At 31.6% G+C, this 42,451-nt stretch carries 35 protein-coding genes, 5 tRNA genes and 2 riboswitches; of the genes, 35 read left to right on the plus strand and 5 right to left on the minus strand.

What is annotated here, in order from left to right:
• The first annotated feature begins 113 nt into the window (after window positions 1–113).
• From DP68_RS11620 to DP68_RS11645, 6 genes are all read left to right on the plus strand, one after another.
• A complete protein-coding gene (locus DP68_RS11620; protein WP_035309689.1) occupies window positions 114–962 on the plus strand; it encodes a 3-hydroxybutyryl-CoA dehydrogenase in 849 nt (282 codons plus the stop codon).
• 297 nt (window positions 963–1,259) lie between these two features.
• A complete protein-coding gene (locus DP68_RS11625) occupies window positions 1,260–2,150 on the plus strand; it encodes a sulfide/dihydroorotate dehydrogenase-like FAD/NAD-binding protein (protein ID WP_035309690.1) in 891 nt (296 codons plus the stop codon).
• The gene (gene gltA / locus DP68_RS11630; RefSeq protein WP_035309691.1) at window positions 2,150–3,532 is read left to right on the plus strand and encodes an NADPH-dependent glutamate synthase; all 1,383 of its coding nucleotides are present in this window, start codon (window positions 2,150–2,152) and stop codon (window positions 3,530–3,532) included. The genes DP68_RS11625 and gltA overlap by 1 nt, the downstream gene beginning before the upstream one ends.
• Window positions 3,533–3,690: 158 nt before the next feature.
• On the plus strand, window positions 3,691–4,611 hold the full coding sequence (locus DP68_RS11635; RefSeq protein ID WP_035309693.1) for a DNA-3-methyladenine glycosylase: 921 nt from the start codon (window positions 3,691–3,693) through the stop codon (window positions 4,609–4,611).
• A gap of 196 nt (window positions 4,612–4,807) precedes the next feature.
• Window positions 4,808–6,295, plus strand: coding sequence for a 4Fe-4S dicluster domain-containing protein (locus DP68_RS11640; protein WP_035309695.1), 1,488 nt, complete (start codon window positions 4,808–4,810; stop codon window positions 6,293–6,295).
• A gap of 322 nt (window positions 6,296–6,617) precedes the next feature.
• On the plus strand, window positions 6,618–7,349 hold the full coding sequence (locus tag DP68_RS11645; RefSeq protein WP_052085771.1) for a TVP38/TMEM64 family protein: 732 nt from the start codon (window positions 6,618–6,620) through the stop codon (window positions 7,347–7,349).
• A gap of 2 nt (window positions 7,350–7,351) precedes the next feature.
• Here DP68_RS11645 and DP68_RS11650 read toward each other — a convergent pair whose 3' ends face one another.
• Window positions 7,352–7,996: a TIGR01906 family membrane protein gene (locus tag DP68_RS11650; RefSeq protein ID WP_035309697.1), complete on the minus strand. Its 645-nt coding sequence runs from the start codon at window positions 7,994–7,996 to the stop codon at window positions 7,352–7,354.
• A 330-nt stretch (window positions 7,997–8,326) separates the two neighbouring features.
• Between DP68_RS11650 and groES the strand changes: the two genes are divergently transcribed.
• The 7 genes from groES to DP68_RS11685 all read left to right on the plus strand — a co-directional run bounded on the left by groES (window position 8,327) and on the right by DP68_RS11685 (window position 17,016).
• Entirely contained in the window at window positions 8,327–8,611 is a 285-nt protein-coding gene (gene groES, locus DP68_RS11655; protein WP_035309699.1) for a co-chaperone GroES, read from the plus strand.
• Between the two features lie 40 nt (window positions 8,612–8,651).
• Entirely contained in the window at window positions 8,652–10,271 is a 1,620-nt protein-coding gene (groL, locus tag DP68_RS11660) for a chaperonin GroEL (RefSeq protein WP_035309701.1), read from the plus strand.
• A 178-nt stretch (window positions 10,272–10,449) separates the two neighbouring features.
• A riboswitch (cyclic di-GMP riboswitch) is annotated at window positions 10,450–10,534 on the plus strand.
• 106 nt (window positions 10,535–10,640) lie between these two features.
• Window positions 10,641–11,384 (plus strand): A24 family peptidase, encoded by a 744-nt coding sequence (locus DP68_RS11665; protein ID WP_035309703.1) that lies wholly within the window; start codon window positions 10,641–10,643, stop codon window positions 11,382–11,384.
• Window positions 11,385–11,529: 145 nt separating this feature from the next.
• Window positions 11,530–11,627, plus strand: a riboswitch (purine riboswitch).
• Window positions 11,628–11,795: 168 nt separating this feature from the next.
• Window positions 11,796–13,250, plus strand: coding sequence for an IMP dehydrogenase (gene guaB / locus DP68_RS11670; RefSeq protein ID WP_035309705.1), 1,455 nt, complete (start codon window positions 11,796–11,798; stop codon window positions 13,248–13,250).
• 61 nt (window positions 13,251–13,311) lie between these two features.
• On the plus strand, window positions 13,312–14,844 hold the full coding sequence (gene guaA, locus DP68_RS11675; protein ID WP_035309707.1) for a glutamine-hydrolyzing GMP synthase: 1,533 nt from the start codon (window positions 13,312–13,314) through the stop codon (window positions 14,842–14,844).
• Between the two features lie 286 nt (window positions 14,845–15,130).
• Window positions 15,131–16,483, plus strand: a complete 1,353-nt coding sequence (locus tag DP68_RS11680) for a glucose-6-phosphate isomerase (protein ID WP_035309709.1) — start codon at window positions 15,131–15,133, stop codon at window positions 16,481–16,483.
• An 86-nt stretch (window positions 16,484–16,569) separates the two neighbouring features.
• Entirely contained in the window at window positions 16,570–17,016 is a 447-nt protein-coding gene (locus DP68_RS11685; protein WP_035309710.1) for a YaiI/YqxD family protein, read from the plus strand.
• Window positions 17,017–17,104: 88 nt separating this feature from the next.
• On the opposite strand, the gene pulA is transcribed toward DP68_RS11685, so the two are convergent.
• Window positions 17,105–19,249: a type I pullulanase gene (pulA, locus tag DP68_RS11690; RefSeq protein WP_035309711.1), complete on the minus strand. Its 2,145-nt coding sequence runs from the start codon at window positions 19,247–19,249 to the stop codon at window positions 17,105–17,107.
• A gap of 173 nt (window positions 19,250–19,422) precedes the next feature.
• Between pulA and DP68_RS11695 the strand changes: the two genes are divergently transcribed.
• The 13 genes from DP68_RS11695 (at window position 19,423) to gatB (ending at window position 36,381) form a co-directional block, all read left to right on the plus strand.
• Window positions 19,423–21,423 (plus strand): triple tyrosine motif-containing protein, encoded by a 2,001-nt coding sequence (locus tag DP68_RS11695; protein ID WP_035309715.1) that lies wholly within the window; start codon window positions 19,423–19,425, stop codon window positions 21,421–21,423.
• A 13-nt stretch (window positions 21,424–21,436) separates the two neighbouring features.
• The gene (locus tag DP68_RS11700) at window positions 21,437–22,093 is read left to right on the plus strand and encodes a lytic transglycosylase domain-containing protein (RefSeq protein WP_035309718.1); all 657 of its coding nucleotides are present in this window, start codon (window positions 21,437–21,439) and stop codon (window positions 22,091–22,093) included.
• A 174-nt stretch (window positions 22,094–22,267) separates the two neighbouring features.
• The gene (locus DP68_RS11705) at window positions 22,268–22,984 is read left to right on the plus strand and encodes a pseudouridine synthase (protein ID WP_035309721.1); all 717 of its coding nucleotides are present in this window, start codon (window positions 22,268–22,270) and stop codon (window positions 22,982–22,984) included.
• Between the two features lie 364 nt (window positions 22,985–23,348).
• Entirely contained in the window at window positions 23,349–23,657 is a 309-nt protein-coding gene (locus DP68_RS11710) for a YerC/YecD family TrpR-related protein (RefSeq protein WP_035309724.1), read from the plus strand.
• Window positions 23,658–23,895: 238 nt separating this feature from the next.
• A complete protein-coding gene (locus DP68_RS11715) occupies window positions 23,896–25,272 on the plus strand; it encodes an amidohydrolase (protein ID WP_291548836.1) in 1,377 nt (458 codons plus the stop codon).
• A gap of 64 nt (window positions 25,273–25,336) precedes the next feature.
• Window positions 25,337–26,860, plus strand: a complete 1,524-nt coding sequence (locus DP68_RS11720) for an AbgT family transporter (RefSeq protein ID WP_035309727.1) — start codon at window positions 25,337–25,339, stop codon at window positions 26,858–26,860.
• 166 nt (window positions 26,861–27,026) lie between these two features.
• Window positions 27,027–28,238, plus strand: coding sequence for an amidohydrolase (locus DP68_RS11725; protein ID WP_052085772.1), 1,212 nt, complete (start codon window positions 27,027–27,029; stop codon window positions 28,236–28,238).
• 182 nt (window positions 28,239–28,420) lie between these two features.
• Window positions 28,421–30,652 (plus strand): DNA helicase PcrA, encoded by a 2,232-nt coding sequence (pcrA, locus tag DP68_RS11730; protein ID WP_035309729.1) that lies wholly within the window; start codon window positions 28,421–28,423, stop codon window positions 30,650–30,652.
• 14 nt (window positions 30,653–30,666) lie between these two features.
• On the plus strand, window positions 30,667–32,682 hold the full coding sequence (gene ligA / locus DP68_RS11735; protein WP_035309730.1) for an NAD-dependent DNA ligase LigA: 2,016 nt from the start codon (window positions 30,667–30,669) through the stop codon (window positions 32,680–32,682).
• A 37-nt stretch (window positions 32,683–32,719) separates the two neighbouring features.
• On the plus strand, window positions 32,720–32,989 hold the full coding sequence (locus DP68_RS11740) for a hypothetical protein (RefSeq protein ID WP_035309732.1): 270 nt from the start codon (window positions 32,720–32,722) through the stop codon (window positions 32,987–32,989).
• Between the two features lie 125 nt (window positions 32,990–33,114).
• A complete protein-coding gene (gatC, locus tag DP68_RS11745; protein WP_035309733.1) occupies window positions 33,115–33,405 on the plus strand; it encodes an Asp-tRNA(Asn)/Glu-tRNA(Gln) amidotransferase subunit GatC in 291 nt (96 codons plus the stop codon).
• A 32-nt stretch (window positions 33,406–33,437) separates the two neighbouring features.
• Window positions 33,438–34,895 carry an Asp-tRNA(Asn)/Glu-tRNA(Gln) amidotransferase subunit GatA gene (gene gatA, locus DP68_RS11750; RefSeq protein WP_035309735.1) on the plus strand — a complete coding sequence of 486 codons (1,458 nt, stop codon included), beginning with the start codon at window positions 33,438–33,440 and terminating at the stop codon, window positions 34,893–34,895.
• Between the two features lie 55 nt (window positions 34,896–34,950).
• On the plus strand, window positions 34,951–36,381 hold the full coding sequence (gatB, locus tag DP68_RS11755) for an Asp-tRNA(Asn)/Glu-tRNA(Gln) amidotransferase subunit GatB (protein ID WP_035309737.1): 1,431 nt from the start codon (window positions 34,951–34,953) through the stop codon (window positions 36,379–36,381).
• A gap of 34 nt (window positions 36,382–36,415) precedes the next feature.
• On the opposite strand, the gene DP68_RS11760 is transcribed toward gatB, so the two are convergent.
• Window positions 36,416–36,634: a hypothetical protein gene (locus DP68_RS11760; protein WP_035309739.1), complete on the minus strand. Its 219-nt coding sequence runs from the start codon at window positions 36,632–36,634 to the stop codon at window positions 36,416–36,418.
• A 138-nt stretch (window positions 36,635–36,772) separates the two neighbouring features.
• Here DP68_RS11760 and DP68_RS11765 point away from each other — a divergent pair, with 138 nt between their 5' ends.
• The gene (locus DP68_RS11765) at window positions 36,773–37,252 is read left to right on the plus strand and encodes a hypothetical protein (RefSeq protein ID WP_035309741.1); all 480 of its coding nucleotides are present in this window, start codon (window positions 36,773–36,775) and stop codon (window positions 37,250–37,252) included.
• 75 nt (window positions 37,253–37,327) lie between these two features.
• A complete protein-coding gene (locus tag DP68_RS11770; protein WP_035309744.1) occupies window positions 37,328–38,854 on the plus strand; it encodes an ABC transporter substrate-binding protein in 1,527 nt (508 codons plus the stop codon).
• An 11-nt stretch (window positions 38,855–38,865) separates the two neighbouring features.
• On the opposite strand, the gene DP68_RS19625 is transcribed toward DP68_RS11770, so the two are convergent.
• Window positions 38,866–39,024, minus strand: coding sequence for a hypothetical protein (locus tag DP68_RS19625; protein WP_186429399.1), 159 nt, complete (start codon window positions 39,022–39,024; stop codon window positions 38,866–38,868).
• Between the two features lie 125 nt (window positions 39,025–39,149).
• Window positions 39,150–40,550, minus strand: coding sequence for a hypothetical protein (locus DP68_RS11775; protein WP_035309745.1), 1,401 nt, complete (start codon window positions 40,548–40,550; stop codon window positions 39,150–39,152).
• A gap of 161 nt (window positions 40,551–40,711) precedes the next feature.
• Here DP68_RS11775 and rdgB point away from each other — a divergent pair, with 161 nt between their 5' ends.
• The 7 genes from rdgB (at window position 40,712) to DP68_RS11810 (ending at window position 42,413) form a co-directional block, all read left to right on the plus strand.
• On the plus strand, window positions 40,712–41,317 hold the full coding sequence (gene rdgB / locus DP68_RS11780) for an RdgB/HAM1 family non-canonical purine NTP pyrophosphatase (protein WP_035309747.1): 606 nt from the start codon (window positions 40,712–40,714) through the stop codon (window positions 41,315–41,317).
• A gap of 5 nt (window positions 41,318–41,322) precedes the next feature.
• A complete protein-coding gene (locus DP68_RS11785) occupies window positions 41,323–41,796 on the plus strand; it encodes a metallophosphoesterase family protein (RefSeq protein WP_035309748.1) in 474 nt (157 codons plus the stop codon).
• Window positions 41,797–42,015: 219 nt separating this feature from the next.
• Window positions 42,016–42,091 (plus strand) — tRNA-Pro (locus DP68_RS11790).
• Window positions 42,092–42,099: 8 nt separating this feature from the next.
• A tRNA-Gly gene (locus tag DP68_RS11795) sits at window positions 42,100–42,173 on the plus strand.
• A gap of 5 nt (window positions 42,174–42,178) precedes the next feature.
• Window positions 42,179–42,255, plus strand: a tRNA-Arg gene (locus DP68_RS11800).
• Between the two features lie 4 nt (window positions 42,256–42,259).
• Window positions 42,260–42,335: transfer RNA gene (locus DP68_RS11805), tRNA-His, on the plus strand.
• A 3-nt stretch (window positions 42,336–42,338) separates the two neighbouring features.
• Window positions 42,339–42,413, plus strand: a tRNA-Gln gene (locus DP68_RS11810).
• Window positions 42,414–42,451 lie beyond the last annotated feature (38 nt).

The following is a 42,451-nucleotide window of genomic DNA, read 5'->3' on the forward strand; positions in this document are numbered from 1 at the left end:
GAAGCTAAAAACTAGCATTTAAATACATGTTTGCACTTTTACTAGTGCAAACATGTATATTTTCATATGTTTTGTTAAACTATAAAATATATTTGTTTGGGAGGATATATAATATGAAAAAGATTTGTGTTCTTGGTGCAGGAACTATGGGAGCAGGTATTGCTCAAGCTTTTGCAGTAAAAGGTTACGAAGTAATATTAAGAGATATAAAGGATGAGTTCGTAGAAAGAGGACTTAACGGAATAAACAAAGGTCTTTCTAAGTTAGTTGCTAAGGGAAAAATGGCTCAGGAAGATATGGATGCTATACTTGCAAGATTAACTGGAACAGTTGACCTAAACATGGCAGCTGATTGTGATTTGATTATAGAAGCAGCAGTAGAAAACATGAAAATAAAAAGAGAAATATTTGCTGAATTAGATAAGATTTGTAAGCCAGAAACTATTCTTGCTTCAAATACTTCATCTTTATCTATAACTGAAGTAGCTACAGCTACAGCAAGACCAGACAAGGTTATAGGAATGCACTTCTTTAATCCAGCTCCAGTTATGAAGCTTGTAGAAATAATCAGAGGAATGGCTACATCACAGGAAACTTTTGATGCTGTTAAAGAAGTATCTGTAGCAATTGGTAAGGATCCAGTAGAAGTTGCTGAAGCTCCAGGATTTGTTGTAAATAGAATATTAATTCCAATGATCAATGAAGCAGTTGGAATTTACGCTGAAGGAATAGCATCAGCTGAAGATATAGATAAGGCTATGATGCTTGGAGCTAACCATCCAATGGGACCTCTTGCATTAGGAGACTTAGTAGGACTTGATATATGTCTTGCTATAATGGATGTATTATATACAGAAACAGGAGATACAAAATACAGAGCTCACTCCTTACTTAGAAAATATGTAAGAGCTGGATGGCTTGGAAGAAAATCAGGAAGAGGATTCCACAACTACGCAAAATAATTTTAAATATATAAAGCTAGAGTCTTTAATAAGGCTCTAGTTTTTTTATTGCCTAAATTTAGTGGTATAAATCTTTATATTAGTTTTAATATTGTCAATTTTGATGTTATTAATTTCATTTTTTAAATTTAAGAATATCTTAAATTATCTTGCTTTTTTAGTTGATTATTAGACTATTATTTATATATAATAGTCTATAAGAAAAGAAACACTTTATTTAGCTAAAATGTGCTAATTTGTGAGGAGTACATAGTTTTATAATTGTGTAAATGGAGATTAATTGAGGGAGGGAAAACAATGTATAAAATTTTAAATAAAAGACTTTTAGCACCAAATATTTATCTTATGGATATAGAAGCACCAAGAGTTGCAAAATCAGCAAAGCCAGGACAATTTGTAATAGTAAGAATGGATGAGAGAGGGGAAAGAATTCCTTTAACTATTTGTGACTATGATAAAGATAAAAAATCTGTAACAATAGTATTCCAGGTAGTTGGAAGTTCAACAAAGAGGATGGCAGCATTAGAAGTGGGAGAACATTTTATGGATTTTGTAGGACCACTTGGACAGCCTTCTGAATTAGTCGACGAAGACTTAGAAGAGCTAAGGAAAAAGAAAATAATATTTATAGCAGGTGGTGTTGGGGCTGCTCCGGTATACCCACAGGTTAAGTGGTTAAATTCTGTAGGTGTGAAGGCAGATGTAATAGTTGGAACTAAATCAAGAGGAACTTTAATACTTGAAGAAGAGATGAAAGAAGTAGCTGGAAACATGTATGTGGCCACTGATGATGGTTCTTATGGGTTTAAAGGATTAGTTACAGATCTTCTTAAAAAGTTGATTGACGAAGAAAAGAAGGAATACGACTTAGTTGTGGCTATAGGACCTATGATAATGATGAAATTTGTTACAAAACTTACTAAAGAGTATGGTTTAAAAACTATAGTAAGTTTAAATACTTTAATGGTAGATGGTACAGGTATGTGTGGAGCTTGTAGAGTTACAGTAGCTGGAAAAACACGATTTGCCTGCGTAGAAGGTCCAGAATTTGATGGACATGAAGTTGACTTTGAGGAAGCTATGAGAAGACAAGGTATGTATAAGATGGAGGAAGGTAAAAAAATACTTGAAGACCAGGAAAAAGCAGAAGGTCATAAATGCTTTGTAGGATTGGACGGTGAGGAATAATGGATAAATTCAAAAGAACTTTATCTAAAGAACAGAACCCAGAGGAAAGAGTTAAAAATTTCAAAGAAGTATCTTTAGGTTATACTGAAGAAGAAGCTATAAAGGAAGCAGAAAGATGTTTGAATTGTAAAAATCCAATGTGCGTTCCTAAATGTCCTGTAGCTATAAATATACCTGAATTTATACAGCGCTTGAAAGAAGGTAACTTCGAGGAAGCGGCAAGGGTGATAAATAGAGATAGTTCGCTTCCAGCAGTATGTGGAAGAGTATGCCCGCAGGAAAGCCAATGTGAAGGTAAATGTATACTTGGAATTAAGGGTGAACCAGTAGCGATTGGTAAGCTTGAAAGATTTATTGGAGACTGGTCAAGAGAAAATAACCTAGACTTAACTGTAAAGAGTGATAAAAAGAATAAAAAGGTTGCAGTTATAGGAAGCGGACCAGCTGGTCTTACTTGTGCAGGAGACCTAGCTAAAATGGGTTATGATGTTACTATATTTGAAGCTTTACATGAAGCAGGTGGGGTTTTAGTATATGGAATACCTGAATTTAGGCTTCCGAAAGAAACTGTTGTAAAGCATGAAATAGAAAATGTAAAGAAATTAGGCGTGAAAATTGAAACAGATGTTATAGTAGGTAGAACTGTTACCATAGAGGAACTTATGGAAGAAGAAGGTTTTGGTGCTGTATTTGTAGGATCAGGAGCAGGACTCCCTAAGTTCATGGGAATACCTGGAGAAAACCTTAATGGAGTATTTTCTGCTAATGAGTTTTTAACTAGAAATAACCTTATGAAGGCATTTAGAAATGATTATGATACTCCTGTAAAGGTAGGAACAAAGCTTGCTGTAGTTGGTGGTGGTAACGTAGCTATGGATGCTGCTAGAACTGCAAGAAGACTTGGAGCAGAAGTTCATATAGTTTATAGAAGATCAGAAGAAGAACTTCCAGCAAGAAGAGAAGAAATTCACCATGCTAAGGAAGAAGGAATAATATTTGATTTACTTACAAACCCAATAGAAATACTTAGTGATGAAAATGGGTGGGTAAAGGGTATGAAGTGCATTAAGATGGAACTTGGTGCCCCTGATGAGTCTGGAAGAAGAAGACCTGTAGAAATAAAGGATTCAGAGTATGAAATAGAATTAGATACAGTCATAATGGCTCTTGGAACTTCTCCAAATCCTCTTATAACCTCAACAACTAAGGGGTTAGATACAAATAAATGGGGATGTATCATTGCAGAAGATGAAACGGGTGAAACTACTAAAAAGGGAATATTTGCTGGTGGAGATGCTGTAACAGGTGCAGCTACAGTAATACTTGCAATGGGTGCAGGTAAAAAAGCAGCAAAAGCTATTGATGAATTCTTAAGCAAGTAATTAGATGTTAGGTGCTAGTAGTTAGGAAATGTAGAAATTTTGGCATACAAGGTTTCTTGTAACCCTAGCATCTGGCACCTTTGTTTTAGGTATGAATGAAAACTGTGTTATAGAGAAATAATAAAATGCCGTAATATTTCTAAAAGGAGAGATAAAAGATGGATTTTAATTATATAGAAAATTATATAGAGGATGATATAAATGTGGTAGTTGTAAAGGAGGTCTTAAACTTTGAACTACCACATATTTTTGAATGTGGGCAGTGTTTTAGGTGGAATAAACAAGAGAATGGCAGGTATGTTGGAGTAGCATTTGGACGTGTGATAGAAGTAGAAAAAAGAAATAATGATGTCTTAATTTACAATGCCACAGAAGAAGAGTTTAAAAATATTTGGATGGAATATTTTGATTTAACTAGAGATTATGCAGAGGTGAAAAGTATATTAAGTGAAGATGAGCTTTTAAAAAAAGCAGTGGAGTTTGGTCATGGAATAAGACTTTTAAAGCAGGAGCCTTTTGAACTTATTATTTCCTTTATTATATCTGCAAATAATAGAATACCAATGATAAAAAGAGCTATAGAAAAGATAAGTAAAAGTTTTGGGGAACCTCTTTATTATAAGAAAAAGGTCTATTATACCTTCCCAACTGTAGAGAAATTACATGCAGCTACAGAAGAGGAGTTAGAAAGTCTAGGAACGGGTTTTAGAGCTAAATATATAAGAGATACAGTTGAAAAAATATATAGCAATTTAAATTCATCAAGTGAAACTTATAATGAAAGCTTTGATATAAATTTAATAATAAGCAAAAATGATGATGAGTGTCATAAGGAACTTCAAAATTTTATGGGAATAGGCCCTAAGGTGGCGGATTGTATAATGTTGTTTTCTATGGGAAAATATTCTGCATTTCCAGTAGACGTATGGGTGAAAAGAGCTATGCAGCATTTCTATGTAGCTCCGGATGTATCCTTAAAGAAAATAAGAGAATTCGGACGTGAAAAGTTTGGAAAACTTTCTGGTTTTGCTCAACAATATTTGTTTTATTATGCTAGAGAAAATAACATAATTGGATAAATTAAGTGTACATATCAAAGGGTGACAATAAAGGTAAAAAAATTGTTAAAAAAATCGCAAATATGTATTAATTTTTTTTGAGTTTCTGTTATAATATAAATATCAAGAAAAATCAACAGTTATAAAACTGTAGCAACGATTTTAGTAATTTATTTACACAATTAAATTACTTTTGTGAAAATTAGGAGGATCTAGAATTATGGAATTTGAAACTCAATTAAAAAAATTAAAGTATTTAGTGCTTAGAGAAGTAGCTAAGATGACTTTGGAAGATAGAGTGAATAAAGAGGAATTGGAAAAGGTTCCATTTACTATAATAGAAGGTGATACAGCAGAATACAGATGCTGTGTATATAGAGAAAGAGCAATAGTTTATGAAAGAGCAAAACTTGCTATAGGATGTCTTCCAAATGGTCAAGAAGCTGAAAAATTTGTACATGTAGAAAATAATGATCAAATAGTATATGTAATTGATGCGGCTTGTGACAAGTGTCCTATAAATAGATTTATTGTAACAGAAGCATGTAGAGGATGCATACAGCATAATTGTATGGAAGTATGCCCAGCAGGTTCTATTACTAGAGCAGGGGGAAGAGCTTATATAAATCATGAAACATGTAAAGAGTGTGGATTATGTAAACAAGCTTGCCCTTATGGAGCGGTAGCAGAGGTAATGAGACCTTGTAAGAGAGCGTGTCCTACAGGAGCTCTACAAATGAATTTAGATAACAATAGAGCAACAATAGATAAAAAGGATTGTGTAAATTGTGGCGCTTGTATGGGTGCGTGTCCATTTGGAGCTATATCTGATAAGAGTTATATAGTAGATGTAACTCGTTCGTTAATGAACAAGAAAAAGGTATATGCAGTGGTTGCACCAGCAATTACAGGACAATTTGGTAATAAAGTAAAGGTTGGACAAATAAAAGCAGCCTTTAAGAAAATGGGATTTGTAGATATGATAGAGGCAGCTTGTGGTGCTGATGCAGTTGTTGTACATGAAGGTAATGAGTTTGTAGAAAGAATGGAAAAGGGAGATAAGTATATGACTAACTCCTGTTGTCCAGGTTTCTTAAACTACATTGAAAAGAAATTCCCAGATCAAATTGATAAGGTGTCAGGCACAGTATCCCCAATGGTAGCTACGGGAAGAATGATAAAGAAGATGGATCCAGAAGCACTAGTTGTATTTGTAGGACCATGTACTGCTAAGAAAAGTGAAATTAAGAGACCGAGTGTTAAAGATTCAGTGGATTATGTTATGACTTTTGAAGAAATTACAGCCTTAATGGGAGCATATGATATAGAGCCTCAAAAACTAGAAAACGAAGATATCAATGATGCATCATCCTTTGGAAGAGGATTTGCTCAAGGTGGAGGATTAACAGCCGCTATTGAAAACTATATAGAGAAAAAGGAAGTTAAGATAGATTTTGAACCTGTTAAAGTTAGTGGTCCATTTGATATAAAGAGAGCTATGATGATGGCCAAAGCTGGCAAATTACAAGGAAACTTTATTGAAGGGATGATGTGCGAAGGCGGATGTATAGGTGGACCAGCAACTATGGTTTCTATGATGAAGTCTAGACCACAGCTTGCAAAGTTTAGTAAAGAGGCTCAAATAAAGCATGTTATAGATAATGAAAATTTAAAGCGTTATGAAGAAGTTAATATGGAGAGATAGTGAAAAAGAAGTTGCGAGAGCAGCTTCTTTTTTTAATGCCCATTTTCTAGTCACTAATCTCTAGATTAATATGAATTTTCTAGATAATAATGAAAGTTACAAGAATGTAAAAAGTTATATAGTTCTATTAAATTATTAACTAGTAAGATAGATTAACAAGAAAATGTATATAATTACTTTTAGTATAAAACAATATTTAGTATATCTAATTAAATGAAGTTTCAAATTTTGATATAATAGATAAAAATAAGATAATTTTCTAGATATAGATGACGATTAGAAATTAGGGATTAGAGATTTATAACCAAAGAGGGTGAAGTATATGGATGATGGAGAGCATGGAATATTAAGAAAGGCAGTTGAATATATAAAGGAAAATATAGGCGGTATTATATTTATTGGTTTATTTGTATTGTTTTTATTTGTGGGGTATAAGTATTTTCATGATTATTTTTACATATTAAAAGATCCAGATGAAGTTAGAAATATTATTAATTCCTATGGACAGTATAGTATACTAGCGTTTATCCTTCTTCAAATGTTACAGGTAGTAGTATTCTTTATTCCTGGAGAGATTGTTCAAGTTGCAGGTGGATATATTTTTGGAACTATATCTGGCAGCATAATTTCACTTGTAGGTATTTGTTTAGGCAGCATTATAATATTTGTAATATGTAATATATATGGTAAACCTTTTGTAGAAAGAATTATATCTAAAAGACATTTGACTTTTTTTAAAAAAGTACTAAAGCTTGGAAGTGTAAATTACATAGTATTTTTACTTTATTTAGTACCCGGTATTCCCAAAGATGCATTAGCTTATATATGTGGAATTTCAGATATTAGTCTGAAAAATTTTATTATATATTCCACTTTAGGAAGATTTCCTGGAATATTTTTATCTGCCTATTTTGGAGCTAAAATAGGTACTGATAATAAGCTCATATTAATTGGGATAGCTGTAGTTGCAACGGTACTTTTTATACTAGGTGTAATAAAGGGAGAAAAAATAATAAAAAACATGATAAAAAATGAAGAAAAAGAAAAGCCCTAAATCTAGGGCTTTTCCACACGATAGTTACTTTTATAGAATATTATGTAGATTATTGAAAATATAAGTATTAGCACAGCTATGAGTATAGCGCAGTGCATAAAGAATGCTTCAGGAAGTATATTTATAACGGGGTCTTTATCTATATCAAATATCCAGTAATCATTATTGAAGAATATAGCATGAAACGTATTAAAAACCTTGTTAAAGTTAATTGAAAATACTGTAAGTAAAAATATAGGTAAGGAAACTAAAAGCCAAGAACTATATTTAAAAATTGAAAAGTCTTTATATTTATAGCATAGATATACAGCAATTAAATTTAAAAACAGTGATATGTAAAATATTTTATCAACTAAAGAAAATATTTTCTTCACTTCATAAAAGTGTATAATGCCTTCAGGGGAAGCCTTAAAGGAAGGCAGTTTAAACTGTGTATTAGAAGGAGAATATAAAAAGTTTATAAGATAATCATAATTTGTTTTGATTTCGCTCACACTCATATGTACAAATTTTTCTATACCTAGATGGTTTATATCAAAATAATATAATTGTCTGAAGTTCACAGTGATTTTTACGGACAGGGTTATGGCAAATAGTGCTAGTGAAAACATAAAAATAAATTTAAAGAAAATATGAAAATTTTTCATAAAAATGTCACCCCTTGGAAATATTAATTATGTTGTAATAATATTATATAGTTTGAACTGTTTTATTTAAATATAGTATTAGAAAATAAAAGAAAAAGTAAGTAAAATGCCAAAATATATAGATAAATTATAATAATGGGGTATAATTTAACAAAAAGAATAAATAAGGGTAACATTTACATTTGATATTATATATGCTATTCTTTATTATAATAATTGTATTAGCACTCATTGATAGTGAGTGCTAATGATAAAAAATTAATTAATACATCTCAATTTATTTGAGATGATTCATTCTTATAAACATAAATATTTTAAGGAGGGTTTAAAATGAGAATTAGACCACTTGGAGACAGAGTTGTTATCAAAAGAATTGAAGTAGAAGAAACTACAAAGAGCGGAATAGTTTTACCAGGAACCGCTAAGGAAAAGCCACAAGAAGCTGAGGTAGTAGCAGTAGGACCTGGTGGAATGGTTAATGGAAAAGAAGTTGTAATGGAATTAAAAGTAGGAGATAAAATATTATTTTCTAAGTATGCAGGAAATGAAGTTAAAATTGATGGCATAGAATATACAATATTAAAACAGGATGATATATTAGCTGTTTTAGAATAATTTGAAAATATAAATTAACTATTTAGGAGGTAAGTGTAATATGGCAAAGAGCTTATTATTTGGAGAAGAAGCTAGAAGAGCTATGCAGGCAGGTGTAGATAAGCTTGCAAATACAGTTAAGGTTACTTTAGGACCAAAGGGAAGAAACGTTGTTTTAGATAAAAAATTTGGATCACCACTTATAACTAATGATGGTGTTACTATAGCAAGAGAAATCGAACTTGAAGATGCATATGAAAATATGGGGGCACAGCTTGTAAAAGAAGTTGCAACTAAGACAAATGACGTAGCAGGAGATGGTACTACAACAGCTACATTACTTGCTCAAGCTATAATTAGAGAAGGATTAAGAAACGTTACAGCAGGATCTAATCCAATGCTAATCAGACGTGGAATACAAATGGCAGTAGAAAAAGCTGTACAAGAAATTAAAAATATTTCAAAGCAGGTAAACGGAAAAGAAGACATAGCAAGTGTTGCAGCAAACTCAGCAGCTGATGAAGAAATAGGAAAGCTTATAGCAGATGCTATGGAGAGAGTTGGAAACGAAGGCGTTATAACTGTTGAAGAATCAAAATCTATGGGAACTGAATTAGATGTTGTTGAAGGAATGCAGTTTGATAGAGGATACTTAAGTGCATACATGGTAACTGATTCTGAAAAGATGGAAGCAGTACTTGAAGAGCCATATATATTAATAACAGATAAGAAGATAACTAGCATACAGGATATACTTCCAGTACTTGAAAAAATAGTTCAACAGGGAAGAAAGTTATTAATAATAGCTGAAGATATAGAAGGAGAAGCATTAGCAACACTTGTTCTTAACAAATTAAGAGGAACATTTACTTGTGTAGCAGTTAAAGCTCCTGGATTTGGTGATAGAAGAAAAGATATGCTTCAAGATATAGCAGTATTAACTGGTGGAGAAGTTATCACTGAAGAATTAGGAAGAGATTTAAAAGACGTTACATTAGATATGCTTGGAATGGCTGAATCCGTTAAGATTACTAAAGAAAATACTACAATTGTTAACGGAAAAGGAAATAAAGAAGCTATACATGATAGAGTTCATCAGATAAAAGTTCAGATAGATGAATCTTCATCTGACTTTGATAGAGAAAAATTACAGGAAAGACTTGCAAAACTTGCTGGTGGAGTAGCTGTAATCAAAGTTGGTGCTGCAACAGAAACTGAATTAAAAGAAAGAAAGCTAAGAATAGAAGATGCTTTAGCAGCTACTAAAGCCGCTGTTGAAGAAGGTATTGTTCCAGGTGGTGGAACTGCATATGTAACTGCTCTTAAAGAAATGCAGGAATTAACTTCTGATGTAGTAGACATCAAAGTTGGTATTGACATTATAAGAAAAGCTCTTGAAGAACCAGTAAGACAAATAGCTACTAACGCTGGAGTTGAAGGTTCTGTAGTAATAGAAAAAGTTAAAAATTCTGAAGTTGGAATGGGTTATGATGCTTTAAATGATAAATATATAAACATGATAGAAGCTGGAATAATCGACCCAACTAAGGTTACAAGATCAGCACTTCAAAATGCTGCATCTGTAGCAGCTACTTTCTTAACAACAGAAGCTGCTGTAGCTGATATGCCAGAAAAGAATCCTGCTCCAATGCCAGGACCAGGAATGGATGGAATGTATTAATATAAAATATAAGCTGTGGATTAAATCCACAGCTTTATTTTTTATAAGCTTATTTTTACATTATACAAATCTTAAGATGTTATAAAAAATGCAGTATATACTTATAGAACTTCACCTTAGATGTTATATGAAATATGTTGTAACAAGTGATTTTTGGTGATAAAATTTGTTTATAGATAAACTTTAGGGAAGCTTTGAAGTACATGCTATATCTGGGCATCTAGGCGTGTATGGAGTTAATGATGCAACAGACCCTATACTTATGAAAGATTATTTTGTAAGTATAGGGATTTATCATATTAAAGTGCTTTAGTTGTCTGTAATAAAATCAGTATTTTTGCAAATCATTTTATAAGAGGGTTTAGTAGTATGGATTATTTAATTATTTTTATTTTTGGGACTATAATTGGAAGTTTTTTAAATGTATGCATTTATAGAATGCCTAAAAATCAGTCTATTGCATATCCACCATCTCATTGCACTAATTGTAATAACAATTTAAAGCCCTATGATTTGATTCCTATTTTAAGTTACATTTTGTTAAAGGGAAGATGTAGGTATTGCAGAGAAAAAGTATCTGAAAGATATCCAATAATTGAATTTTTAACAGGTATATTATATGTGTTAGTTTATGTAAAATATGGTATTGCCATAGATGCCATAAAGTATATTATAATGGTAAGTATCCTAATTGTTATAGGAATGATTGATTTGGATACTACAAATATTTATTTTAAAACTACCTTGGTAGGATTTATCGTAGCGGTAACTTTTTTAGCTATTCATGCTTATAGGGGACTACCTGTAATGAATTACATATATGGAGGCATCATAGGTGGAGGAACCTTAGCGTTAATAATACTTATAACTAAAGGTGGCATGGGCTGGGGTGATGCAGAAATCTGCTTTGTATGTGGATTGTTTTTAGGATTTAAACTAACGTTATTAATGCTATTTTTATCCTTTGTTATTGGCTCCTTAATAGGACTTGCTCTTATATCATTAAAGAGGAAAACTAGAAAAGATTATATACCCTTTGGACCATTTATAGTATTAGCTTCTATTATAACCATACTTTGGGGGCAAAATATTATAGCATGGTACTTATTATAAAATAGAGTAACCAGAGATTAATAGAAAGTTATATTATTAAACATTTACATTGTATTTTTAGATTTAATAATGTGAAATAAAATAATTGACAAATAACGAAAAATTCAATAGAATAATGTCAATAGTTAAAATTAATGAAGGAAACATATCAAATATAAACATAACTCATATATCCCCTGAATATGGCAGGGAGTATCTACCGGGAGCCGCAAATTCCTGACTATGAGTGAGAATAGACGTGTATTATTTGTACATGCTAATTTCACTTATACAGAATAAGTAAAATTAGCATGTTTTTTTGTCTATAAATTAAACATTTAGGGAAAATAATAAAAGTAAATACTCTAAAAGCCTTAGATGCGATGAGCTGTAATAAAATTAAATTAGAAAATATAAAGGAGAGTGGATTAAATGGCAATCATTTTAAAACAAGGATATACTTTTGACGATGTACTTTTAGTTCCAAATAAATCAGAAATATTACCTAATGGTGTTACTCTTAAAACAAATTTGACTAAGACTATTAGCTTAAATATACCACTTATGAGCGCAGGAATGGATACTGTTACAGAATCCAAAATGGCAATAGCTATGTCTCGTGAAGGTGGTATTGGTATAATACACAAAAACATGACAATTGAACAACAAGCTATGGAAGTGGACAGAGTTAAAAGACAAGAAAACGGAGTTATAACTGATCCATTTTTCTTATCTCCAGAGAATACTCTTCAAGATGCATTAGAACTTATGAGTAAGTATAGAATATCTGGTATTCCTGTAACAGTGGGCGGAAAATTAGTAGGAATTATAACAAATAGAGATATAGTATTTGAACAAGATTATTCAAAGAAAATATCAGATGTAATGACAAAAGAAAATTTAATTACAGCACCAGAAAATACAACTATAGAAGAAGCTAAGGCAATACTTAAAGAGCATAGAATAGAAAAACTTCCATTAGTTGATAAGGATAATAATTTAAAAGGACTTATAACTATAAAGGATATAGAAAAGGTAAGAAAGTTCCCTAACAGTGCAAAGGACAGTAAAGGCAGACTTTTATGTGGTGCAGCTGTAGGTGTAACTAAGGATATGATGGAAAGAGTTAAAGCATTAGTTGATGCACATGTAGATGTTATAACTGTAGATACTGCTCATGGACATTCAAAAGGTGTTATAGAAGCTGTAAGAACTATAAAGAGCGTATATCCAGAGCTTCAAGTTATTGCAGGTAATGTAGCTACTGCAGAAGCAACTAAGGACCTTATAGAAGCTGGTGCAGACTGTATAAAAGTTGGTATAGGGCCAGGATCTATCTGTACTACAAGAGTTGTAGCAGGAGTTGGTGTGCCACAACTTACAGCTGTAATGGATTGTGTTGAAGAAGCTAATAAATATGGAGTACCTGTTATAGCAGATGGTGGATTAAAGTATTCAGGAGATATAGTTAAGGCACTAGCTGCTGGAGCTAAGGTTTGTATGATGGGATCTATGTTTGCAGGATGCGAAGAATCTCCAGGAGAAACTGAAATATATCAAGGAAGAAGTTATAAAGTTTATAGAGGTATGGGCTCTCTTGCAGCTATGGCTTGTGGAAGTAAGGATAGATATTTCCAAGAAGATAATAAGAAGCTTGTTCCAGAAGGTGTAGAAGGAAGATTACCATATAAAGGACTTGTATCAGATACAATATTCCAGTTACTTGGTGGAATTCGTTCAGGTATGGGATATTTAGGTTCTAAGACTTTAGTTGACCTATATGAAACAGCTAGATTTGTAGTTCAAACATCAGCAGGTCTTAGAGAAAGTCATCCGCATGATATAGTAATGACAAAAGAGGCTCCAAACTACAGTGTATCACAGTAATTAAAGATAAATTAGAATTAGAATTACTAATATATAATTAATAACCCCTGAGGAGGTAACTATGGAAAAGGAATTAGTTTTAGTAGTTGATTTCGGTGGACAGTACAACCAGCTTATTGCTAGAAGAGTAAGAGAAAATAATGTATATTGCGAAATAATTCCATACACATATTCAATAGATAAAATAAAGGAAAAAAACCCTAAAGGAATAATTTTCACTGGAGGACCTAACAGTGTTTATGGTGAAGGAGCTCCAAAAATAGATAAAGAAATATTCGAATTAGGTGTTCCAGTACTTGGAATATGCTATGGGGAACAGCTTATCGCTCATACTCTTGGAGGAAATGTTAAAAGCCCTGATGTAAGAGAGTATGGTAAAACAGATGTAAAATTAGATAACTCATGTTTATTATTTCAAGGAATAGAAGAAAATGAAAGCTGCTGGATGAGCCACACAGACTATGTAGAAAATGCACCAGCAGGATTTAGAATAGTTGGAACAACTAGCCAAACTCCAGTGGCAGCTATGGAAAATGTAGAAAAGAAAATATATGGAGTTCAGTTCCATCCAGAAGTAGAGCATACTCCTTTTGGAAAGAAAATGCTATCAAATTTCCTATTTAACATCTGTGGATTAAGTGGCGATTGGTCAATGTCTTCTTTTGCGGAAGAACAGATTAAAGCTATAAAAGAAAAAGTAGGAGATAAAAAAGTAATTTGTGCACTATCAGGTGGAGTTGATTCATCTGTAGCTGCAGTGCTTGTTCACAAAGCTATAGGAAAGCAATTAACATGTATATTCGTAGATCATGGTTTACTTAGAAAAGATGAAGGAGACCAGGTTGAAGAAATATTTAAAAAGCAGTTTGATATGAATTTAATAAGAGTAAATGCTCAGGATAGATTTTTAGGAAAACTTAAAGGTGTAAGTGATCCAGAGAAAAAGAGAAAAATAATAGGTGAAGAATTTATAAGAGTATTTGAAGAAGAAGCAAATAAGCTAGGGGAAATAAGCTTCCTTGTTCAAGGTACTATATATGCAGATGTAGTTGAAAGTGGAACAGGAACTTCTGCTACAATAAAGAGTCACCATAATGTAGGAGGACTTCCAGAAGATATTCAATTTAGTCTTATAGAGCCTTTAAGAGAGTTATTTAAAGATGAAGTAAGAGCGGTTGGAGAAGAACTTGGAATACCTCATAATTTAGTATGGAGACAGCCTTTCCCAGGACCAGGTCTTGCAATAAGAGTACTTGGAGAAGTTACAGAAGAAAAGCTAGCTGTAGTTAGAGAAGCAGATGCTATATTTAGAGAAGAAATAGCTAATGCTGGACTCGAAGGAAAGGTATGGCAGTACTTTGCTTGTCTTCCAAATATACAATCAGTAGGAGTTATGGGAGATGAAAGAACTTACTGTCACACAATAGCATTAAGAGGAGTAACTTCATCAGATGGGATGACTTCAGATTGGGCTAGAATACCTTATGAAGTTTTAGATAAAGTTTCAAGAAGAATAGTTAATGAAGTTCACGGAGTAAACAGAATTGTTTATGATATAACTTCAAAACCACCTTCAACTATTGAGTGGGAATAAAGTTCATTTAATAGTTAATATTGAATAGTTAATGATTAAAGGGTTTAATCACCTTGGACGGTGCTCAGGTTTGAAGCATATCCAAGGTGATTTTTTTATAGGTTTTCCACAGGGAAACTGGTACATTAATCTAGAGTACTTGATTTATTTTGTATAATATACTAAAATTTTACTATGGTAATTTCATGAGATTTGTAAAAACCGCGATTTTACTACAAATCAGCACATCTTAAATTAATTAGTATTTTACTAAAATAAATCATGGGTATTAAGGGAGAGTTATATTATGAAAACAGGAGTAAATGTAGATCTAACTAAATTAAAGGCACATTTAGCAGAAGAAGAAATAAGTCATTTTAGCCAACATATTAAAGAAGCTCATAAAATGCTTCATGAAAAAATAGGGGCAGGAAATGATTTTTTAGGATGGTTGGACTTGCCTAAGGATTATGATAAGGGAGAATTTCAAAGGATACAAAGGGCTGCTGAAAAGGTAAAAAATAATTCAGATGCTCTTATAGTGATTGGAATAGGTGGATCATATTTAGGTGCAAGAGCAGCTATAGAAATGCTCACTCAAACCTTTTATAATAGCTTAAGTAAAGACAAAAGGAAGACTCCAGCTATATATTTTGTAGGAAATAATATAAGCTCTACATACATGGCAGATTTATTAGAGCTAGTAGAAAATATGGATATATCCGTTAATGTAATATCAAAATCAGGAACTACTACAGAACCTGCTATAGCATTTAGAATATTTAAGGAATTATTAGAAAAGAAGTATGGCAAGGAAGAGGCAAAAGAAAGAATATATGCTACCACAGATAAGTCAAAGGGTGCACTAAAATCTTTAGCAGACACAGAAGGATATGAAACCTTTGTAATACCAGATGATGTAGGTGGAAGATATTCAGTGCTCACGGCTGTAGGATTATTGCCTATTGCCGTATCAGGTGCTAACATAGAGGAAATAATGGCAGGGGCGAGAGATGCAAGAGAAGCTTTTATGGAAGCTGATTTAGAAAAAAATCAATGCTATAAATATGCAGCAGCAAGAAATGCTCTTTATAGAAAAGGAAAAACTATAGAAATATTAGCAAACTTTGAGCCTTGCCTCCATTATTTCGGAGAATGGTGGAAGCAGCTTTATGGAGAAAGTGAAGGAAAGGATCAAAAGGGAATTTATCCAGCATCAGTAGATTTTTCAACAGATTTACATTCTATGGGTCAATATATACAAGATGGATCAAGAATATTATTTGAGACATTTATAAATATAGAAGATCCGAGAAAGACTATAATTGTAAAAGAAGATGTGGAAAATGTAGATGGTTTAAATTTTTTATCTGGAAAAACCATGGATTTTGTAAACAAGCAAGCTTTTAGAGGGGCAGTACTTGCGCATAGTGATGGAAACGTACCAAGCATAATTATAAATGTTCCACAATTAACTCCATATTATTTTGGATATATGGTATACTTTTTTGAGAAAGCTTGTGCTATAAGTGGGTATCTTTTAGGAGTAAATCCTTTTGATCAGCCAGGAGTTGAAGCATATAAGAAAAATATGTTTGCACTTTTAGGGAAACCAGGCTATGAACAAGTGAAAATGGAGTTAGAATCTAGACTAAAATAGTTAATATAGGTAAAATAAATATAAGCTTTGGTTTAAAGATAAAGTTCTTAAGCCAAAGCTTTAAAATCATACATAAGGAGAATTTTATGAGAATATTAGTTGACGCAGATGCCTGTCCAGGTAAGCATATGATTGAAAAGGCTGCAAAGGAAAATGATATAGAAGTTATAATGTATTGTGATATTAATCATGTAATTAATAGTGATTACAGTAGCGTTAAGTATTTAGACAGTGGATTTCAAAGTGTAGATATGTATCTTATAAACGAAGCTAAGTCAGGAGATGTAATAATTACACAAGATTATGGAGTAGCAGCTCTAGCTTTAGGTAAAAAGGCGTATGCTATAAATCCTAAGGGGTATATTTACAATGATAAAAATATGGATAGACTGCTTTTTGAAAGGCACCTTTCAGCTAAGGTCAGAAGGGGAGGCGGAAAAACTGCAAGCCATAAGAAAAGAACAGAAGAAGATGATTTAAGATTATATGAGAGTATTATAAAAATAATAAAAAGTTGCGAAACAACTTTTTAGGTGCTAGTTTAGAGGTTCTAGGAGATAGGTAACGTAGAAATTTTGTTCTTTAAAATTTCATCAATTCCTAGCACCTAGTACCTAACTACTAGTCTTTATATAACACTGTAGTGCTTATAGGCTCTACAAGTAAACTATTTCCTGATATAATGCTCAAAACATCCGTTCCAGCAATATCTCTATTTACAACCATTCTCCAGGTACCTTCGGGAATATTAACTGTAATCATATTTTTATTTGGATTATAGATTACAAGTATGTCCGACCAAATATCACCACGTGCATAATCCTTTAAAACAAAGGCTACAACGTTTTGAGGAGTGTTTTCTAAAAAAAACAGATGCCTTCTGATTTCATCTGCATTATTCATTTTAAATGCAGGATGTTCCTTTCTAAGTTTAATCAGTCCCTTGTAATAGTTATTCACATCAATGAACTTTCTTTTTCTATCCCAATCCATCCAATTTATTATATCTGATGATTTATAGCTGTTTTCATCCATATTTTTTGTTCTACAGAATTCTGCGCCACTATGAAGAAAAGAAATACCTTGAGAGGTTAAAATTATGGCGTTGCATAATTTATGTATATACTTTTTTTCTTCAAAGTTTTTATCTATACAGCTTATTTCTATTTTGTCCCATAAGGTATGATTATCGTGAGCAGATACATAATTTATGGTATTTATTGGGCTTTGAAACATTCCTTTTATATGTCCGTTATAATTTATAGAACCAGAAACACAAACTTTTATATTATTTTCCATGTTTTCTTTTCCAGAAGCATAGCCAATATCCGCAGGTATAAAGGTAGAACCTTTAATGATATCTCTTACAAAATCATTAAAATGACCAATGGAAGGCATTTTATAATGATTTTTTTGAGTTGCTTTGTTTTCTTCAGGCAAGGAAGTATTTAAGTTCCAGCCCTCTCCATACATGATAATGTAAGGATTTATCTTGTATAACTCCTCTCTTATAATATTCATGGTATTTACATCATGAATGCCCATTAAGTCAAATCTAAATCCATCTAGATGATATTCTTTAGCCCAAAATTTTACCGAATCAACTATAAATTTTCTTACCATAGAATTTTCCGATGCTATATCATTGCCACATCCACTTCCATTGCTTAAGGAGCCATCTTCGTTATACCTAAAATAGTATTTAGGAAATATATTTTCAAAGTTGCTTTTAGGAGCACTAAAAACATGGTTATATACCACATCCATAATTACACCTATATTGTCTGCGTGTAAGGTATATATTAATGTCTTAAGCTCTTGTATTCTGCAATAAGGATTATAGGGATTTGTAGCATATATACCTTCAACCGAGTTGTAATTTTCAGGATTATATCCCCAATTATAAAGCAGTGGGTTTTTTTCGCTAGAATTTATGTGATTAAAATCAAAAATTGGCATAAGTTGTACATGGGTAATTCCAAGTTCTTTAATATGAGCAAGACCTGTGCTTATATTACTATCAGAATAAGTATTATCTTCTGATAGTCCTAAAAATTTAGCTCTATTTATTACTCCACTATTAGGGTGAGTAGAAATATCTCTTATACTTAGCTCATAAATTATGGCATCTGTAGGAGAGCTTAGTTTCAAAGGGCAATCTTTTTCAAAGTTTTTAGGATTAGATTTATTTAAATCTATTATAGCACCTCTCAAACCGTTTATACCAACTGCTGGAGTATAAGGATCTATAACTTCTCTTACTATTCCTTCTATATTTATTTCATAAGTGTAAAAATATCCATCTAAGTTTTCATGAATTCTGCATTTCCAAACTCCATTTTCACACTCTTTCATTTGTATTGTTCGAGGTTTTTCTTCTAAGTTAGGTTCTCCAGAATCGTAAATTAAAATGTTTATACTTAAAGCAACGGGAGACCACAAGGAAAATGAGGTTTCTTCTGGGGTATAAGTATATCCAAGCTTACCGTCATAATAGTATAATTTATTAAATTCATCTGATTTATATAGAGGATAATAATTTATAGAAACTTTATTTTTACCTAATATTAGCTCACTTTTTTCTTTTATATTAATAAATTCATTTAAAGTTATTTGTAACATATTCTTATTTAAATAATACGCGGTTACACGTAAAGTTGTAAGGCCATTACGTATTTTTAACTTAGGTAACTTATCTATGGAGCAATTGTCGGCCTTAAGTTTTATAGTATCAAATGATACTAGTTCAGCGTCATATAATCTCATAAAATACACCCCCTAATTTACAAGAAAGTATCTTCAGTCATTCAGATGTACTAATTTAGGATAAAGTCAAATATTTTTCCAAATTATCCATATGTAAATAAAAACCACATTACAGAATATGGTACTTATAGTATAATATAAAATAGGAAGAGTTTAAATGGGGGTTGTGAATTATGAATGAGATTTCCATCACCTTTAGTGTAGAAAGTCCCCGAGAGAGGGAAGAAGAAATAATTATAAAGGCGGAAGTATCTGATAACGATAATTTATTATATAAATTTTTTGTGGGATGTAATGGAATATGGGAAGTATTAAGAGATTTTGATTATAAAAATAATATAAAATGGGTACCAAAAGAAGATGGAAAGTACACGATAATGGTACAAGCTAAAGTGAAAGATAGTACAAAGCCTTTTGAATACTTGTCAAGAAGTGACTTTATAATAGGTAAAGCACAAGAAAAAATAATAGATTCTCTTAAAATAAACAAAAAGGAAATAAAAGTTGGGGAAAAAATAAAAATAGATGCTACGTCAAATAAAGATAATATTATGTACAGGTACTGGCTAAAGGAAGAATTTAATTGGCAAATTATAAAGGATTACACTTTAGATAACTTTTTAGAGTGTACCATAAAAAATCCTGGTAAGCATGAAATATTAGTGGAATGTAAAGAGATTAATTCTCTTAAGCAATATAATGATTTTGCAAGGGTAGATTTTAACGTGCTTCCATTAAAAAAAATAGAAATAAGAAATTTCAGATGTATAACTGGAGAGAGGATATGCAATGAAGAGTTATTATTTGAAGTAGATACCGATGGAGACAAGGATAGAGTAATACTTTATAAGTTTATAAAGATATCTAAAGATAGAGAGTTTAAGTGTATACAAGATTATTCTACTAAAAAAGTGGTAGCATACGTTGAGGAAGTTCCAGGAGATTACAGGCTAATATGTATGGTGAAGGATATGTATTCCCCCAAGGAATATGATGACAGAGCTATAATAAATTTTAGCATACGTCCCTATAAGAATATTGAAATAAATAGCTTCACTGCAAATAAAATGAGTCCACAGCGAGTTGAAACAGAAATTGAGCTTCAAGCAATAGTTACTGGAGGGCGTGAACTACTTTATAGGTATATTATAGAGGGAAATTCTAATGTTGATTCAGGTTACATAAGACTAAATAATTATACTTGGAAGCCAGAAAAGCCAGGGGAATATAAGGTTATATTATGGGTAAAGGATTCATCTTTTGATGGTGAGTATGAACAAAAAGAGGAGTTTTACTTTACAGTTGATGAAAAAGTTAAGCTTCCTATAAAGATAGAGAATGTTATTATAGACAAGGGAAATGAGATATTAAAGCATGAAGAAGTTATAATAGAGGTAAATGCTTCTGGGAGTTCTACTTTAAAATATAGCTTTATAATAAGAAAAGAAGGACAAGAAAGAGGACGAATAGATTATGGAAGCTGTAACTTTATAAAGTTCACACCACAAGAAGAAGGTAAGTTTGAAATAGAAGTAATGGTAAAAGATAAATATTCATTGAAGGAATATGATAGTCATAAAATTATATATATAAATTCCTATAATTTTTTTCCAGCAAACATAGATTATATTTTGATGCCATTAAATGAGTATTATGTTGCTGGTGATACTATAAAAATTAATATAATATCAATAAACACAAAAGACTTATTATTTAAGTATGTTTTGAAAATAAATGGACGTAAGATTGAAGAAACAGATTATGTAGAAAGTATAGAATATTACTTTATGGCCCCACACAGCGGCGTGTATGTGGTGGAAATATACGTTAAAAATAAGTTAAGTAATAAGGAATTTGATAATAAAAAAGAAGCTAGAATACCAGTTCATCAGGCTTTGCCAATTACTAATACAACTATAAAATGTAGTGATAGTCAAATAGAAATTAATAAGCCTATTATAGTTACTGTAGAGAATGAGGGTGGCAAGGATGTTATATATGAATTTTATTTGATGGAAGAAGATGAATGGTTTAAGGTTCAAAATTATAGTAAAAAGAATTATTATAGCTTTGTTCCTTTTAAAAAGGGAAAATATAGGATACTTGCTTTGTGTAAAAGCAGCTATAGGAAGTGTGCTTATGAAGATTATGATATTTTAGAATTTATTATTTAGAGGTGATATAAATATGAAGATAGATGACAATAAAAGAATAGAGCAATTTTATCAAATGCAGCTTATGACACAAATGTTTAAAGAGACCATGGGAGATTCTCCAGCTTTTGAAATGGTAATGCAAAGTTTAACTGAGGCTATGATGGATTCAAATGGCAATATGGATTTTTCTAGTCTAGGACTTACAGAGGATCAAACACAAAGTCTTGGATATGGGGGACAAGAAAGAGTTACAGCTGCCATAAAAGACATAAGTTCTAGTATGGAAAGTAACGATACAAAAATAGAAGAAGCTGTAGAAAAGGCTTCTAAAAAATATGGTATAGATAAGGAGCTTATAAATACAATCATCTATCATGAATCAAGATTTAAACCCAATGTAACATCTTCGGCGGGCGCAATGGGTTTAATGCAGCTGATGCCAGGAACAGCTAAAGCTATGGGGGTTGAGAATCCTTATGATATAGAAGACAATGTTATGGGTGGGACAAAACTTCTCAAGAACCTTTTAGATACCTATGGGAATAGTAAAGAATTAGCTTTAGCAGGATATAGTGCTGGGACAGGTACTGTAGAAAAGTTAGGGGTAAAGAGCAAAGAAGATATACATAAGTTACCTTATGAGTCTAGAGAGTTTATACAATATGTTATGAAAAACTACGGAAAGTAATTACTAGGGTTTAAGTTGTAATTTAAAGTTTATAATAAAAGTTTATAATATAGGAAGAAGTTTGCATAAGGTAAACTTCTTTTTGTTTTAAAGAATTGTAAAAGAAAGTAGTGGTAAAATATATATAAGAAATGGTATATTAATTTTGTATTTAAAAACAAGGGAGGAAAAATAGTGGAAAGATTAGATAAAGTACTTGCTAACTTAGGATTTGGAAGTAGAAAAGAAGTAAAAGCATTAGTAAAAAGCGGGAGAGTAGAAGTAGACGGAGAAGTAGTTAAAGACTCCTCAATTAGTATAGATCCAGAAAAAAGCATTGTAAAGGTAAATGGAGAGGAACTTTTATATAGAAAGTACATATATCTTATGATGAATAAGCCTGATGGAGTTATTTCGGCTACCTTTGACAACCGTGATGAAACGGTAATAGATTTATTAGATATAGATTATCAGGTATTTAAGCCATTCCCAGTAGGAAGGCTGGATAAAGATACCGTAGGATTACTGCTTATTACAAATGATGGAGATTTAAATCACAAGTTAATTTCTCCTAAATGGCATGTAGATAAGGTGTATTATGCTGAAATAGATAAAGAAGTAAATGAGGCGGATATTGAGGCTTTTAAAAAGGGTGTAGTTTTGGATGATGATTATAAATGTCTTCCTGCAAAACTTGAAATAGTAGAGGCAGATGAAAATGGCTCTAAAGTGTATATAACCATACAAGAAGGAAAATTCCATCAAGTAAAAAGGATGTTTCAGGCTAGGGAAAAGGAAGTAGTTTATTTGCAGAGAGTTAAGTTTGGTAGTTTATCTTTAGATGATGAACTTATGGAAGGAGAATATAGAGAACTTACAGAAGAAGAATTAGAAACACTCAAAGATATATAAAAATTGAAGGTTTTTATTTCATTTAATAAAAATTTTAAAATGAAATTTTCAAATATCACTTGAATTTAAATTAGTATTCTTATATAATTAGTTATGCAAGAATAAATAAAAGAATGAATAGCCCCCTTTTATTTATTAAAAAACAACCCATGCCCCAATGGGTTGTTTTATTTTTTTGTAAAATAATAAACTGCATCAAAGATTTTTACAAATTATACAATGTAAACGATAAAAATTATAATATATGTGCTATAATAGAGAAAACGCATTAAATAAAGTGGGGTATGTTAATTTATATCGAAATTACAGGTTTTTATAAATTACATAAGAAAATATCTTAATTATGAATAAGGAGCTGAAAATCATGGGAAATTTTAGTTCAAAGGTTGAAAGTAAAGAAATGGATTTTTTATGTGATGCAATTTTGACTTTAGAGACTAGGGAAGAGTGTTATAGATTGTTCGATGATATTTGCACTATAAATGAAATACAAGTTCTTAGTCAAAGATTACAAGTGGCAAAGATGTTAAAAGAAAAGAGAACTTATCAAGATATATCAGCGTCAACAGGAGCAAGTACTGCAACTATAAGTAGAGTAAATAGATGTTTAAATTATGGAAGCGAAGGATATAGAATAGTATTAAAAAGACTTGAAGAAAAAGAAGAAGCTTAAAATTAAAATTCGAAGCAGTATTTAGAGTTAAGAAGTTAGGTGCTAGGAGCTAAGAATTATAAAAATTTCACGTATGGAAATTTTCTATAATTCTTAGCATCTAGCACCTTATTTTTATTTCTAAAAACTGTTTTACGTTTTATTTAAATTTACAAAAGTATTAAGAAATTGTAAAAGTTATTAGAAAAACATGAAAATATAAAATTATGAGAAAATTTGAAAAAAATGGGAGGAATTAATGAAGTATAGCAGAATATATATATGTATTAAAGTGCTAAAAGGGGTTGATAAAATGAAGGATTTGAAAAATGATTTATTCAAAAATATAGATTTATCTTTAGATGAATTGATACGTTTAAGAAGAGATTTTCATAAGTATGCAGAAAGTGGATGGACTGAGTTTAGAACTGGATCGAAAATAGCAGAGTACTTAGAAGCGCTTGGATTAGAAGTGAAAGTTGGCGAAGAAGTTATAGATATAGACTCTATGATGGGAGTTCCAGGTAGAGAAGTCTTAGAAGAATACAAGAAGAGAGCGCTTTCACAAGGCGCAAAAGAGAAGTATTTAAATCTAATGAAAAACGGAGCAACTGGAGTAGTTGGAATATTAGATACAGAAAAAGAGGGGGCAACTATTGCATTTAGATTTGATATAGACTCTTTAGAGGGGATAGAAAGTGAGGATATAACTCATAGACCTATAAATGAAGGATTTGTTTCAATAAACAAAGGTAATATGCATGCTTGCGGTCATGATGGACATGCAGCTATAGGATTAGTGCTGGCAAAAGCAATGAATAATATAAAGGAACAATTAAAGGGAAAAATTTTATTTGTATTTCAACCAGCAGAAGAGGGCACTAGAGGAGCTTATTCTATGGTTAATAAAGGAGTTTTTAATGATGTTAATTATTTATTTACTGGACATATAGGATTTAAGTCTGGAAAATTAGGAGAACTTGTTGTAAATACAGGGGGATTTTTATCCACAACAAAGCTTGATGTACATTATAAAGGAAGATCAAGTCATGCGGGAGCTACCCCTGAAAAGGGAAAAAATGCACTACTTGCAGCAGCCACAGCGGCATTGAATTTGCATACTTTATGTCAGCATGGAGATGGCACAGCGAGAATAAATGTAGGTGTTTTAAAAGCAGGAACAGGAAGAAATGTAGTACCAGATAGAGCAGAAATGAAAATAGAAACTAGAGGGGAAACAACTGAAATCAATGACTATATTACGCAAAGAGCAATAAAAATACTTGAAGGTGCAGCAAATATGTATGATGTAACCTGTGAGATTACTTTAGCAGGAAAAGCAGAAAGTGGATATAGCGACAAGGAATTATCTTTATTAGTGAAAGAAGCATCAAGTGAAGTTCCGGATATAACTAATACAGTAGAATATACAAGTTTATCTGGCTCAGAAGATGCAACTTACATGATGAATAAGGTTCAACAAAATAAGGGGAAAGCAGTTTATTTAATGTTTGGTACTGAAAGGACAGCAGATCATCATAATAATGGATTTGATTTTAACGAAGAGGTTTTAAAAGTAGCTGTAAAAGTTTATATGATGACTGTCCTAAAGCTTTATGAAAAGGAGGGGAATTAGCTGTTTATTAATGTTGTTTGTTGAATCTTAATTAATAAACTTTAATTATGTTAGGAGGGGGACTATGGAAACTAATAAAAATGTAAAAACCGTTCAAAAGACAGGGGGATTTCTAGGTTGGGTGGAAAGAGTAGGGAATAAAATCCCTCACCCATTTATGCTATTCATAGGTCTTATTGTATTGATATGGGTGATATCTGTAGTTTGTGGAATGACTGGTGTTCAAGTAACAGATCCTGTAACTAACAAACCTGTTATTGCCAAAAATCTTTTATCAAGAGAAGGCATAGTATTTATGCTGGAAAGCATGATTAAAAACTTCACAGGTTTTGCACCACTTGGTCTTGTTCTTACCATGACACTTGGTATTGGAATGGCAGAACATGTAGGCTTTATGGGAACTTTCATGAAAGAAACTATAATGGGAGCTTCTCCTAAAGTAATAACATTTGCAGTTGCAGTAATTGGTATATGTGGAAATATAGCATCAGATGCAGCCATTGTAATAATTCCACCTATAGCGGCAGTTATATTTGCGTCCATGGGAAGGCATCCAATAGCAGGTATTGCTCTTGGGTATGCTGCCACTACAGCGGGATTTAGTGCAAACTTAATTGTAGCTGGTACAGATGCTCTACTTGCAGGGATTTCTACAGAAGCAGTTCATTTAGTAAATAAAAACATATCTGTAACGCCTGTAGATAACTGGTATTTCATGTTTGTATCAACTTTCTTACTGGCAATTATATGTACTATAGTTACAGAAAAGATTGTAGAACCAAGACTTGGGAAGTATACAGGAAAGAAACAAGTTGAAAATAAACCTTCAACACCTGAAGAAAAGAGAGGTCTTAAAAAAGCTGGAGTTGCTGCGCTTATATATATAGCTATAGTAGTTATTGCAGTAGTTCCCAAAAACGGATTGTTAAGAAATCCTAAAACTCATGGAATTATTCCATCACCATTTTTAAATTCAATCATTCCATTACTATTATTCTTATTTGTCATAGTATCTGTAATATATGGAAGAGAAGTAGGCAAAATAAAGACTTCTGGAGATATTCCTAAATTTATGTCTGTAGCTATAAAAGACATGGCATCTTATATTGTACTTGTATTTGTTATAGGACAATTTATAGCGTACTTTAACTGGAGTAACTTGGGATATATTTTAGCTGTAAATGGAGCCAATGCATTAAAGGCAGCCAATTTAACAGGTGTTCCATTATTCGTATTATTTATTCTACTTACTGCATTTATAAATCTATTTATAGGCAGTGGTTCAGCAAAATGGGCATTACTTGCACCGATATTTGTGCCAATGTTTTATATGCTTGGTTACCATCCAGCATTAACACAGCTATTTTATAGAATAGGTGATTCAACTACTAATATAATATCGCCATTATTCCCATACTTCCCAATCGTATTAGGCTTTGTAAACGAATATGATGAGGAAGCAGGGGTAGGAACAGTTCTATCAACCAGTATACCGTACAGTTTAATAATGCTCGTTGCATGGATTATATTTGTAATGATATGGTATGCACTTGGATTGCCAATAGGACCTGGAGTAAGTGTTAAGTAATAAGATTTTCAATATAAGTTTTATCAAATTTAGTCGATAATAATAACTATCAAGAATGTTAAAAGTTTTTAAATCCTCAAGTACTGATTCGATTATCAGCACTTGAGGATTTAAGACTAGAGATTGAAAATTGGAAATAGGGATTGTTATAATGGGGGGATTATATATGATAAATTTAGATACAAGTTCTAGAGTCAGTGTACAGCTTGATTCTATGATAGAGGATATTACTGAAGGGATAATTAACATAAGAAGAGAAATTCATAGGCATCCTGAACTTGGTATGAATGAGCATAAGACGGCTAAGATAGTTGAGGAAAGTCTGAAGGGATTAGGACTTGAAGTTGAAACTGGAGTGGGAAAAACTGGAGTGGTGGCGCTTTTAAGAGGGAAAGAAAATGGAAAGACAATTCTTTTAAGAGCTGATATGGATGCACTTCCTATAGATGAACAGGCAGATATTCTATTTAAATCACAGGTTCCAGGAGTGATGCATGCTTGTGGGCACGATGTTCATACTTCAATTTTGATAGGAACAGCCAAGGTGTTATCTCAAATGAAAGATGAAATAAGAGGCAATATAAAATTTGTATTTCAGCCTGCGGAGGAGTGCAATCCAACAGGTGGTGCAAATTACATGATAGAGGATGGCGTGCTTGAAAATCCTAAAGTAGATGCGGCAGTAGCACTTCACGTATGGGATATTCCAGTGGGTAAGGTGGCACTGAAAACTGGAGTTATGATGGCTCAATCTGATAGAATATTTATAAAGGTTAAGGGGAAAAGTGCTCATGGATCGGCACCACATCAAGGAGCAGATGCGATAGTTGCGGCTGGACATGTAATTACTGCTCTTCAAACCATAGTAAGCAGAAATGTAAATCCACTAGACAGTGCAGTGGTGACACTTGGAGTTATAAGAGGTGGGTACAGATATAATGTAATACCAGATGGAGTAGAAATGGAGGGAACCGTAAGGACCTTTGCACCAGAAGTGGCAAACATGATGCCTGGTAGAATTGAAAACATAATAAAGAATATATGTGGGGCTTTAGGATGTGATTATGAATTTAAATATGTATTAGGATATCCGCTCACTTATAATGATAAGGAACTTACTAATGAAGTTATTGAAGGACTTAGAGAGTATATTGGAGAAGAAAATGTATTGATACCTGAAAGGCCAGCTACAGGGGCGGAAGACTTTGCTTTCTTTAATAATCATATTCCTTGTACATTTATGTGGGCAGGATGCAAGTCGGAGATAAATGAAAATTTTTGTGTATTACACAATCCTAATTTTGTTTGCGATGAAAGGGTTATACCAGTTGGGATTAAGGCAATGTGTGCTGCGGCACTAAAACTTGGTGATATTTAAAACGCAAAATTTGTATTTATTCAAATGGTCACTTTATAAAAAGTCAGCGTAGGCTGGCTTTTTTTATTGTAGCTAAAAATTGGACAGTAGAAATTCAAAATAGTTATGATTAAATGCCTAGTAAAATGTTATAATATAAGACGAACTAGAAATTAATAAAGCAAATTTTGGGAGTGAGTTATATGGATTTGAGAAAGTTACTTAATAAGGAACAGTATGAGGCAGCATCAACTGTAGATGGGCCACTACTCATCTTAGCAGGGGCAGGTTCTGGGAAAACAAGAGTACTTACATATAGAATTGCAAATTTAATAAAAAACTTAGATGTCTATCCTTCACAAATTCTCGCTATTACATTTACAAATAAAGCGGCTAAGGAAATGAAGGAAAGAGTAAAAAATATAGTTGGAAATGAAGCAGAAAATATGTGGATATCCACTTTTCACTCTACATGTGTAAAAATACTTAGAAGAGAAATAGAGAAGCTTGGATACAATAAAAACTTTGCTATATACGATAGCTACGATCAAAAGACGCTTATGAAAGAATGTATTAAGGAACTAAATATAAATGATAAGGATATAGATGAGAAACAAATTATAAATAAAATAGGAGAACAAAAGGATAATCTTATATCTCCAGAGCAATTTAAAAGGGAAAATGAAGGTAATTATAGAACTAATAAAATAGCAGATGTATACCTTTTATATCAAAAGAAGTTAAAGAGTAATAATGCATTAGATTTTGATGATTTGATATACAAAACTGTTGAGTTATTTAGAAAGAATTCAGATGTTTTAGAGTTTTATCAAAGAAAATTTAAATACATAATGGTAGACGAGTATCAAGATACCAATAAATGTCAGTACGAGTTTACAAAACTACTGGCAGCAGCTCATAGAAATATATGTGTTGTGGGTGACGATGATCAATGTATATATGCTTGGAGAGGTGCCGACATAAGAAATATACTAGATTTTGAAAAGGACTATCCTGAGGCAAAGGTTGTAAAATTAGAACAAAATTACAGGTCAACTCCAAATATTTTATATGCAGCTAATGGAGTTATAAAAAATAATAGCGAAAGAAAAAATAAAGCGCTTAGGCCCTATAATGAAAATATAATGGGAGAAAGTATAAAGGTATATAGAGCAGGTTCTGACATAGATGAGGCTCAATTCATATGCAGCGAAATAAAGAAAATAAGGGATGCTGAAAACAAAAGCTATAATCAAATGTCTATTCTTTATAGAACCAACGCTCAATCTCGTATATTTGAAGAAGTTTTTATGAGAAACCAAATACCTTATAAAATAGTAGGTGGACTTAGATTTTATGATAGAAAAGAAATTAAAGATATAATGGGATACTTAAGGCTTATAAATAATCCACTGGATGATATAAGTTTGAAGAGAATAATAAATGTACCTAAAAGAGGTATAGGTGATAGTACCGTTGATAAACTTCAAGAGTTTGCAGTTGATATGGACGAATGTATGTATAGTGTACTTTTAGATGCAGAGAATATTGGACTTTCAGCTAGAGCAGTATCTTCTATAAATAAATTTGTAGGACTTATAAATAGCTTTATAAGAAAAAAGGATGAAGTATCTGTATCAAAGCTTATTCAAGAAATTTTACAAACTACAGGATACATTGATGAACTTCAAAAATCTAAGGATATAGAAGATTTAACTAGACTTGAAAATTTAAAGGAATTAGTTTCTGCTGCAGTAGACTTTGAAAGTGGATCAGATGACAAGAGTTTATCCGCTTTTTTAGAGCAAGTGACACTAGTATCTGATGTGGATAACTATAGTGAAGATGTAGATGCTATAGTACTTATGACAGTGCATAGCGCTAAGGGATTAGAATTCGATGTAGTATTTATGGCAGGGATGGAAAATGGGATATTTCCAGGAGCTCAATCCATAAGTAATCCAGCAGAAATGGAGGAATCCAGAAGACTTTGCTATGTAGGAATTACAAGAGCTAAGGAAAGGCTTTATATGACTTCAGCATCTTCAAGAAGGGTATTTGGAAGATTTGTAAACTATCCAGAGTCGGATTTTATAAGGGAAATACCTGTGAATTTAAAAGAGGATATAGGCCCACGTAATTCATTTAATAGATATATGAACGAAAATAATAATTATATAAATAGAAATAACAGTCAGGTAAATACTAATATAACTAGACAAAATGTTCAAAGGGAAGCTGCTGCTGAAAGTAATAGTAATAAGTTAACTCAATTTGATGCAACTCCTGGGAAAAAGGTAAGGCATGGTAAGTTCGGAATAGGAACTATAGTAAGTGCAGTTAAAAGCGGAGAAGATGTAAAACTAACAATTGCATTTGATAGAATGGGAGTTAAAATATTGATGTTAAGTGTAGCTCCTTTAGAGGCGGTTTAGAGGAGGGCTAAGGCATGGAAAGTCTTGAACTAAAGAAAAGAGAAATAGAAGAACTTATAGAGGAACTTAATAGATATGCTTATGAATATTATGTATTAGATAATCCTTCTATATCCGATAAAGAATATGATAAAAAGTATGATAAGCTAAAGTTATTAGAAAAAGAAATAGGACACATATTGCCGTATTCTCCAACTCAAAGGGTTGGAGATGTGGTGCTGACCCAATTTCAAAAATATACTCATAAGGCAAGACTTTGGAGCCTTGATAAAGCTCAAAGCATTCAAGAATTAAAGGATTGGCACAATAAAAATATTAAGGCCGTAAATGATTATAATTCAATTCATGAGGAAAAGCTTCCAGAGATTACTTATATAATCACAAAAAAGTTTGATGGACTCAGTATAAATTGTACTTATGATGAGTCTGGGGTGTTATCTAAAGCTGCAACTAGAGGTACTGGTGAAGTTGGGGAAGACATAACAATGCAGGCTAAGACTATCAAAACATTACCATTAAAAATAGATAATTATAGCTTGATTGAAGTTCATGGAGAAGCTATAATGACTAAGGATGCTTTTGATGAATATAATAAAGAAGCCTTAGCTCCATTAAAAAATTTAAGAAATGGGGCAGCGGGAGCATTGAGAAATTTAGACGTAAGGGAAACTGCTAGAAGGAACCTTTCAGCTTTTTTCTATGATGTAGGATATAATGAGGGCAAACCTTTTGAAAGCTATACTGAAATGATGAATTTTATTAAAAACATGGGACTTCCTATTGATAATTATATAAAGGCTTGTAAAAATGTAGATGAAATTCAAGAAGAAATAGCTTACATAGAAAGTGTTAGAAATGATTTAAATTATGACATAGATGGAATAGTTATTGCAATTGATGATGTTAAAACAAGAGAAGTTTTAGGATACACTATTAAATTTCCTAAATGGTCAATAGCTTATAAATTTGAAGCAGAAGAAGCTTCAACTACATTATTAGATGTGGAGTGGAACGTAGGCAGAAGTGGAAGAGTAACTCCTACAGCATTGCTAAAACCTGTAGAACTTGCAGGAGCCACTATAAAAAGAGCCACATTAAATAATATGGATGATATAAAAAGAAAAGGTGTAAAAATAGGCTGTGATGTATTTATTAGAAGATCCAATGACGTAATACCTGAAATAATGGGAGTTGTAGAAGAAACTTTATCTAATGGGAAAGAGATAGAGACACCAAGTGAGTGTCCATATTGCGGCAGTGAGCTTATACAAGAAGGTGTGCACTATTTTTGTGAGAATACATTATCTTGTAAACCTCAAATGGTAAAAAGTATAGTTCATTTTGCAAATCGTGAGGGAATGAACATAGAAGGTTTTAGTGAAAAAACTGCAGAGCAATTTTTTGAAAAACTTAATATAAAATCAATTGCTGATTTATATAGAATAACTAAAGAGGAATTGCTTACTTTAGATAAGTTTGGAGAAAAGAAGGCTCAAAATATACTAAATGCATTGGAAAAAAGCAAAAGACCAGAATTATCTTCATTCATATATGCATTAGGTATTCCAAATGTAGGGAAAAAGACTGCAAAGGATTTAGTAAAAAGATTTAAAAGTTTAAGAAACATAATTGATGCAAACTTTGAGGAACTTATATCCGTAGAAGATGTAGGGGACATAGTTGCAAGAAGTGTAATAGATTTTTTTAATCAAGAGAAAATAATAAAAAGCATTGAAGAATTATTAAGTCTTGGCATAGAACCTATATCAGATGATTTGGAAGTAATGGAACATAGTGTGTTTTCAAATAAGACAGTGGTAGTTACAGGAGCTTTACAAAAATATAGTAGAAACGAAATAAAAGAAAAACTAGAAGCTTTAGGAGCAAAGGTATCTGGCAGTGTTAGTAAAAAAACAGATTATGTACTTGCAGGTGAAGATGCAGGATCAAAGTACGACAAAGCTGTGGAACTTGGAATAAAAATACTTAACGAAGAGGAATTTGAAAAACTTATGGAAGATCAGGTATAAAAGAAAAGGTATATGAGAGAAACTGGAGGAGAATAAAATGAGGAAAACAGTAGATGTGCTAGGATGGGGGTTTGTTTTAATAACTACGTTAGCATTAATACTTACAATATTAACAACTTATCAATTTGTTTATATAAAGTATTTTTATGGTTATTATGCTTTACAATGGTGTATTTTCTTTACAATGTTGGTATGGAGCATAAAACTTATAGATTTTAAGGGTGGACTAACAAATAAAGTATATCCTTTAATATGTATATTTTTTGCTGCAGGAAGTATATTTTTTATATTTATGAATGTACAATAATTTAAGCCAACCTTGCATATAATGTATGAGGTTGGCTTAAAATGTTATATGGTATATAATTTGTATTTTTTATGATACAATATAAGAGTTTAAAAAAATTTAATGTAGAAAGAGAGGGAATGTAAATGGCTGTTTCTAAAAAAGATGTGGAATATGTAGCTGAACTCGCTAGAATAGAGCTTACAGAAGAGGAAAAAGAAGGTCTTCTTGTGGATTTGAATAATGTTCTAAATTATATGGAAAAGTTAAATGAGCTTAATACAGATGACACTGATATAATAGTTAATCCATACTATATCGAAAACAAATTTAGAGAAGACGAAGTAGAGGAATCTATGAATATAGAAGATGTAATGAACAATGCTCCAGAAAGATTAGAGGAGTATATAAAGGTTCCAAATGTAATAGAAAACTAAAAATTGCATTTTAAAAGGAGGGAACAGATATAATGGAATTATATAATCTTACAGCCCATGAGCTGAAAGATAAAATTAAAACTAAAGAAGTAAAAGTTGAAGAAGTAGTACATAGTTATTTAAATAGAATAGAAAAAGTTGATTCTACTTTAGGCTCATATCTATATGTGGCAGGAGAAGAAGCTTTAAATAAGGCAAAAGAATTAGACAGTAAAATAGCTAGTGGAGAAGAACTTAAAAGCCTTACAGGAATTCCTGTAGCTATAAAAGATAACATAAGTGTAAGAGGTATGCAAAATACTTGTGCATCTAAAATACTTGAAGGGTATAAGGCTCCTTATGATGCTCATGTTATAGAGAAAATAAAAGAGCAAGATGGAATAATACTTGGAAAATTAAATATGGATGAGTTTGCAATGGGATCGTCAAGTGAAAATAGTGCATATAAGTTAGTGAGAAATCCTTGGGATACAGATAGAGTACCAGGAGGTTCTTCAGGAGGGAGTGCGGCTTGTGTTTCAGGACTTGAGGCGCCATTAGCTCTTGGAACAGATACTGGTGGTTCAGTTAGACAGCCAGCAGCTCTATGTGGAGTAGTTGGACTAAAACCTACTTATGGAAGAATCTCTAGGTATGGGGCAGTGGCCTTTGGATCTACATTAGATCAAGTAGGAATAATTTCAAGAGATGTAGAGGATTCTGCATTGTTAGCTCAAAATATTTCAGGATTAGATAAGAGAGACTTTACAACAGCTCCTATAGAAGTTATTGATTATTCTAAAGCTTTATCTAAGGATTTAAGAGGTAAAAAAATAGGTATCCCAAAAGAGTTCTTTGGAGAGGGACTTAGTGATGAAGTTAGAAAAACCGTGGAAGAAGCTATAAAGGTATTAAAGGAAAATGGAGCGGATGTAAAAGAATGTTCACTTCCTTTAACTGATTATGCTCTTGCGGCTTATTATATAATTTCTAGTGCTGAAGCTTCATCAAACCTTGCAAGATTTGATGGAATAAGATATGGATACAGAACAGAAAACTCAAAAAATGCTGTAGATATCTATTTCAAATCCAGAGATGAAGGATTTGGATCAGAGGTAAAGAGAAGAATAATGCTTGGAACTTATGTTTTATCGGCAGGGTACTATGATGCTTATTATAAAAAGGCACTAAAAGTTAGAAACTTGATAAAGCAAGATTATGAAAGAATATTTAAAGAGTTTGATGCAATAGTATGTCCAACTTCTCCAACACCTGCATTTAAGATAGGAGAAAAATCAGATAATGTTATGGAGATGTATTTATCTGATGTATATACTGTGCCAGTAAGTGTAGCAGGGCTTCCAGCTATCTCAGTACCATGTGGAATAGTAAATGGATTACCAGTAGGACTTCAAATAATAAGTAACTACTACAGAGAAGATATATTATTTAATTTAGCATATAGTTTTGAACAATCAACTAATTGGCACACCATGAAGCCAAGTATTTAATTAATAGTTGGTATTTAGGGCTTTTAAGAATTGAAAAAAGGAGTGGAAAAGATAGATGGAATTTGAAGCGGTAATAGGTCTTGAAGTTCATGCAGAACTTTCTACAAAGACTAAAATATATTGCGGATGTACAACTGAGTTTGGTGGGAAACCAAATACTCACGTATGTCCAGTATGCTTAGGCCTTCCAGGCTCACTACCACAGTTAAATAAAAGGGTAGTGGATTATGCTATAAAGGCAGGATTAGCTCTTAATTGTTCTATAAATCAGGTAAGCAGAATGGATAGAAAAAATTACTTTTATCCAGATTGTCCTAAGAACTATCAGATAACTCAAGATGAAATTCCAATATGCAGAGATGGCTATATAGAAATAGAGCTTGAAAGTGGAGAAAAGAAAAAGATAGGTATTCAAAGAATACATATGGAGGAAGATGCAGGTAAGTTACTTCATACAGGTAATGGAACATTAGTAGATTATAATAGAGCAGGAGTGCCTCTTATAGAAATAGTATCAAACCCTGATATTAGGACACCAGAAGAAGCAACCTTATATCTTCAAAAGCTTAGAAGTATATTATCTTCTATTGAAGTATCTGATTGTAAGATGGAAGAGGGTTCTTTAAGATGTGATGGTAACATATCTGTTATGCCAAAGGGCAGCGATGTATTTGGAACTAGGGTTGAGATAAAAAACATGAATTCATTTAAAGCTCTTGAAAAAGCTTTAAGATATGAATATGATAGACAAATTGAGGCTAATAAAAATGGAGAAAAGATTGAGCCAGAAACAAGAAGATGGGATGAATCGAATAATGTAACTATAGTTATGAGAAATAAAGAGCAAGCAAATGACTATAGATATTTCCCTGAAGGAGATTTGGTAACTCTTAATATATCTGATGAGTGGATAGAAGAGGTTAGAAAAACGATACCTGAGCTTCCACATGAGAAGCAAGAGAGATTTGCTCGCGAATATGGTATTCCTAAATATGATGCATCAGTTCTTACGCTAACTACAGCTATGGCAGAGTTCTTTGAAAGTACTGCGAAGCTATCTAATGACGCTAAGGCAACGTCTAACTGGCTTATGGGGGATATTTCAAGAATAATAAATGAAAAGGCTATAACTATAGCAGAAGTTAAATTTACTCCAGAACATTTATCAGAACTTATAAGGCTTATAGGCGCAGGGACTATTTCAAATAATATAGGTAAAAAAGTTATAGAAGAAATGTTTGAAACAGGAAAGTCTCCAAAGGTCATAGTAGAAGAAAAGGGACTAGTACAAAATAATGATGAGGGAGCTATACTTGAAGTGGTTAGAAAGATAATAGCAAATAATCCTCAATCTATAGAAGATTTTAAAAATGGTAAAACAAGAGCTATAGGCTTCTTAGTAGGGCTCGTAATGAAAGAAACTAAAGGTAAAGCAAACCCTCAAATAGTAAATAAACTTGTAAGTGAAGAAGTAAGTAAAGCTTAATAAAAATTCCCCATATAGGTTATGGGGAATTTTTTTATTTAGTAACTTCTTCTTGAGTTTGTAAGTCTTTAGATGAATCAGGAACATTAAACTTTTCACATAAGTTGTGCATATGCACGTTTAACTTTTCTAGCAAATAATTTTTATATTTCAATTGATTATATACCTGCTGTAATGTTACAAATCCCCATACAACTACAAATATTAATATGCACATAGATATTATAGCAAGTATTTCTAATGCTAAAATCATATAAATTTCCCTCCAGTAGATGAAAACTTGTAATAAAATTATACCATAGAAATAAATTGTAACCTATAGTAAGTTATTTTGGAAATTAATATTCCTCTAGTTCATATAATATTAATAATCAATATTTGGGGGGAATTAATGAGGGATAAATTTTACAAAGTTTATTTTAAGTTAATACAAGCAGACGAAAATAAAGCTATTTCAATTCTAAATAGGATAAGTACGGATAAAATATTTCATAATTTAATTAAGGTATGTTGGAAGAATAATATACAATATCGTGTTGTTTTAAAAAATAATGAAATGCTTATGATGTATTTAGAGGGAAAAGAAGATAGTGTTTTTTTTAACTTTTCTAAAGAAAAGATGATATTTGAGGAAACATTTGAATGTTTTTTAACACAGGCACTAAAATATAATGCTAAAAAATCTATATTTATAACTATCGGTATATTTGAAAATAAAATAATAAAAAGTCCCACTTTAGTTATCCATAGAAATATAAAACTTATAGATAGATATACATTTATAAGACATCAAGTAGGATTGTCAGGAGATATTTGCAGCAATTTAAAGGAGAATAATTTTAAGTTTTATAGATATTTACCGATTTATTAAAATAAACAAAATATATATTTTGTTTATTTTTTTTTGCTTGGGTAATAATTATTAATAAGTAAAGGAGAGAGTAAAATGAAAAAAATTATAGCAATAGCTATAACAATATGTATTTTATTAAGTGGATGTATAGAAAAAAAACAAAGTTTTAATGAAAATGTATTAAATAAAGAGTACATAACCTATGCTGTGATAAATATGCCTAAGTACTTAAATATGAAAGCTGCTTATGATGATAATTCGCTGGAAATATTAAATTCTACATTTGAAGGGCTTGTAAAAAAGGATGATGAGGGAAATATAGTCCCAGGTATTGCAGAGAAGTGGGAAATAAGCAAAGATAAAACTACTTATAAATTTTATATAAGAGACGATGCATATTTTAGCAATGGAGAACCTATAACCGCAGAAACCTTTAAGGTGTTCTTTTCTGAACTTTTAAATAAAGAAACTGATAATCCTTTAGAATATGAATTGTTTTGCATATTCGGTGCAGAAACTTATAAAAATGGCAAGGTTGATTTTAGCAATGTAGCTATAAATAGTATAGAAAATAATATTCTTCAAATAAAACTTAATAGTCCTTGTAGCTTTTTTCTGGAGTTACTTGCTAACCCTATATATGGGATAAGGGAATTGGATGATAAAATTAATAATTGGGGAATTAACTATTCTACTTTAAAGTATTCAGGACAATATATAATAAAAGACATAAATGGTGATGAGATAAATCTAGTGCCTAATGAAAAGTATTGGGGAATTACGCCAAGTAATAAGATAAAAATTGTTAAGGTTGAAAGTGATGAAGATGCACTTGTAAATCTTCAATTAGGAAAAGTTGATTTATTTAAAAGTGAGCATTTGAGTAGTATAGGAAATATACTAGAAGATCCATTAAAGAATGAATCTTATAAGTTTCAATATTTAGTATTTAACTTAAAGGAAAATAAGGTCCCATATAACGTAAGAAAGGTTATAAAAGAAGTCTTAAACAAAGAAAAAATTTATAATGAATTATTGAAAGATGAAGCTGCACCTATAAATGGATTTATGAATTTACAGCAGAAGGGTAAAAATGGGACTAAAAACAATGCAAGCAATATTGAGTTAGATATCAAACCTACGTTGAAATTTATATTTAAGGATACAGTAGAAGATAAAAAGGTAGCGAGTTATTTAAAGTCTAACATAGAGAAAAAATCAAATATAACTATAGAATTAAAGGAATATAGCGAGGATGACTTTTTTAAACATATAAATAATGGTGAGTATGATATGGCCCTTATGAAATATGGTAAAGAGTATGATAATGTTATGAGTATATTTGAAAAGTTCACTTATAATAATCCTTTTAATTATTCAAGATATAATAATTCTTTATATAATGGATATGTGAATTTACTTAGAACAAATAAAGATACTAATAAAAAAGGTGAGCTACAAAATAAGTGTTTTGAGATATTAGAAGAAGATATTCCTGCAATCCCCTTATATTCAAATAATATATATGTTTATAAAAATAAATATATTGAAGGATTAAGGTTGAACTATAAATTCTATATAAATTTCGAGTCACTTTTAATAAATAAAAATATAATTTAAAAAAGCTCCTCCTAATTTATGGGAGGAACTTTTTTTGTAGATTCCTTTTCAATGTAATAACCGCATTTTTCATTGGTAATTACACAATTGGAGGCACTAAGTATAGTATTAAAAGTACATATTCCGTCTCTTTCATACATACAGTTTTCAGAACAATTTATGTTCATCATAGTTATTACCTCCTATACAAAGGGTGGTTAATAAGAGGAAAATTAGTTGTACTGTAGGGTGATTTTAGTATGTGTATTTATATATAAAATATTTTATAAAAATAATTACTTAATTACCATAAAATTTAAAATGCCTCATGATTATTTAAAAATATATATAAGAAAAATATAAACATATTTTTTTCGCTATAAAATGAATCCTTAGGAGTTTTAAATATACCTTTTCGTTCACTAAATTTTATTTCCTTTAAGAATACAGGTGATATTTCTATGCCATCTGGCGTTGGTATTGAATGCATTTTAAAGTTATCTTCATCAAGCAAGTCTTCGCTATTTAGTGAAAAGTTAATATACCTTTCTCTATCATCTAATGAAGGCGCTTCAGGCCAACTTAATATTATGCCTGATTCAACTAACTGCTTTTTAAATACATTCAATAAAATACGATTTCCGCTGGATTCTGAATTAGAATTTCCCTCGCTAAAAAACTTGTTATAAGCAAGTAAGGACATTATATATAAGTTAATTTCTTCTGCAGAGTAAACCATTTTATCCTTATCTGTATCCTTTATAAACAAACTTAAATCCTCATTGTAGAGACTCAAAATGCTCTCGTATATACTACTATACAAGTCTTTGAATTTTAATATGCCTGTATTTTTATAGAACATTATATAGTTAAGAGAACATAGACATTGATTTTCAAAATTACGTTTCTTTTGTAATATTGTGTATTCTTCATAGTTTTCTTGGATAAGTTCTAATAAATCCAATAGTATGCATTTTATATCTTCGTCTTTATAATATTCATACATTATATTGAATCCCAAGGCTAATTTTATTATTTCATCCATGTCTAAGTTGTATAATTCATCTTTATAGTTCTTAAACATATTTAGAATATCTAGTGAAAAGTTTTTAAATTCTTCACTATCTTTATCTTCATAAAGAGAAGCTTTGTAAAAAGCAGCCATTAAAAAGCTTTGGTCAGAAAATTTAAATTCAGCGTATTTGCTTTCAAATTTTAATTCATTTTCATCTTCAGGCGTTATATTAATTTTATCTACGAATACCCCATTCTCATCTCTTAAGTAAGAAAAGTAAAATTGGAGTTGTCTTTTAGTGAGTTTTGCATACAAACCACAATGGGAATATTTCGATTCGTCTAGGTCTTTAAATTTGGAATAGTAATCTGATAGTTCTAAAAGTGCTAAAGACATAAATGCATTAGAGCTTATTAATACATCCTTTTTTAATTTTTTAATATCCCAAAGTAGTTTGCCATCTGTGCTTATTTTAGGATCAGCTTTTTTATATATACATATAAGTGGGTATGAACCTTTAATTAAACTCAGTTCGCTCTGATGAAGGTTCTTTATTTTAAAGTCCTTGCGTGAAGTTGTAAGCCCTCCTCCAGTGTGTAACACGATATGTTTCATAGCTTCTTTTGATAAATGAAATAGTTGATTCTTAATATTTTGTTCGGTCAAACTATTAATTCTAAGGAATGGTCCCATATACCTCAATTTAACACCTACTCTAAAATTAATCCTTATATAAATAATATGAGTGAAAGTGCAAAATGTTGATTATTTATTTTAAACTGTGGACATTTAATTTATATGTAGGTAAAATGAAGAATATAATGACAATTATGTAATGTAAATAGGTGGTGGAATTTATTAAAATGAATAAAAAATTAGTTGTTGCAAGTAATAATACACATAAAATAAGTGAAATAAAAGCTATATTATCAAAATTAAATATAGAAGTAATTTCGCTAAGGGAAGCAAATATTGATATTGATGTAGAAGAAGATGGTATAACTTTCATAGATAATGCACGAAAAAAGGCACAGGTAATATTTGATATGCTAAAAGGGGAGGCTATGGTACTGGCAGATGATTCAGGTATAGCTGTAGAGGCCTTAGATGGAGCTCCTGGGGTGTTTTCAGCTAGATTTGCGGGAGAACATGGCAATGATAAAAGAAATAATCAGAAGCTGTTAAAACTAATGGAAGGAAAGCAAAACAGAAAAGCTAAATTTGTATGTGCCATGGTACTCTTTATAAATGGAGATAATGTGATTGAAGTACAAGGGGAAGTTCATGGTGTGGTTGCTGAGGAAGTTAAGGGGAATGAGGGATTTGGATATGATCCGATATTTTATATACCTCAATATGCAAAAACCTTTGGAGAACTTAGTTCAACTATAAAAAATACTATGAGTCATAGAGCGCAGGCCTTAAATAAACTAGAAGATGCCTTTAAGGAATATTTACAGGGGGAATAAAAAAATTGCTAATAGGAGTTGTAAGTGATACACATAGGCATACATGGATTATAGAAAGAGTTATGGAGAAGCTTCAAAATATAGATATACTTATTCATTTAGGGGACAATATTCAAGATGTGAAAGATTTTAAGAAGTATTATAATGGAGAAATCATAAATGTAAAGGGAAATTGTGACTATTCTACAAGTGTACCTGCAGATATAGTAACCGATATAGCAGGCCATAAGTTCTTAATAACTCATGGACATTACTATGATGTAAAACATAGTCTAACTAGATTGAAGTTCAAAGCATTAGAACTTGGAGTAGAAGTAGTTTTATTTGGGCATACTCATATATCTCAAATAATATACGAAGAGGGTATATGGTTTGTGAATCCTGGAAGTCCCGTTATCGCCAGAGATGGATTTAATAGTGTGGCAGTAATAGAATTAGAAGATAATAAAATAAATGCTAGTATAAGAGCTATAAAATAAGACTTGATTTTCTTAAAAACGAGTATTTTTTCAATGAAAATTGAATTTATTTAAAGCCCATAGGCATTGATATAACTAGCATGAAGTGTGATTTTAATAAAAAAACGTGAAAAAATATAAAAAAACTTGAAAAAAGGTGTTGACGGATTTAAGATTATCATGTAAAATAATTTATGTCGTCAGGAGCGAGCGAAACAAGCAAAAGCTTCTGAAGAATAACGGGGTGTAGCGCAGATGGGAGCGCGCGTGGTTTGGGACCATGAGGTCGCAGGTTCAATCCCTGTCACCCCGACCATAAAACCTGCGGGTGTAACTCAATGGTAGAGTGCTAGCCTTCCAAGCTAGTTACGAGGGTTCGATTCCCTTCACCCGCTCCAAATATGCGTCTTTAGCTCAGCTGGATAGAGCAACGCCCTTCTAAGGCGTGGGCCAGGGGTTCGAATCCCTTAAGACGCACCATATGGTGGATGTAGTTCAGTTGGTAGAGCGCCAGATTGTGATTCTGGTTGTCGAGGGTTCGAGTCCCTTCATTCACCCCATACTGGGATGTCGCCAAGCGGTAAGGCACGGCACTTTGACTGCCGCATTCGTAGGTTCGAATCCTGCTATCCCAGCCATGGTTCACTAGCTCAGTTGGTAGAGCACATGACTTTTA

This window comes from Clostridium sp. HMP27 (genome assembly GCF_000765165.1).
Taxonomy (GTDB): domain Bacteria; phylum Bacillota; class Clostridia; order Clostridiales; family Clostridiaceae; genus Clostridium_AK.

What these genes read in the sequence shown, in the direction of transcription:
- DP68_RS11620 (WP_035309689.1), top strand. Translation starts at nt 114, where the DNA reads ATGAAAAAGATTTGTGTTCTTGGTGCAGGAACTATGGGAGCAGGTATT.
- DP68_RS11625 (WP_035309690.1), top strand. Translation starts at nt 1,260, where the DNA reads ATGTATAAAATTTTAAATAAAAGACTTTTAGCACCAAATATTTATCTT.
- gltA (WP_035309691.1), top strand. Translation starts at nt 2,150, where the DNA reads ATGGATAAATTCAAAAGAACTTTATCTAAAGAACAGAACCCAGAGGAA.
- DP68_RS11635 (WP_035309693.1), top strand. Translation starts at nt 3,691, where the DNA reads ATGGATTTTAATTATATAGAAAATTATATAGAGGATGATATAAATGTG.
- DP68_RS11645 (WP_052085771.1), top strand. Translation starts at nt 6,618, where the DNA reads ATGGATGATGGAGAGCATGGAATATTAAGAAAGGCAGTTGAATATATA.
- DP68_RS11650 (WP_035309697.1), bottom strand. Translation starts at nt 7,996, where the DNA reads ATGAAAAATTTTCATATTTTCTTTAAATTTATTTTTATGTTTTCACTA.
- groES (WP_035309699.1), top strand. Translation starts at nt 8,327, where the DNA reads ATGAGAATTAGACCACTTGGAGACAGAGTTGTTATCAAAAGAATTGAA.
- groL (WP_035309701.1), top strand. Translation starts at nt 8,652, where the DNA reads ATGGCAAAGAGCTTATTATTTGGAGAAGAAGCTAGAAGAGCTATGCAG.
- DP68_RS11665 (WP_035309703.1), top strand. Translation starts at nt 10,641, where the DNA reads ATGGATTATTTAATTATTTTTATTTTTGGGACTATAATTGGAAGTTTT.
- guaB (WP_035309705.1), top strand. Translation starts at nt 11,796, where the DNA reads ATGGCAATCATTTTAAAACAAGGATATACTTTTGACGATGTACTTTTA.
- guaA (WP_035309707.1), top strand. Translation starts at nt 13,312, where the DNA reads ATGGAAAAGGAATTAGTTTTAGTAGTTGATTTCGGTGGACAGTACAAC.
- DP68_RS11680 (WP_035309709.1), top strand. Translation starts at nt 15,131, where the DNA reads ATGAAAACAGGAGTAAATGTAGATCTAACTAAATTAAAGGCACATTTA.
- DP68_RS11685 (WP_035309710.1), top strand. Translation starts at nt 16,570, where the DNA reads ATGAGAATATTAGTTGACGCAGATGCCTGTCCAGGTAAGCATATGATT.
- pulA (WP_035309711.1), bottom strand. Translation starts at nt 19,249, where the DNA reads ATGAGATTATATGACGCTGAACTAGTATCATTTGATACTATAAAACTT.
- DP68_RS11695 (WP_035309715.1), top strand. Translation starts at nt 19,423, where the DNA reads ATGAATGAGATTTCCATCACCTTTAGTGTAGAAAGTCCCCGAGAGAGG.
- DP68_RS11700 (WP_035309718.1), top strand. Translation starts at nt 21,437, where the DNA reads ATGAAGATAGATGACAATAAAAGAATAGAGCAATTTTATCAAATGCAG.
- DP68_RS11710 (WP_035309724.1), top strand. Translation starts at nt 23,349, where the DNA reads ATGGGAAATTTTAGTTCAAAGGTTGAAAGTAAAGAAATGGATTTTTTA.
- DP68_RS11715 (WP_291548836.1), top strand. Translation starts at nt 23,896, where the DNA reads ATGAAGTATAGCAGAATATATATATGTATTAAAGTGCTAAAAGGGGTT.
- DP68_RS11720 (WP_035309727.1), top strand. Translation starts at nt 25,337, where the DNA reads ATGGAAACTAATAAAAATGTAAAAACCGTTCAAAAGACAGGGGGATTT.
- DP68_RS11725 (WP_052085772.1), top strand. Translation starts at nt 27,027, where the DNA reads ATGATAAATTTAGATACAAGTTCTAGAGTCAGTGTACAGCTTGATTCT.
- pcrA (WP_035309729.1), top strand. Translation starts at nt 28,421, where the DNA reads ATGGATTTGAGAAAGTTACTTAATAAGGAACAGTATGAGGCAGCATCA.
- ligA (WP_035309730.1), top strand. Translation starts at nt 30,667, where the DNA reads ATGGAAAGTCTTGAACTAAAGAAAAGAGAAATAGAAGAACTTATAGAG.
- DP68_RS11740 (WP_035309732.1), top strand. Translation starts at nt 32,720, where the DNA reads ATGAGGAAAACAGTAGATGTGCTAGGATGGGGGTTTGTTTTAATAACT.
- gatC (WP_035309733.1), top strand. Translation starts at nt 33,115, where the DNA reads ATGGCTGTTTCTAAAAAAGATGTGGAATATGTAGCTGAACTCGCTAGA.
- gatA (WP_035309735.1), top strand. Translation starts at nt 33,438, where the DNA reads ATGGAATTATATAATCTTACAGCCCATGAGCTGAAAGATAAAATTAAA.
- gatB (WP_035309737.1), top strand. Translation starts at nt 34,951, where the DNA reads ATGGAATTTGAAGCGGTAATAGGTCTTGAAGTTCATGCAGAACTTTCT.
- DP68_RS11760 (WP_035309739.1), bottom strand. Translation starts at nt 36,634, where the DNA reads ATGATTTTAGCATTAGAAATACTTGCTATAATATCTATGTGCATATTA.
- DP68_RS11765 (WP_035309741.1), top strand. Translation starts at nt 36,773, where the DNA reads ATGAGGGATAAATTTTACAAAGTTTATTTTAAGTTAATACAAGCAGAC.
- DP68_RS11770 (WP_035309744.1), top strand. Translation starts at nt 37,328, where the DNA reads ATGAAAAAAATTATAGCAATAGCTATAACAATATGTATTTTATTAAGT.
- DP68_RS19625 (WP_186429399.1), bottom strand. Translation starts at nt 39,024, where the DNA reads ATGATGAACATAAATTGTTCTGAAAACTGTATGTATGAAAGAGACGGA.
- rdgB (WP_035309747.1), top strand. Translation starts at nt 40,712, where the DNA reads ATGAATAAAAAATTAGTTGTTGCAAGTAATAATACACATAAAATAAGT.